This is a genomic window from Pedobacter sp. BMA (genome assembly GCF_001027745.1).
Classification (GTDB): domain Bacteria; phylum Bacteroidota; class Bacteroidia; order Sphingobacteriales; family Sphingobacteriaceae; genus Pedobacter.
Map to the genome: position 1 here is coordinate 114,541 of NZ_LECU01000002.1, position 57,671 is coordinate 172,211.

Sequence of the window (57,671 nt, forward strand, 5' to 3'; positions counted from 1 at the left end):
ATTGAATACCAGCGTTCCAGTAACATAAGCATAGCTATAGGCAAAATTGTCAGCGAAACAGCATGATATAAATTGAATACATAGGCAGATATTAGTACGATACGGATAAATTCAAGGTAGTAAATCCATTTTCGTTGCTCCAGCAACGCACCAATATTTATCAGGGTAAGTAAGGCAAACAGAAGTGCCGCAATCCGGTCTGCCGCGCCTATCGAACCAAATGAGGCAGTTAGTAGGGTAAGCAAAGCCACCACCCCAATAAGCTGTACATTTAAATAAATCTTGAATCTGATTTTGCCAGACTTGTTTTGTTTGTTTTGAGCAAAACGACGCTCTAATATGGGCCGAATATTCTGATCCATTAAAGCAGGACTGCCGAAAACTGCATTCCATTTTTCTTTAAATCCTTTCCCTCTGCGATATGCTTCAGCAATTTCAAGGTAATAGTGAAAATGCTGCCATAAAAAACTGTAACTCTTAATTGGATGCGTCAATCCGTAACTTGGTTTTTCTTCTTCCTGTTGAAATGTCCCGAATAATTTGTCCCAAAATACAAAAACATCACCATAGTTCTTATCAAGGTACTGCTCGTTCGATGCGTGATGCACCCCGTGCAATGATGGTGTAATAAATATATTTTCTAGCCAGCCCAGCTTACCGATCAACTGAGTATGCGTAAAAAAAGAATAAGCTCCGTGTACCAGCAAAATGGTAATAATCATATTGGGATGAAACCCAATCAACGGCAGCACACACCAGAAAACGTTCCTGAAAATGGCTTGAATAGTGGTAATTCTTGCAGCAGCAGTCAGGTTGAACTCTTCACTTTGATGGTGTACGATATGTGCCGCCCATAAAAAATTGATTTCGTGCCCTAATCTGTGATACCAGTACCATACAAAATCTGTGGTCAGTAAAAGCAAAATCCACACATACCACTTATTGCTGATATCTAACAATGCATATTCGTTATATACCCAGCGATACACCTGGTAAAAACTCGCTGCTATAAAGAGATTAAGCAACCGTTCTGCAATACCAACGCTAAAATTTGCAATGGAACTTTCATATTTAAAAATCCCACTACTATTTTTATATTTGGCTATTTTGAATTCTATGTATACAAATATAAAGAAAGCAGGAATTGCAAAAGCCAGATAGTTGATAGTCATATATTGTCAGTGTTTTAAAATTTAAACGCTGTAAACTTAGAAATATTCTACTAAATATGTCGACATTATATATTATTTATTTACATATAAATTACTTCCATCACCAATTTATATTTGTTGTTTAGAATTATTTGCAGAACTTCGGCACACACAATTTAACAACCATGGCGACTAAAACACAAGCTGGGAATAACATCCTCTCCATTGATATCGGCGGTACAAGCATAAAATCGGTTCTTTTAGATGAAGGAGGCAACATGCTTAATGAATATGTAAAAACCAAAACGCCAGCCGAAGCAACACCAAAGGATATTGTAAATGGTATTGTCGAATTGGTGAAGCCTTTTCCCGATACGTATAACAGGGTTTCCATAGGATTTCCCGGTTACGTAAAGAACGGAATCGTTAAAACCGCTCCTAATCTTGCTAAAAACAAATGGGCAGATGTCGACCTCGCGCAACGCGTTGCTAATGCACTAATGAAACCTGTCAGACTAGTTAACGATGCAGACCAGCAGGGACTTGGCGTGGTTGAAGGTAAAGGTTTTGAAATTATGTTTACCGTTGGTACAGGCTTCGGGACCGCGTTATTATTTGATGGCGACCTACTTCCTCACCTGGAACTAGCCCATTTTCCCATTAATAAAGAAGAAGATTACGACGATTATATAGGCAACCGCGCATTTGAAAAACATGGTAGCGAGCGCTGGAATAAACGGCTGAAAAAAGTAATTGAAATCTATAAAACGGTGTTTAATTACGATACCCTTTATATCGGCGGTGGCAACTCGAAACAGATTGATTTTAAACTTGAAAGCAATATTAAACTGGTTACCAACCGCGATGGAATCAAAGGCGGTGCTAAGCTTTGGAAACTGGCAGATAAGTATAATATCTTCACTATAAATCCAGAAGTGTAATTTGTACACTATCAAACAGGATTTATTGCATTCATTTAACATCAATGCATAAAATATTGATTTGTAAACCCTAATTTTGACTATATAATAATAATGAAAAATGGCAAGTAACGATTTAAAAAAATATAAATTGGGAATGATCGGTTTAGGCACAATGGGCCGGAACCTTTTATTAAACATGGCTGATAAAGGCTTTTCTGTTACAGGTTACGATAAGGATCAGAAAATGATCGCTAAACTTGAAGAAGAAGGAAAAGAACATAACCTGGAAGGATTTGGTGACATTGAGAAATTTATCGATAGCTTACAAACTCCACGAACGTTAATCCTGTTAGTTCCAGCCGGACCAATTGTAGATAGCGTTATTGCTGAATTGAAACCACTTTTGAGCAAGGGTGATATCATTATCGACAGTGGGAATTCTCACTTTACAGATACCAACCGTCGTGTTGACGAGCTAGAAAAAGATGGCTTACACTTCTTTGGAATGGGTATTTCTGGTGGTGAGGAAGGTGCCCGATTTGGCCCTAGTATGATGCCCGGTGGAGATAAACAAGCTTATAATGTAGTAAAAGAAGTTTTTGATGCCGTAGCTGCCAAAGTTGGTACCGATCCTTGTGTAACATACATCGGTCCGGGCGCTTCTGGTCACTTTGTTAAAATGGTACACAATGGTATCGAATACGCCATTATGGAACTCCTTGCCGAAGCATATGGTATTCTTAAAAACGGATTAGGTTACTCAAATCAGGATATCTATAAAGTATTTAAAAAATGGAATGAAGGCCGTTTGCAATCATTCTTGCTGGAGATTACCGCAGAAATCTTTTTAGTTAAAGACACAGAAACTGAAAGTGATCTATTGGATGTCATCAAAGATGAAGCACGTTCAAAAGGAACAGGGAAATGGACTTCTGAAGTGTCTATGGAACTTCAGTTGCCGATACCTACCATTAATGAAGCGGTTTCCAATCGCGACTTATCTAAATTCAAAAAACTAAGGGTTTCTTTAGAAGAAGGATTTGGCAAAAAAGACACGAAAATCGATGTTACAGTGGCTGAGTTGGAAGATGCTTTCTATTTTTCAATGATCAGTGCATATGCGCAAGGTTTACACTTGCTAGCACAAGCGTCTAAAGAGTACCAATACGATTTGAAACTCGACGAGATCGCAAAAATATGGAGAGGCGGATGTATCATCAGAGCAACATTCCTGGCTGACATTTACAAAGCATATGGCAAAGATAATTCCTTAGAGCATTTATTTGCAGATGCCGGCATTCAGGAGATCATCAAAGGTACACTGGCGGGAACGCGTAGAACTGTTTCTGCATGCATTAATTCAGGCCTGGGTATTCCCGCGTTTGCCTCTACCCTTACCTATTTTGATACCATTTCCACAGGTAGAATGCCATCCAATTTAATACAGGCACAGAGAGATTTCTTTGGTGCACATACGTTCGAACGTATTGATAAAGACGGCGTGTTCCATGCAGACTGGAACAAACTATCATAATTCACAAAAGACTCACGAAGCTTTACATAAAATGAAAACCAAAACCGCATTAAATCCTACAATATTTGTAATATTTGGAGGTACAGGTGATTTAAATAAAAGAAAACTCGCACCTGCACTTTACAACCTGTTTATTGAAGGTTATATGCCAGATAAGTTCGCCATCATTGGTACCGGCAGAACTGAATTTACTGACGATAGTTACAAAACAGCTTTAGAAGAGGCTGTTAATCAGTTTTCCAGATCGGGAAAGGTTAAAAAAGAAAAGTGGGAAGATTTTGGAAACACCATTCACTATTGCCCTACCGATTTCGCACAACCTAAAACATTTGAAAACTTAAAGGCTGCTGTAGAAAAATACCAAAAAGAATATGGCGCTGGTACACAGGTAATATTCTATTTGGCTGTTGCACCTAATTTTTTCCCGATTATCGCCGAATGCCTGCAAAAATACAAACTTACGCAAGATGAAGATAACAGCCGTATTGTAATTGAAAAACCTTTCGGTCATGATCTTGAATCTGCTAAGGAATTAAATGCTTTATTAAGCACCATCTTCACCGAGAAACAGATTTACCGTATAGATCATTATTTGGGCAAAGAAACGGTACAAAATATGATGGCTTTCCGCTTTGCCAACGCATTGTTTGAACCCCTTTGGAACAGGTCGTACATTGATCATGTGCAAATATCTGTAACCGAACAATTGGGTGTACAGGATCGTGGAGGATACTATGAAGGTTCAGGTGCCTTGAGAGATATGATCCAGAATCACCTGCTGCAATTGCTTTGCCTTATTGGTATGGAAGCACCAATTAATTTTGATGCCGATGAAATCAGAAACCGAAAAGTAGAAGTTTTAAAAGCAATGCGTCCTTTCTCTGCCGAAGATATTCGTTTTCATACTGTCCGCGGCCAATACAGCAAAGGCTGGGTAGAAGGAAAAGAGGTTCCAGGTTACCGTCAGGAAAAAGGCGTCGATCCACATTCCAATACGGAAACTTTCGCTGCAGTTAAATTCCATATTGATAACTGGAGATGGCAAGGTATCCCGTTTTATCTAAGAACAGGTAAACGACTTAACCAAACATCATCTTTAATCACTGTTCAGTTCAGAGATGTTCCACACCAGATATTTTCATCAGGTGTTACTGAAAACTGGCAACAAAATCGTCTGGTAATCAGTATCCAGCCAGAAATGAGTATCCGTCTGCAAGTTCAGGCAAAGAGGCCAGGCCTAGATATGGTATTAAACCCAGTTGATATGGTATTTGATTATAAAGGAACTTATGAAGGTGATACCCCGGAAGCTTACGAAACTTTATTATTGGATGCCATGATGGGTGATCAGACTTTATTCATGCGTGGCGACCAGGTAGAAGCGGCATGGGAATTGGTAATGCCAATTTTAAACACTTGGGAAAGCAAAAAGTCTATTAATTTCCCTAATTACCCTGCAGATAGCTGGGGACCTGAAGAAGCAGAAGCACTCATCGCGAGAGACGGCTTCCATTGGTTCAACTTACCATTAAAAAACAAAGATTAGCAACAAATAATGAATTTATTAATATATAAAACCCTCGAGGAACTTAACCAGGATCTGGCAGATTACGTAATCAAGATTGCGGAAATGTCGATCGAAGAAAACGATCGGTTCAATTTTGTGCTCACAGGTGGTAGCTCACCGAAAGCATTATACCAATACCTGGCTACAGAATGCGAACACCGTATAGATTGGGAAAAGGTTTATTTCTTTTTCGGCGATGAACGTAACGTCCCTGCCGATCACAAAGACTATAACGGACTAATGGCTAAGAACTCGCTTCTTGATCCCCTGGGAATCAAAGAAGATCATATCTTTTATGTAAATACATCGTTGGCACCAGAAAAAGCAGCAATAGAATATAAAAAAGCAATTGATGCACATTTCAAAGGCGAAGACCCTGCATTTGATCTAATTCTTTTAGGAATGGGTGATGATGCACATACCGCTTCAATTTTCCCGCATACAACATTGGTAAAAGATGAGGAGGTTAATATTTCATCTGTATATGTAGAGAAACTGGATTCCTACCGGATAAGCTTTACTGCTCCCCTTATCAATAAAGCCGATCATGTTGCATTCCTTGTATTTGGTGAGAATAAGGCAGAAGCCATTAAACACGTTGTTGGTGACAAAGAAAAAAACTTCGACTTATACCCTTCTCAGCTAATTGATCCGATAGATGGCAAGCTTACTTTCTTTGTTGATGAGAAAGCAACTGCACTTTTGGAAGGGTAAAAAATATATCTTAGGCTACAATTGGTGTGCATATTCCATTTGTAGCCTAAGATATTTTCTTTGACATAGTTTCTGTCCGTTTTTCTCAATATCTGAATCTGAAAATAACCGGACCTTTAAAAAATTACTTGAAGTACTCTTCCAACACCTCCACCAGCTTACTCTTTTTCATCTGTACGGATACCTTGTAGGTTTTGTTCTTTTCATCATAAGTTTCAGACAACACCTCTACTTCTTTCAGATAAGTACTGATTCTACTTTGTACGAAATCAGTAGTTTCAAAATCTTTCATGGTTGTGGTGGCATTTAACTTGATATTGCTCACCTTCTCCGCCAGTTTTCGCTGCGCATCTAATAACGCACCTTTCTTTGCAAGTTGCTTGTTACGCTCGGGTTCGGGATACTTATTCAACACCATAGATTCACCTGTTTCAGTAAGTATCTCATCCTGCCATTCTTCTTTTATGGTAGAAAGATCTTGCTTGCCAAACGCCATTTTGGACGTTATCGTCCTGTTACCGCCATTATTCTCAACACGTTGCTGGTTCACGTAAGCCTTTGGGGTACATGCTAAAGCAGCCATGCATAATAATGCTGCTACAAACTTTAATGTTTTATTATTTTTCATTGTTATAATTTTAAGATGGCCTTTATGAGCACACATTGGAAATGATCATTCGATTGTTTATTGAATCCCGTTAAGTGCTCAAATTGAAGTATATTCCCATTGATCGATTCTTTAATCACCTCCGTAACGTTACCCATATCAACCATCGTTGTCTCACTCTGTATTTTTCTGCCAAAGACATTTGAAGAGGCTTTTATTAAAGCATTTGCAATGGCTTCATTTTTAGCTTTTGAAACATTATCATTTAATATGGCCGCTTTCCCAAAAGCAATTACTTCAAAAATTCTTGCTCCGCCGGTTTTCAAAATTTCTTTAAACTCATTAGATAGCTGTTTTGCCAAACTCATATTTAAATCAGACTCTGCCTTGTTCATCAGGCTAATATTCTTATTGTTCATCAGCCTTTTTAATGAAAAATCACTAATCAGGATATCATCGGAGATTTTAACTTCTTTCGTTTCGGTGAGAAAGTCTCCCTTACCTACCGTTACGTTCAAAATTCCCTTTACAATTACGTTTCCCGATGTACTCTCTGTGTAGTTTAAATAACTCACATCAACGTTTAGCTGAACCGGAATAATATTCTTCAGTGTGTCATTAATGTCGTCAATCACATTAAGCGATTCTTTTTCAAAGGCATTTGTAATATTTGATAATAGTGCTGGTAAAGGCAACTTGTTAAGTTGATAATCTCTTTTGTCAACCACAGATAATTTTACATAACTGGAAAGCTTGATTGTTTTTTCATAAGCTTTCCAGTCCTGTTCAATCTTTAATGCACTTTGAGCTACAACGTTAAACTTTATACATACCAAAAGAAGCATTAAAAATAAACGCATATTAATTAGCGTTTAATGATCGTTCCGGTAATGTACAACGTAGATGGTTTAGCTAGTAAACCTAATATCCCATTGGTTGATGGTGTATAATTAAGCTTCATATTAATCAGCCCATCCCCTCCGGATTCTTTTATCTTCGTAGTTACTCTTTGTCTCAATACCTCTTCCGCATCTACACTCTTGATATTTAATAGTCCAATAAGCGGCAAACCAATTTTATATCCACTCTCAGCATAAACGAATTCTCCGATTGGGGTATATGGCTTTTGAATATTTCCATCACCAGATGTAATGAACACATCTTTAGCTGGTGGAAATGTTACGAGTTGCTGATAAGGTGCACAACTTGTCAGAAAAATGCTTATAGCACAAATCATGAGTAATGTTTTAATTTTCATTTTGTTTGGTTTAATTTTATGCCTACTCTTTGTTTCAGTTTTCAGCCTCCCTGCTACTAATTATGAGGCCAAAATTATCTTCTGTAGAAAATCATACAATAGCTATTTATAGCTATAAGTTTTAAGCTAATTAGTTAATGCACTTTTGTATCTTTGGGCTAACAAACTAAATTATAGTAGATTATGAAGGTAAAACGGTCTAAAGACCTTACTTTTAAAAATCATCTCCAAAAAATTTATTATACCAAAGAACTAATCGAAGAAAATGAAATAACCAATATTTTAAACCAATTTAACGGCCTCAACCTCGCATTAAATCATTCCGCACCCTTATTGTTTGCCATTGATTATACTAGGTCAGATTATATGATCATTACGCAAAATGCTCAGTTAATCACTGGATATGATCCAAGGTCATTTCTTGAAAGCGGTATTCCAATGCTTTTGGATATCTACCAGAAAGACGATTTCAAAATTTATAATGAACAGGTTTTTACGCGCAATGCGGCATTTTTGGTCTCGCAGCCGCAATCAGATCATCATAAATTTATTTTTTCCTATAACTTTAGGATACGACACATGAATGGTACCTATATCCCACTTTACCAGCGGGGTTGTTATATCACATCGAAAGAAACCGGCCTGCCCTTGTATAGCCTCGGAATGGTAATCGATATTACCATGTTCAAACGCGATACAATGATGTATCATTCCATTGAAAAAGTAGAAAATGAGAATGGGTTCCCGATTAAAACCCTTTTAGAGGAAAATCATTATTTCCCTTTAAATGAAGATAAGATATTGTCACCGCAGGAACTAAGAGTATTAGAATGTATGGCAGAAGGTTATAGTAGTAAGCAGATTGCCTGGAAAATGAAAATTGCTGAGAACACAGTTGCTAACCACCGCAAAAGTATGCTAAAGAAAACCAATACCAAGAATGTAGCAGAACTGATTGCCTTTGCCTGCGGTAGTCACTTATTGTAGTTAGCCATACTGATGCACGGTCGTCAACTGTAATGGATGATCGTATGTTTTAGTATTTGAAAATATTATCAGTAGCTTTTAATGAATTTCAACTAAATTTTGACTATTTTCATTGTTAAAATTTGGCACATCGCTTTAAGTCAAATGCAGCTGTTAGCTAGTCCACCCCAAGTCCACCCCAAGTTTACCTCTTCACTACCTTCAATCTACACCAACCCCGACCTAGCCTTGCACTAGCCCCGGGTAATTAAAGGCAACACTTAGCCAGGGCTATTCATCAGGTATGTTTAATCTAGCTTTTCCTCAATCAGCAACTTAATAATACCGTCAGCCATACCAACCTTAGGCACGTATATCTGTTTAATCCCTGTCCACTTCATCAAAGTTAAGTAGATTTCGCTCGCAGGAATAATTACATCCGCGCGGTCAGTGTTTAAACCCAATACATTAATTCTTTCTTTAAGTGAATAACTGGTCAGCTTATTATATAGTGCGTTTAGTTTTTGTAAAGACATTGGCGCACCTTCCTTTTCCTCACTCATGCGGAACAATTTATTGATGTTTCCCCCCGTACCAATGGCTGCCAAATGTTTGTGGTGTTTAGTATGGTCCTTAACCCATTCTCTCATTTCGTCCCAGGTTTCTTCCTTATCCTGGTTGTCCAGCATCCTGATTGTTCCGATATTAAATGATCGCGAAGCCTCTGGAACACCTTTTACAAACACAGAAAGTTCAGTGCTTCCTCCGCCCACATCTATGTACAGATAGGTCTTGTTTTCATCCAGGTCGGCTTCGATATGGTTGGCATAAATGATATTTGCTTCGCGCTGTCCCTCTATAATCTCCAGCTTTAGGTTAGCTTGTTCTTGAATTTGTTTAACAATCTCCACGCCGTTCCTGGCCTCACGCATCGCTGAAGTTGCGCATGCCAGATACTCTGAAACATGATAAACATCCATTAAGTGCTTAAACGCCTGCATGGTTTTGATCAGGTCACCAGCCTTTTTCTCAGAAATATGCTGATCTAAAAATGCGTCGTCTCCCAATCTTAAGGGTACGCGAATCAGCGTGTTCTTTTTGTATTTATATTCTCCATCTTGTTTGCTGATATCGGCAATGAGTAATCTCACCGCGTTTGAACCGACATCAACAGCTGCATATCTTAACATTAGGACTGGTGCTTGGTTTTTAAATAATTGTAAATATCTACCTGGGCTCTTATTTTTTTACTTTGCCTGTTCTTATGGTACTTATTGCTATTTGTAGCATTGATTTGCCGCGACTTGGTATTATCCTGAAGTTGCAGGTCTATCATATCCTGTATTTCTTGCTTTACCTCAGCATCAAGAACGGGAAAACCCACTTCCACCCGGTGTTCAAAGTTTCTGCTCATCAAATCAGCTGACGACAAATACATGTCATTTTTCCCGTTGTTACTGAAAATGTAAACGCGGGCATGTTCTAAAAACTTATCAATAATGCTGATTGCAGTAATGTTTTCGCTAAAACCTTTAATTCCGGGAACCAGACAACAAATGCCTCTTATAATCAACTGAATTTTTACCCCCGCGTTGCTGGCGTCATAAAGTTTACTGATAATTCCCTCATCAGCAAGACTATTTACTTTTAACATGATATAGGCAAGTTTTCCCGCTTTCGCATTTCTAATTTCCCGGTTTATGAAGTTGATAATTTTAGAACGGCTTTCCAAAGGAGATACAATCAGGTGCTTAAAGCCTTTCGTAACAGTCCGTTTAGAAAGTGCATCGAACAGTTTTACCAGATCATTGGTAATTTCTTTCTTAGCGGTAAAAATACTGTGATCACAATATAAACCGGCAGTCTTTTCATTGAAGTTGCCCGTAGCCAGGTTGGCATAATACACTGGTCTGTCTTTCTCAATCCGTTTTACCAGACAGATTTTAGAATGCACCTTGTAATCTGTTAGTCCATAGTTTACCTTAACGCCCTCCTCCATCAATCTGCTCGTCCAAAAAATATTGGCTTGCTCATCAAACCGGGCCTTTAGCTCAACAAGTACCGATACAGATTTCCCATTCTTTGCCGCATTAATCAAAGCATTGATTACTTTAGAGTTTTCAGCAAGGCGATATAACGTAATCTGAATCTCTGTCACCTTAGGGTCTATCGCTGCTTCACGAAGAAATAATATGATGTAGTCGTAAGACTGATATGGCAAGTTGACCAGGTAGTCTTTCTTTGCAATTTTTGCAAACACGCTTTCGGTCCGGTGTAAACCATGTACCTTCAATGGAACATTTGGCATGTATTCAAGTTCCTTCTTACCAACGTTAGGAAAGGCAATGAAGTCCCCGAATTTGTGATATCTGTTTCCAGGGATTAAGCTTTCTGCTTCGAGTTTTAGTTTATTTACCAGTACAGTAAGCATATTTAAAGGCATTGCCGAATCGTACAGTAAACGCATTGGTTTACCCTTTTTGCGTTTTTCAAGACTGCTCTTTAAATCTTCGATAAACTTATCATTAATATTCTTATCGATATCCAGTTCAGCATCACGCGTAAGCTGAATCGAATAGGCTTCCAGACTATCATAGGTAAACACATAAAAGATATCGTCCAGGCAATAACGGATAATGTCCTCGGCAAGAATAATAAATTTTAGATCGTTTGTTTCGGGCAATACCAGAAACCTGGGTAGATTTGGTGGAATTTCTATAAGTGCATATTTCTCTCTAACCCTACTCTCATTTTTCGATAGCTTCACAAAAAAATATAGATATCTGTCCTTTAATTCCGGAAATGGCTTGTCCATATCCAGCATAATGGGTACGAGATTGGACAAAATTTTATCCCGGAAATGATTCTTTACAAACTCCCCCCTGCTTACATTAAGTTGTGTATCGTTTAAAATGAAGATTCTGTTCTGGGCCAGTTCATTAATTAACGTAGCCTGAAATAATTGATCGAATTTACGTTCCTGCTTTACGACAATGTTCTTTATCTCGTTAAGGATTTTTTTCGGGTTGAAACCCAGAAGGGCTTTCGCTTTATCATTGAGGTTGGTTAGCCGGGTAATCGTTGCTACACGCACCCTGTAAAACTCTTCTAAATTGGAGGAGAAAATTGATAAAAACTTTATTCGCTCGATAAGCGGCACAGTTTCATCTGCCGCCTCCTGCAACACTCTGTCGTTAAAATATAACCAGCTTATCTCCCGGTTAAAAAAAGGGATTTTCTCTTTGCTCATGTAAAAAATAAAAAATCCCTGCTTAGCAGGGATGCTCAAAACTGCACATTAATTTGTTAAATAAATGTTAATTCATTCGCCCATTAACGTTAACAAATTACTTTTTTACCCTGCTTTTCGCAACTTCTTTAACAGCAGTTTTTGGTTCCCTGATTGTTTCTTCATCGTTTTCCGTAATTTCAACAGCTTTTGTAGATGCCTTCTTTTTAGCAGGTGTTGAATTCTTTGTTGCCTGTGCCACTTCAGTCCCCTTCTTAATCAATGGTGTTGATGTGGAGTCAGTAGCCTCAGCAGCTTTGTCTTTTACTGCTAATGCTGTTTTTGTAATAGCTTCCACTACTTTTTCTTCCGAGGCAATAGCTGCAACCTTGACACTCTGTATAACAGGTTTCGCTTTTGAAACCGCTTTTTTAACTACCTTTTCGGCTGTCTTTTCTGCTTTGCTCGTTTTACTTTTTAATTCCTGCTTTGCAGTTTCTGCTTTCTCCTTTGAAGAATGAAGCAAGTCATCGATTTTGTTTCCAACGTCTGATTTGATGATAGTAAACTTTTTGGTCAGTTTTTTTGCAACACGTTTACTGGCTTCTGCAACTTCTGTAGTTATTTCTGAAGCATCATGTCCTAAACTCTTTACCACATCCAGAAACTGTGCGGTTAAAGACTGCTCTAGTTGTTTTTTGACATCTTTTTTTGTTACTTTTTTTTGAGACTTCGCTTTAGTGGTTTTCATATTATTTTTCGTTTTTTTGTGTGATAGGTTTAGAAGTACTAAATCTACTTATTTTAATTTTAAAGCTAAAACCATGCCTTCCTTCGATATTGTGAGTAAAGTTGATGCGCAAACGCTAGACAATGCGATTAACAATGCAAAAAAAGAAATCTTGAACCGATTTGATTTTAACGGATCGAAAAGTACAATCGATTTGGATAAGAAAACAAATGTTGTAACCATTGTTACTGAAGATGATATGCGGCTAAAGGCTATCGAGGGTTCCATTATTTCCAGAATGATGAAACAAAATTTAGACCCTAAAAGTTTGGATTTTGGGAAAGAGAATATTGCATCCGGTAACATGATCCGAAAAGAGATTTCCATAAAAGAAGGTCTTGATAAAGAAGCCTCTAAAAAGGTAGTAGCAAAAATTAAAGCAAGCGGTTTGAAAGTTCAACCTTCAATTATGGATGATCAGGTTCGTGTAACTGCAAAAAAAATTGATGATCTGCAAGCGGTCATTAACCTTTGCAGGTCTGAAGATTTTGGTCAGCCTTTGCAATTTATTAATATGCGAAACTAGTATCCCAAAGCTTTCAAAAACCTTTTTGTGTCTCTCTTGTTCTGAATATACAATCAAAATTTAGAGAAAACATGAAAAAGATATTGTTAATTTCTACAATAGCAATAGGAGCTTTGTCATTTCAAGCATGTCAAACTGCTGATAAAAAGTCGTCAACATTAAAAGACAGTGTAGGAGGAGATACCACGATGGTTAACGGTAACCATGTTACTGGTTCAGAAAGTACTCAGTCAGGCCTGGACGAAAGCGGATCCACGTTCCTAAGGAAAGCAGCCGTGGGTGGCATCATGGAGGTTGAGGCTTCCAAAATCGCTATAAAAAATGCTTCTAATCAGGAGGTGAAGAACTTTGCAGCTAAAATGCTGGAAGACCATTCAAAAGCCAATGCCGAACTTAAAGAATTGGCTAGGAATAAAAAGGTGATTACTCCAGAAGCATTGCCTGCTGATGACCAGATTCATATTGATGCAATGAAAAAACTGACAGGTGCTGAATTTGATAAGCACTACATCGGTATGATGGTAACTGATCATGATAAAACAGTTGCCTTGTTTAAAGAAGGTTCAGCAAACAGAGATGCAGATTTGAAACAATGGGCAACCAAAACGCTGTCCGTTATAGAAGAACATGATGAGATAGCTAAGAAAATAGCGCTGAGTCTAAAATAATTTTATCACCAGTAACAGTATATAAATCCCGGATGGTATATCCGGGATTTTTTTTTGCCATGTTCCACGGGCATTATTTTTTAATACATTTTGGGCAAAGAAAAAAATTAACATTAACTTTCGACGTTTAATACAAAAAGACACTAAATGAATAAAAGTAAATTATTTAATGTACTGCTTACAGGTACATTTGTGATAGCATTGCCGCTTTTTGCCAGTGCACAAAAAGCCAACTGGCAAAACCTTGATCTTAAATCTGACACTACCTTCGGTATCAGCACAGAGAAAGCTTACAAAGAGCTATTGAAAGGAAAAAAATCAACCAAAGTTATTGTTGCAGTTAATGATGGTGGTGTTGAATCAACACATGAAGACCTGAAACGCATCATGTGGGTAAACGCAAAAGAGATTGCTGGTAATGGAAAAGACGATGATAAAAACGGTTATACTGATGATATCAATGGTTGGAATTTCATTGGTGGCGCCAAAGGGTCCATTAATTTCGAAACATTGGAACTTACCCGTTTGGTTCGCCGCGGCCAAACCCGTTTTGCAAATACTACTGATGCAACCGTAGCAGAAAAAGATAAAAAAGATTGGGAAACTTTTAAGGTCGAAAGAGCAGATTTAGAAAAACAACTTGCAGAATCTAGAGAAGGTTTAGCAGGTATAACGGGGTTTAAGAATGCCCTGGATGCTGTGGTAAAGAAAATCGGAAAAGAAAATCCCACTGCCGATGACTTTAAGAACTTTAAGCCAGCTTCTGATGTCGAAGGCCGCATTCAAGGAGTAATGGCTCAACAATTACAGAAAGGAAGTTTCAAAGATTTCTATGAAGATCAAATTAAAGAAGGACTGGATTATTACACCCGTCAGGCAGAATACAATTTAAACCTTGATTATGATCCTCGTGCTATAGTTGGTGATAATCCTAACGATGCTACTGAGAAGTTTTATGGTAATAATGACGTTGCTGGTCCGGATGCCATGCATGGTACACACGTTGCCGGAATCATTGCCGCAGATAGAACAAATAAAATAGGTATTTCAGGTGTCGCTGATAATGTAGTTATTATGGGGGTACGTTGTACGCCTAACGGTGATGAGCGTGATAAGGATGTTGCAAATGGTATACGGTACGCGGTCGACAATGGTGCTAAAGTCATCAACATGAGCTTTGGTAAAGCTTATTCGTGGGATAAGGCGGTAGTGAATGAGGCAATGAAATATGCAGCATTAAAAGACGTTTTGATTGTTCAGGCGGCTGGAAATGAGAATAAGGATATCGATTTAGAAAACAACTTCCCTAACCATAAAGATCTTGACGAAAAAACAATTGCTTCATGGATCACTGTTGGCGCTTCTGGACCAAAAGATGATGAGACTTTGAAAGCAAGCTTCTCTAATTTTGGTAAAACTCAGGTCGACGTTTTCGCTCCGGGTGTACAGATTTATTCTACAGTTCCAGGTTCGAAATATAAAAACCTGGATGGTACAAGTATGGCATCACCGGTAGTTGCAGGATTAGCCGGATTAATCCGTTCATACTATCCTAAACTGAGTGCGGCTCAGGTAAAGGAAATTATCGTGAAGTCTGTTACAAAAGTAAATCACAACGTGTCATATAAGAAAGGTGAAGAAGGTGCCGAACAAGACGTATCTGTTCCATTTTCAGATTTATGTATCAGCGGTGGTGTTGTAAATGCATACAATGCACTAAAGCTTGCTGCAACATACAAATAGGAGAAAAACTTATATATGCAAAAGGCGAATCATTATTGATTCGCCTTTTGCATATATAATAGATTGTTCTATTGAGCTCTACCGCTCTTTTTATCTTCTCCTCGTCCAATCAGATAACCACCACCTGCACCAACTAAACCACCGATAACAGCACCACGGCCTTTTTTCTTATCAATTAATGCACCACCAACAGCACCCGCTGCACCACCAATTACAGCACCTTTAGCGGCATCACTCCAACCTTTTTTCTTAGCTGTAGGCTGTGTTGTACCACCATATGAACTTGAACTTCCACCCGAGCTGGAGTAAGATCTGGATGATGCTGCTCCCGCTCTTCTGGCTGCAACAAGTTCGGCCTGATGTTGAGCCTCTTTTTCAGCTTCAACTTTAGCAGTTTCAGCTTTTTTAAATGAATCTAGTCTTAAACTATCTTTAACGGCTTTAATCGCTAGTTGCTTATCAGCTTCCTGTTGTTTCAAAGCGGCTTCTTCTTTTGCCCTGTTGTTACAAGCAAACATTACAGAACTTAATGCAATTACTACAAATATCTTTTTCATAACGTTTTAATTTAATCAGATCTACATCAGCTACCTAACCCAGTTGATGCATGTTCCTTTCCATGTGCGATTAGTTAATTACAACTACTAAAGAAAAAATGATGCCAAAATGTTTTAGGTTCAGATAATTAATTAATTAAATCAATAAACCAGAAGCCTGATATGCTTGATGTATCTTTCGCTTCTTCGTCTGCAGGGTCAGTATCAACAGGTGCCCGATAAGTTTTGAAAACCTTTTCTCCGAGCTCAAATTCTATCTTTTTCCTAAATATAGGCCCTTGGAAAGCGAACGTATGAAATTCGCCATTCTCACCGCACGGGTCGATTTTAGGTGGTAAATTATGAATCAGATCCAGGGTAATTACCTCGCCACATACCATCTCCAGGTCTTGTCGTGTGCATACAATAATGGTTTTATAGTTCAGCTCCAAAAATTCCTGAATAAGCAAACGAGTGTCCAGTTTCCAAAGCGGAAATATGGCTTTTAGTCCGATTTCTTCTAATTTAGTTTCCCTGTAAGTGCGAAGGTCTTCGAGGTGAATGTCGCCAAATATGGAATGGGTAATACCTTCCTCCTTAAATTTTAAAAGGTGCATACGCATTGTTTCATCATAATGCTCCATCGTAGGCATTTCACCCAAACGAATCTGATACAACGGTATACCAATGCTTTCTGCCTGCTTAATTAGCAAGCTCTCTCTAACCCCATGCATCGATATACGGTTAAACTCATCAGTTAAAGTTGTAACCAGATAACAAATCTCAATGGTTGGATCCTTCAATGCATAGTGCAGTGCCAATGTACTGTCTTTGCCCCCACTCCAGTTAAAGATACAACGTTTTTTAACGGCCATTTAACAGGATTTCTTTCAGTGCCGACATTCCTTCAACAGCACTCTGCTGTATAGTGGTCACATTTTTGTATCTACCAACATCAGGTGTTCTCGGATCAATAATGTATTTTTTTGTTGCTGAAGGTATAAAGTCTATCAAGCCCGCCGCCGGGTAAACAGCCAGTGAAGTGCCAATCAAAACAAATAAGTCTGCCTGCCTGCAAATTTTAGCCGCTACTTCGATCATTGGAACAGCTTCCCCGAACCATACTACATGTGGGCGCAGTTGAGTACCTAACTCGCACAGGTCTCCCATTTTGATTTCATCTCCTTCTATTACATAGGTCAGGTCTGCCCTTCTGTCTGATTGAGATTTGGTAATAACTCCGTGGAGATGAGTGACCTTCGTAGAACCAGCACGCTCATGCAAGTCATCTATATTCTGTGTGATAATCTCAACATCAAAATGAGCTTCCAGTTCCGCCAGGATTTCGTGGGCGCGATTAGGCTTTGCTGTAATGACCTGCTTCCGCCGTTCGTTATAAAATTGCTGAACCAATACTGGATTACGTTCCCACGCTTCTGGTGTCGCAACGTCATAAACATTGTAACCTTCCCAAAGTCCGTCAGCATCCCTGAATGTCTTTAAACCGCTTTCGGCACTGATGCCTGCGCCTGTTAAAACAACTATTTTCATTAAATTGAAATGCTTTGGTGTACACTATTAAATGATCTGAATTTTGTACTGATAAAAGGATTGGGCTGAAATATTTGAGGATGAAACATGCACGACAACGCCTCTATCCCATCAACCAGCGTACCAATACTGGGTTGTGTAAACATATCGAAGTCCGCAATATAAACCTGATTGGATTTAACAGCTTCAAGATCATTCCATCCATCCTTCCGGCTTAATAATTCCATTTCCAATGTACTCCGGTCTACATCGAAGCCGCAAGGTGCTATCACAAGTACTTCAGGATTGTACTTTCTGATTTTATCCCATTGGGTAACAATAGAATCGCCGGCAGGATTGGACAGCATATCCACTCCGCCGGCAGCGGCGATCTGAAAAGGAATCCAATGACCGCAGTTGTAAATAGGCTCAATCCACTCCATTAGCATGGTCCGCTTTAATGGTGCCTTATTCAGCCTCAGCTGATCAAGAAAATAATCAGTTCTTGTTTGCAGCCGACTAAGATATCTTAATGCCACTTCTTCTTTACCCAATGCCCTTGCAATGGTAATGGCACAAGTATAAACGTCCTGCAAGTTGTTAGGCGACAGAGGAACAAGTAATGGTTGTTTGCTGAGTTTCATTACGGCTGTTTCAGTACACACCGTATCGATATTACATACCTCACAGAGGTCTTGTGTAAACACGATATCAGGAGAGATACTTTCCAATAAGTCATCGTCAACCCAGTACAGGCTTTTTCCCTGTGACTTGGAAGCAGAAAATATCCGGTCAATCTCAACGCTTGAATAATTTTTACCCTCTAAAATACACCGTACAACTTTTGGTAACCCGGCTGCTTCTTTAGGACATTCAAAAGTTACCCCGTAGAGATGATCCTGAAGACCCATATCATAGATCATTTTGGTTGCAGCAGGGAGGAACGATACTACTTTTAACATAATAAATAACTTTAGTACAAAGTATAAAGATAAAAAAAGTCCCCTTTCGATTTGCATCAAAAGGGGACCTTATCTTTATTTTAGTTTTAATCAGGCTTGTTGCGCGCTAAATTTCAGTACCGGGTATTTGGCCTTCAAGATCTCGAAAGCACCAAATAAGATAGCACCGTAAATTAAAGTTCCCTCAAGGAATCTGATTTCAAATGGGATTGCCCGTTCCAAACAAAGCCAGAATCCTTCAAGGTCCTGAGTGTAGGATGGATTTCTAAACCACACGCCAAAATCAGTAACGATCCAGTGGATCAATACAATAGATAAAGTGGAGGCCAGCAGGCTAACAGCATTGATTTTGTTTAACAATACACGTCCAACCAATACCATTAAGGCAAATGCAAAATAGGTCCAGTACCAGCCTTCATATAAAAAACCATTGCTATATTCTTTGAAGATAGTTGCCGACAATATGAAATCGCTTAAAAATAAACTTAATAGAGGAAATGCAAAAGCTTTTAAATGGTCTTTAAAATAAGCTCCGCCAAACAAGGCAACCGCCCCTATCGAAGAGAAGTTCGCGAACTTCAAGGCATCAGAGTTAAATGTTACCAGTAAACGGAATCCTGTAATTACAAGAATCATTAACAGTAATATTAAGGTACGCGGATTGAATTTTAGATTCGACATATTTATGTTATTTATACAAAGTTAAATCTTCTTAGTGGATATTAAAAATCACACCCGTATTAAAATTGAATCCGAGGCTGTTATATCCGATAATCTCATTGTATTTCTCGTTCAAAATGTTTTTTGCATCGAAGAAGAGCTTTATACGTTTTTTCGCCAGCGCATATTCCGCATATGCGCCTAACAATTTATATGCTGGCAGGTTGTCTACAGTGTAGGTTGTGAAATTTCCATCGGTACGCGTACCAAAATAACGGTAATTTGCACTTATAAAAAGGTCATTTGTAGCTTGTACACCTGCCGTTAAACCAAAGGTATGTTTTGGTCTGCGAAAAAGATAATCAGCAATCGCATTATCAACGAAGTTAAATTCATTCCCTTCAACGTATGCGTAATAACCATTGATATTGAATTTACCTAGCTTTACAGCTGGTTCTAATTCAAACCCTTTTGTTTTCTGGCTGATCTGATTAATGTATCCATTCGGGAAAGCATAAATAATTGCATCTGTTAAATCGCGTTTGTAAGCCGCCGCACGTAAACTGAATTTGTCATCGGCAAAACTGAAGTTAACACCGGCTTCATAATTTTGCGATTTTTCTGGTTTCAGAGCCAGATTCGCTCCGAATTGTCCGAAAAGCATGTTTAAAGTTGGTATTTTAAATGCCGTTGAAACCGTTCCAAACAATTTAATCTCCTTTATAATGTTGATACTTGGTGTTATCGAATAAGTATAGTTTTCGCCATATTGCTCGTGCTTATTGTACCGTCCGCCAACTTCTAAATTAAAAATACTAAAATCATGTAAAAACAATGAACCATAAGCAGCAAAAATATTGGTTTCAGGTTTGTTATTAGCAGAAGAAAGCTTCATCACACGGTTATCAATACCCACCAGGAGGTCTAGTTTATTTCCTAGCTTTTGGTTGTAAAATAAATCAAGTAACGAAACCCGGCCTTCAGTAATACTAGGATACTGACTTTGTGCATCGTTTCTGGTTCCTTCATAGCTGTAGTTCAAAGTAACTTTTCCGGTTGCAAATTCATACCTTGCATTTGTTCCGGCCGCGAAATTCTTCAATATCGAGTAATTGTTGGCATCAGCAAAAGCACCACCATCGAAACTATAGTTTCCATAATAATATCTTACAAAAGGGTTAATCGAAAAGTGATTATCCAGCTTGATTTCAAAATTGGCATTCAATGCATCAGTCTTAAACCCGTCTTTGTCGAACGTAGTAGTGTTACCGGCTGGATTTGCAGCTTCAGAGATGCCATTAGTTTTAGCATGGGTATAATTGATGTTATAAGAAAATCCCTCCACTCCACCGTTTAAACCAATGGTTCCTTTGTAGGTTTCATAGCTGCCAGCACTGGCCACACCGTAAATGGTGTTTCCTTTTGGCCCACCTTTTTTAGTAATAATGTTAATTACACCGGCTACGGCATCCGATCCATAAATGGTTGACTGCCCGCCACGTAAAATCTCAATATGGTCTATTTGATCAATTGATAAAAGCCTTAAGTCGAAAGCACCGCCATTTCCCGAAGGATCGTTCTGTACAATGCCATCTATTAAAACCACGGCATAAGCACTGCCTGCTCCCCTGAAGAAAACAGATTTATTAAGGCCTGGATTACTGCTTGATCCGGCAACTATTATCCCCGCCTGCTCGCTGATCAGCTCAGGTAGTGATTTTCCATTGCTTCTGTCTAACACCTCCCTACTGATGATGGTGACCACTTTACCGGTTTGCGATTGTTTCTGGTCATTTTTTGTAGCACTGATGACAACGTCTTTCAACTGGACGCTGTCTTGGTTTTGTGCTTTAGCCAGCTGGCTAAACGTTAGCTGTGCAAGCCCTAGACCGGCAGCAACTAATACTGTTTGTTTGTTCATTTGATTGTGAGTTTTGCCCACAGCCAACAGATTCGAAAAGGAAATGAAAATACTTCAAAAGTTGGTACCTCAATCCTAGCTTCAATCCCCGAAAGCTATGAAATTATACGCTAAAGGCAGGTCTTCTGACTTACTCCCGGCTTTCCGGCCTTCCCGCTTCAAAACTGAAACAGTGGCGAAATGAATGAAAAACCGTTATGAAGCTTACAGCTGCGGGACAGTTACAGAATTACACTGTATTCCCTTTTAATTCCGGTTGTATAGCCGGAAACCAAAAGCGTCGCAAAAGTAGTAAAATAAAGGGATATGTAAAATGAATGTGGCGAAACCTCCAATCATTCCACAGCGGTACTTGACCATATGAAAATTTAACAAAACCTTTTCGGCTGATTCCCGTTTATAGCCTAAATCATTGTATAAAAAACTATACATTAATTTAAAAGTAATATATTCGCATATCAATTGAACAAACAATTACCAAATGGCCAAACTATTAATTATTGATGATGAGCGGGCTATAAGAAGCACCTTGCGCGAAATTCTGGAGTACGAAAATTACGACGTCGACGATATTGATAATGGTATCGATGGACTTGAAATGATCAAAAAAGGTAATTACGACCTTGTCCTTTGTGATATTAAAATGAATAAAATGGACGGCATGGAAGTGCTTGAACAGGCACAGGTCATCAAACCTGACCTCCCATTTATCATGATCTCTGGCCATGGTACTGTTGAAACTGCTGTCGAAGCCAGTAAGAAAGGCGCCTTTGATTTTATTTCCAAACCACCTGATTTAAATCGACTTTTAATCACCGTACGCAACGGTTTGGATCGTGGAACATTGGTAACGGAAACCAAAGTTTTAAAGCGTAAAGCCAGTAAAACCCGTGAAATCCTGGGCGAATCGGATAGTATTTCTAAAATAAAAGAAACCATCGAACGTGTTGCTCCTACCGAAGCTCGTGTTTTAATTACCGGTGCGAATGGAAGTGGTAAGGAATTAGTTGCCCGTTGGTTACATGAAAAATCTAACCGCGCAGATAGTCCTCTGATCGAGGTTAATTGTGCTGCCATCCCCTCAGAGTTGATCGAAAGTGAATTATTTGGCCACGAAAAAGGGTCATTTACATCAGCTGTAAAGCAACGCATAGGTAAATTTGAACTGGCTAATGGTGGAACCTTATTTCTGGATGAGATCGGTGATATGAGTCTCTCAGCCCAGGCTAAAGTTCTTCGTGCATTACAGGAGCACAAAATCTCACGTGTAGGTGGAGAAAAAGAAATTGATGTGAATGTGCGGGTATTGGCTGCAACAAATAAAGATTTGTTAAAAGAAATCGAAGACGGGAATTTCCGGATGGATTTATATCACCGCCTGAACGTAATCAACATTCATGTTCCTCATTTAACTGAACGTACTGACGATATTCCTGTTATTGCTCAAAACTTTTTAGAAAGTATCTGCGGTGATTATGGCATGCCAGTCAAGCGAATCAATGAAGGTGGCATGGCTGCTTTGCAGGCATTGCCGTGGACGGGAAACGTTCGTGAATTACACAATATGATTGAGCGTTTAATTATCCTAAGCGATAAAATAATTACCGAAAATGATGTTCGTGCCTTTGCCAACCCAGGCGGAGGAACCAATATCGGAGCGGCTTCCAGTACGCAGATTGCCAATGCAACAGGTGGTACAGGTTTATCTTCTTCTTTCGATAGCTTCAATAACTTCCAGGATTATAAAGACCACGCAGAAAAAGAATTTATCAAGTTTAAGCTGGAGAAAAATAATTGGAATGTTTCAAAAACTGCCGATGAAATCGATATCCAGCGGAGTCACCTTTACAGTAAGATAGAAAAGTTTGGATTGAAACGGGCAGAGTAGTCTGGCCTTAATTAGCCCTATATCAAAGCCGGCCTGAATGATCATCATTCAGGCCGGCTTTTCATATAATAATCCTATTTCTTAATCCATATAGTCATTTTGCCGCATTAGTAAGGCTCTGTATTTATTGAATATTGCGGTTTTGGAAACAAATCCTTTGTAATGGTTTGCTTCATCTACAACAGGTAGAATCCATGCATTTTCCTGTTCCATTTTTTCAAGAACCTGCTTCATGTCCTCATACTCATTAATAATATTAGGTGCCTGTTGAACAAGGTCTGAAGCCTTAACTATTTCCTTGCCTGGTGTGGAGAGAATCTCGTTAAACAAATCCTCCATATAAATGATACCTTTAAAATCTCCAACCTCATCTGTAACCGCACAAATATTCTTGTGCGACTTAACCATTTCGCTCATTTTTAGTGATATAGTATCATTAAGCTGAAGTGTAGGGTAAGTTTTCTCAATAAGGTATTTAAGCTTCATCTGACTCAATACTGTGCTGTCTTTATCATCGTGTGATAGAAGTTCACCCTTGTCTGCCAAAGCTTTGGTGTATATCGAATGTTTCTGAACACTGCGGTTAATGGCATATGAAATCGCAGTTGTAATCATCAAAGGAACCATTAAAATGTACCCCCCTGTAATTTCCGCAATCAGAAAAATTCCAGTCAATGGGGCATGCATGATTGAGCCTAAGGCTCCAGCCATTCCTGCTACAATAAAGTTAGGGACATTTAATTGAGCAACACCTGAAAGATTAACTGAATACGCAAACACAAAACCAATTAAACCACCCATAATAAGGCTTGGTGCAAACGTTCCACCGTTCCCACCTGCGCCCAGTGTAATTAATGTCGCAGCCGATTTCATAAAAACAGTTACAACAGTAAACAGGATCACAATACCAGTGATATTATTGTAGTCCGAAAAGATACTGTTGTTAATTACCGTAAGGTAGTCCCCCTTTAATAATGAATTTATGGTAATATAGCCCTCGCCGTATAGCGTAGGAAACAAAAACACCAATGCCCCCAGCATCAGTCCACCTATCACCACCCGTGTATAAGGATGTTTGATTTTGTAGAAAAAACTTTTTATTGCGTAATTAGCTTTGGTGAAATAAATCGAGAATAAACCGATTAATCCGGCTAAGATGACATAAAAAAATAATGCATTCACCTCCCAACCTTCGGTAATCAGGTAAAAAAGTTGTTGTGTATAAAATAGCCTGGCAACTACAGCTGCTGTTGCAGCAGACAATAACAAAGGAATAAAGGCAGGTATCGTAAATTCAGGCAATAAAATTTCAATGGCAAATACAATTCCTGCTACCGGACTGTTAAACGCACCGGCAATTGCAGCAGCAGCACCACAGGCAACCAGCATCGTAACTTCCCGGTAGGATAGTCCTAGTGTTCTACCTAAATTTGAACCTATGGCCGAGCCACTGGTCACAATTGGCGCCTCCAACCCTGTCGAACCACCAAATCCAACAGTAATTGCTGCAGTAATAATTTGAGAATAGATATTGTGAGGTTCTATCTTACTTGATTTTTTCGATATCGCGTATAATAAAGGTGTTAAACCTGTTTCAAATTTCGTTTTCCGAATAAAGTATTTAATATATAATACGGTCAGAAATACCCCGATCATTGGAAATATAAAATACAGGTAGTATTTATACTTCCAGTGCCAGTCTGACTGAAGAAATTCTTCGATGTGATGTGTTAAACTTTTAAGAACTGCAGCAGCCAGGCCTGCTAGAACCCCAACAACAACAGCCAGTATAACTAGGAAATTACGATTTGATATTTTAGATTTTCTATACTGGTTAATCGTATCAAGGTAATTTACAAAGCGAATATACATTTTCTGTTATTTATTTACGTTCTTTCCTACCCTGCAACTTAAGCATCAAATTTGTCAAGCAGCTTAATCAAGGTTGAATAATCTTTTGGGTACGGTGCATCAATAATAATATCCTGATCATCGAGACCTTTAAATACGAGGCGTCGTGCATGAAGGGCAAAGCGTTTCATGATAGGTTGCTCCTCTTCTCCCTTAGTAAGTTTATAACCACGTTTTATTGAAGACAGGAACACAGGTTTGCCTTTATACATGTCATCGCCTACAATTGCGGCACGCTGTGTAGCAAGATGAATCCTGATCTGGTGCATACGTCCTGTTATTGGCTTACATTCAACCAGGGTATAATGCTTATAATATTTGAGCGAGTTGAAACGGGTTTCGGCACGTTTGCCTTCCATCCTGTCAATGGTCACATTTTTATTGCCATCATTCAAAATAGGTAAATCAACCAGCAAATCATCAAAGATAACATGGCCATCTACCACTGCATGATAAGTCTTGTCAACCTTCCTGCGTTCGAACTGCATAGAGGCATGCCTATATCCTTCAGGATTTTTCGCGATAATTAACGCACCCGAAGTTTCCTTATCTAAACGGTGACAAACCTGCGCGTCATCACTGTATTGTTTTGCTAAACGCAACACATTGGTTTCTCCGGATCCACCTCTTTCATCAAGGGATGCCAGAAATGGTGGTTTGTTGATTACAATGAAATCGTTGTCTTCGAAAAGAATAAGGTCTTGAAAATTTGGGTACTTCAAACTATGATCGTATTAATGAGCTGCAAAAATACGGATTTATTTTAATTGGATCAGAAATTAAGCCTATATTAACCGATGATGGAAAATGAGAAAGCCATTTATATCAAATCCTAAACACAAAAAAACCGCAGATTGACTGAATGATCAGCTAATCTGCGGCCTCGAATCTACTAATGCATTTTAAGAAAGTTCAAATTTATATCCCACACCTTTCACCGTAGATACATATGTTTCGCCCAATTTTTCGCGTAACTTACGGATGTGGACATCAATTGTACGATTAGTAACTACCACCGAATCTTCCCAGATATTTTTTAGAATGGATTCTCGAGTATATACTTTACCAGGTTTTGACGCCAGCAGGTATAATAATTCAAATTCTTTTTTGGCTAATACCACCTTACTACCGTTTTGAAAAACCAGATAGGCTTCTCTGTCAATTACCAAATCACCTATTTCTAGTTTGTTTTCGGAAACTTCCTCCGTTCCTGCATTTCTTCTCAGTATTGCATTTATCCGACTAACTAAAGCGCGGGGTTTTATCGGTTTAGCAATGTAATCATCAGCGCCTACATTAAAACCTGCAATTTCAGAGTATTCCTCGCTTCTGGCAGTTAAGAATACCATGAAAGTATTTTTGAACTCAGGAATGGCGCGCATTAAGCGACAAGCTTCTATGCCATCCATCTTAGGCATCATGATATCAAGAATAATCAAATCAGGGTGAACCTTTTTGGCTACAGTAATTCCTTCTTGTCCGTTTGTTGCTGTAAATACCTGATAACCTTCTTTTTTGAGGTTGTATTCGATTAATTCCAGAATGTCTGGTTCATCATCAACAATTAATATTTTCTGACCTGCGTTATTCATAGTTAAATATTTGTTACGAAAGTACTGTCTCTGATGTAATTTTTAGTTAAGCCTAAGTTAATAAATTGTTAACGACTTAAATTAGTTTAACATTGAGTTTCTTTTATCGTAACGATTTAGTTAGAAATGCATCCAGTTCGTCGCCACGAAGGTTTTTCGCAACAATTTTTCCTGCAGGATCAATAAGAAATGAGGCTGGTATGGCTTGTACCTGATATTTTTTAACAGTTTCACCATTAAAATCTTTTAATTCTGAAACATGGCTCCAGGTTAATCCATCAGCTTTGATTGCCCCCAACCAGGCAGCTTTATCGGTATCGAGCGACACACCTAAAACATCGAAATTTTTATCTTTAAACTTTTGGTAAACTTTAACTACGTTGGGGTTTTCCTGACGGCAAGGCTGGCACCATGAAGCCCAGAAATCCACCAATATAAATTTTCCCTTATAATCAGACAAGCTAATCGGTTTATCGTCTGCAGTTTTCATTGTAAATGCAGGGGCAAGCTGACCAACCTGTACTGTTTTTAGCGAGGCCATTTGTTTAATAAAGGCATCAACAGTTGCATTGCCTTTAATATCGTCTTTGATCTCTTCGGCATACTTTACTAATTGCCGTTCAAACTCCTGCGGACTCAGGGTATTCATAGCATAGAATCCTGCTAAAGTACCCTTATTATCTTCCGCAAACTTTAGGGTTGAAGTATTAAGTTGGTTGATATAGGATTCGTATTGAGGTTTCATTTGCTCTAAAATAGCAGCACGGTTTTGGGGCTGTCCAGCAACCTTTGTTTCAAAATCAGCCTGAAGTTTTTCTACGCGTTTAGCAAACTCGTTTCTAATGACATTTAGTTCAGATAGTTTCTCTACCTCATTGGCTCCGGATATTTTATATGCCATAGATTTATCGGCCAAATCTGCTTCCAGTTTAATTTCATCTCCGTTTTTAGCAATCAGCATAAATTCATGGTTGCCAATTGAAACCCTGAAGAAATCCACCGAAGGTGTTTTACGGATAAATTTAAATTCACCCTTCTCTGAGATATTAGTCGAATCAACTGCTACCATCTGACTGCTTTGCATCCCGTATAAAAATACTTTTTTATCCGTACCTGGATTCTGAAAGGTCCCGTCAATTGTAAAATTGTCTTTTGGTTTACAGCCTGTAAAAACAACTGCTATTAATATGATAAGGCTTAAATTTTTCAATCTCATTATTTTAGTTTTTCAAGTATTAATTCATTTATTTTTTTTGCATCTGCTTTGCCTTTTGCAAGCTTCATCACATCGCCTACGAACAAGCCTAATACACCCTTTTTCCCTTTTTTGTAGGCCTCAACCTGCTGAGGGTATTTATTCAATACCTCATCAACAAAACCTTCAATCTCATTTCCGTCACCTGAAATGAGCAAGTTTAAATCTGCTGCTAAAGCAGAAACATCTGCATTTTCATGCTCTTCTACTGCTGGCAATAGTTGCTGTATTGCAATTTGCTGGTTGATTTTTTTATCATCAACAAGGTTTAACGCAGCAGCTAATTGTTCAGGTTTAATTTTATAATTATCAATGCTTATTCCCTTCTCATTCAAAGCTGCTCTTATAGGTCCAATTAACCAGTTAATCAGATTTTTCTTTAACCTTACAGCTGGCAATGCCTCGTTAAAATATTTCAATAGATTCAGATCCTCAGCAAATAACGCAGCATCCGCTTTACTAATTCCAAATTCTTCAATCATCAGCCTTGATATTTCAGCTGGCAGTGCTGGCATTGCTGATTTTATTTCGGCTAACCATTCGTCTGAAATATACACGGGTTGTAAATCAGGATCCGAAAAGTATCGGTAATCGTTAGCCTCTTCCTTAGTACGCATGGGCGATGTAGTTCCCTTGTCCGCGTCGAAATTTAGTGTGCTCTGAATAATCTCCCCTCCGTTTGCAATAACTTCCACCTGCCTTCCGAATTCGAATTCCATTGCTCGGCGTACGTTACGCATAGAATTTAAATTTTTCACTTCACAACGTATACCAAATGCTGTAGTGCCGCGCTCCCGGATTGAGATATTTGCATCGCAACGTAAACTCCCTTCTTCCATGTTCCCATCACTAACATCCAAATGGCGCACCAGTTTCCTGATTTCACTCAATAATGCTGATGCCTCTTCTGCACTGCGGATATCAGGTTCAGTAACAATTTCGATTAATGGAACTCCGGCACGATTTAAGTCAACAAAAGAGTATTGGGCGTCCTGGTCATGAATACTTTTACCCGCATCTTCTTCCAGGTGAATTCTATTTATTCCTATTTTTTTTAATGATCCATCAGATAGTTCAACTTCAAGAAAACCATTAACGCAAATCGGTTGGTTATCCTGAGTAATCTGATAGCCTTTAGGTAAATCAGCATAGAAATAGTTTTTCCTGTCGAAATGGTTAACCTGATTAATTTTACAGTTTAAGGCAAGCCCTATCCTGATGGCTTTAGCTACCACCTCTTTGTTTAATTTTGGTAAGGCACCTGGTAGTGCCAAAGAAACTGTTGAGATGTTTTGATTGGGTAACGACCCGAAAGATGCGCTGTCGGAAGAAAATATTTTAGTATTGGTGTTCAGCTGAACATGTATTTCGAGTCCTGAAACGAGTTCGAAATGATGATGTGGGCTTGTTTCTGTTAAAGGCATTTACTTTTTATAATCCACAGGTGAACACAGATAAACAGGATTCAGGCTTATCTATGTTAAAATTGTATAGGCAAATATAGTTATTAACTAAACTTTATCTGTAAGAAACGTACCATGTTTTTTTGAAACAGATTCTTACAATTACAGAGAGCAACCTCTCCAGATATCCTAATCTCATATCTCTGTTACAATAATGGTTTTGGCATAGCGTTTGAATTAATGTTAATACACACAAAAACTATCGATTATGAAAAAGTTACTAATTATTTCCGCGATTGTAGGTATCGTGGCTTTAACATCTAACCAATCGAATGCACAGGTTAGTCTCAGTCTAAATATTGGAACTCAACCCACATGGGTGCCGGCAGGTTATCAAAATGTAAACTATTATTATTTACCGGAGGTACAATCTTACTATTATGTTCCGCAACGTCAGTTTGTTTATTTAAGCGGAAACCGTTGGACAAGGTCGAGATATTTGCCTTCAAGATACAGGGGTTACAATCTAAACCACGGCAGAAAAATTGTGATGTATGGAAATAATCCATATCGCAGCTATAATACCCATAGAATTAAATATGCAAATCATGTTAATGTAGTACGCTCATCATACGGAGGCCGTGGTCCGGCTAGATATGCTGGTCCAGGAAGAAATTTTAGACCCCAACGCGTGGACTATCGACACCATGATAGAAGAGTAAACTCAAGTTTGTTTTCTCGTGGGCATAGAGAAAAACATGGCAGACATTAAAATAAAAAGAGGCTTTCGGGCCTCTTTTTATTTTAATGATTAATGAGTTTTAATAAAACTTTCGGCTTTTTCTAAAACTATCCTTAAACCTGCAGAATTTTTACCCCCTGCTGTTGCATAAAATGGCTGACCACCGCCGCCGCCCTGGATTTCTTTTCCTAACTCACGAACGATATTGGACGCATTCATTCCTTTTTTCACCAGATGATCAGAGAGCATCACTGTAATACCTGGTTTGCCATCGATTTCTGTAGTAAAAACAAGAAATAAGTTGTCTATCATATCTTTCAGCGAAAAAGCCAGATTTTTAACTGCGTCCGCACTTTGAAGGTCGATGTGTTTTGCTATTAGATTTACTCCATGAATGCCTCTAACATGATGAACAATTTCATGCTTTAAAGTGTCAACCCGCTCTAGCGTTGATTTTTCGATCTCTTTTTTAAGTTTAGTGTTTTCATCCAACAAAGCCTGTACTGCTGCTGTCAAATCCTTGGAGCCATTAAGAAGCGTTTTTAAATGACCTAATTCCCTGCGTTGATCTAAAAAGTATTGTTCTGCTTTATCAGCAGTAATAGCCTCAATTCTTCTTACACCTGCAGCAACAGCACTTTCAGACACAATTTTAAACGAACCAATCTGCCCGGTCGCCTTTACATGCGTACCACCACATAGCTCCTTAGAAAAATGGTCATCAAAAGTGATCATCCTGACGAAATCACCATATTTCTCCCCAAACAAAGCAGTTACACCGCTTTCTATGGCGTCTTGATAAGGCACATTTCTCTGTTCCTTTAATTTGATATTTTGCCTGATTTTTTGATTTACGATTACTTCGATTTGTGCCAGCTCTTCATCCGTTACTTTTGCAAAATGAGAAAAATCGAAGCGCAGGTAGTCCGCACTCACAAGTGAGCCCTTCTGATTGACATGATTGCCCAGTACCTGCTTTAAAGCAGCGTGCAATAAATGCGTAGCCGAATGATTATCTTCGGTAAGTGTTCGTTTATCCTCATCCACTACTGCCCAGAATTTTCCCTCGAGGTTATCTGGCAGTATGTCCACGAAATGCACGGTTAGTCCGTTTTCTTTTTTGGTATCAGTAATATCAACCCAAAACTGGCGACTATGATCTTCTAACCGACCCGTATCTCCAACCTGACCACCACTTTCCGCGTAAAAGGGTGTTTGACGCAAAACCATTTGAAATTGTTCTTTTCCTTTGGCTTTAACCTTCCGGTATTTCAGGATTTCAGTCTCAATTTCCAACTCGTCGTACCCTACAAACTCACTCTGATCGTCTGTATTTACAATCACCCAGTCGCCAGTGTCTATAGCGGTAGCAGCGCGACTATCATCTTTCTGTTTTTTAAGCGCCTGGTCATATCCGGCTATATCTACAGACCAGCCTTTCTCACGTGCCATTAGTTCCGTTAAATCAATTGGAAAACCAAACGTATCTGATAGTTCAAATGCAAACGCGCCTTGAACAATGTTGTTTGTCGCCAGGTATTTTTCAAAGCGTTGAATACCCGTAGATAAAGTTCTCAGGAAGGAAACCTCCTCTTCTAAAACAACTTTTTGAACAAAGTCCTGCTGTGAAATCAATTCATCGAATACCCCTTTAAATTGTTGGGCTAATTGCGGTACCAATTGATTTAAAAAGGGTTCTTTAAAGTTTAGGAATGTATAGGCATAACGAACGGCACGGCGTAATATTCTGCGGATAACATAACCGGCTTTATTGTTGGAAGGAAGTTGTCCGTCTGCAATTACAAATGAAATGGCGCGGATATGATCTGCCATAACGCGCATGGCTATGTCTGTTTTTTCATTCTCACCATAATTAATTCCAGCCCTTTCAGAAATAAACTGGATTAATGGTTGAAAAACATCAGTATCGTAGTTGGAAGTTTTATCCTGCAGTACGCGTACTAAACGTTCAAAGCCCATTCCTGTATCCACATGTTTTGCCGGCAGGCTTTGTAATGAGCCATCCTTCAATCTGTTGAACTGCATAAATACATTGTTCCAGATTTCGATTACCTGTGGATGATCAGCGTTAACAAGCGTCGCGCCGTTAACCGTAGCTTTTTCTTCGTCGGTACGACAATCTACATGGATTTCAGAACATGGCCCACATGGTCCTGTATCGCCCATTTCCCAGAAATTATCTTTTTTATTACCAGGCAAAATATGACTTTCGTCAACATATTGTCTCCAAAGATCGTAGGCCTCCTGATCCTTTTCCAGGCCCTCTTTTTCGTCGCCTTCAAAATAGGTTACATATAGTTTGTCCTTTGGGATTTTATACACCTCTGTCAATAATTCCCAACTCCATGCTATGGCATCTTTCTTGAAATAGTCCCCGAAACTCCAGTTGCCTAACATTTCAAACATGGTGTGATGATAGGTATCAATACCAACTTCTTCTAAATCATTGTGTTTTCCCGAAACACGTAAGCAGCGCTGAGTATCCGTAACACGAGGATATTTAATCGCAGCTTCACCAAGAAATAAATCTTTAAACTGGTTCATGCCAGCGTTTGTAAACATTAATGTCGGGTCGTTTTTAACCACAATGGGCGCCGATGAAACAACATGGTGTTGTTTGGATTCGAAAAAACTAAGGAATGCCTGTCTGATCTCTTTTGCTGTCATTACATTTTATTAATTGGAGGAACAAAATTAAAATTTTATTGCGTTATTAAGGAAAAATCGAGGTACATTTGAACACTTTAATTAATCGATATAAAACACTCACAATCAATCACAAGTTATGCCGTATAAAGAAAGAGACATCAATAAAATGTACTATACCATGGGCGAAGTGACTGAAATGTTTAATGTTAATGCCTCACAGATTCGTTTTTACGAAAAGGAATTTGATATTCTTCAACCTAAGAAAAACAAAAAGGGCAATAGGTTATTTACTCCCGAAGATCTTGAAAATCTGAAAATTATTTTTAATCTGGTTGATGAAAAGGGCTTCACTTTGAAAGGTGCCAAAGAACATCTGAAAAACAATAAGTCAGATGTGAAAGAAAATCAAAAAATCATTGATTCACTGGAAAAATTAAAGGGATTCTTAGTAAATCTAGCCCAGGAACTGTAATATTTTTTAATGATCAATCTATTCTTATTAAAACTGACATAATTTTTATACTTTTTGTTGTTTTTCAAATAAATATTCTAAATTAGAGTAATTAATACAATCACCCTATTTTTTATTAACTGGTTTAACGCCCTTTTATGAAAATATGGAATGCATTGTTAGTCTCCCTATTACATTTTTCTTCGTCAGCTCAAAACACTTTGGGTCCACATCTTACCGCCATGGGCGGAAATGGAACCTCTGTAAAAGATGTATGGGCCATACAGGGTAACGCTTCAGCCATCACAGATATTGAAAAACCTTCCGTTTCTGTTACCTACATCAAACATTTATTTAGTAATGAGATCAGTACTCAGGCAGTAGTTTTTGTGATTCCACTTGGCAAAAACTTTGTTGGAGCAGGATACCAGCAGTATGGCTTTAGTGAGTATACACAAAGCAAGGCTACTTTTGCATACGGCAAAAAGTTTGGTCAGCACCTTTCTATTGCCATTAAGGGAAACTATCACCAGCTTAAAATCCCAGATTATGGTTCAACATCTGCATTTTCTGTCGACGTTGGTGCGCTCTATGAAGTAGGGAGATTTACATTCGGCGCATGCATCAATAATCCCTCCGGGCAGAAATTTATTCATTCTCAAGTATCTTCTGCTATCACGACTTCCATAAGTGTTGGTGCAACTTACTTCGCATCGGATAAAGTCTTAATAGCTGGATATTTCACTAAATATATTCATCAGGTAACCGATGCCGGTCTCGGACTTGACTATAAAATCATAAAGATCTTGAGTTTACGAGGCGGTTTTAGTGTAAGGCCCGCTAAACAGTATGCTGGTTTTGGTTTAAACTTCAATAAGCTAAATATTGAAATAGCAACCGCTCATGATGTCAACCTGGGTTATGAACCTCAAATCGGATTGGGTTATGCGTTTTAGTTTTTTAATCATTGCGTTTGTATTATCGGGTTTTATTACAAAAGCACAAGGCAATACAGAGGAGGCTAATATCAGCGACATCTTAGAAAGTGTTGCCGAGAATCTTCCCGACGATTATGATATGAATGAACTCACGGTAGTTTTAACCAGGCTGAAGAATCATCCGATTAACCTAAATCAAACCAATCCGGAAGAATTGAAAGCACTCGTGTTCCTCTCCCCATTACAAATCAGCAATTTCTTCGCATACATAACAGAAAACGGGAAATTAACAGATGTCCTGGAACTTCAGAGTATCAACAGTTTCGACATCAAAACAATTCAAAATTTATTGCCATTCGTAACCCTGAATTCATTTGGCGAATATGAGCAGTTTAGGTTTCGGGACTTTTTCAAGCTTGGGGAGAGTGATTTAGTGATGCGTTTTGCTCAAACTTTGCAAAAGCAAAGAGGCTTCGAAGATTTACCGGGAAACCGTTACCTGGGCTCTCCAGAAAGAATTCAAACCCGGTATCGCTATCACTTTGGTTCTATAATTTCTGCCTCACTAACATTGGATAAAGATGCAGGTGAGAAATTTAAAGCTAAACCATTTGATTTTCTGTCCGGAAATATATCAGCTTTCAAATTGGGTAGCCTCAAAAAGCTTGTCGTAGGAGACTATGCATTACAATTTGGTCAGGGCTTAACCCTTTGGTCTGGATTCTCATTCGGAAAAGGTCCGGATGTAACCAGTATAGCAAAAAAAGATTTAGGTTTACGCCCTTATTCCTCTGCTAACGAGTATTCATTCTTCAGAGGGATTTCAGCCACAATAACCCTTGCGCAACACGTTGAAATCACCCCATTCCTATCCTATCGAAAACTTGACGCTAGTCAGAGTACTGATGCTGACGGGAATGATGTTCAGGCAACAATAAATCAAACAGGCCTGCATAGAACGGCTACGGAAATAGAAAATGATAATGCTTTAGGTCAACGAATATATGGAGCTGTTCTACAGTATGCTAAAAACGATCTTACCTTTGGGGCTATTGGCTATCGTACAACTTTCAGTAATTCTTTCATTACTCAGGCAGCCACATATGATCAATTTAGCTTTACTGGTAATGAGTTGACAAATCTGGGTGTCTATTACAATTACACTTTTAAGAATGTGTATTTATTCGGGGAAGCGGGGAAAAGTTTGAATAGCGGATTCGCCTATACTAACGGGGTTCTATTAAGTATCTCACCAACTGTGTCGGCATCTTTAAGTTATCGTAACTATTCAAAAGATTATCATAGCTTTTTTAACCAGGGTATAGCCGAAGCCAGTGAAGCACTAAACGAAATAGGTTTATACACTGGATTAAATATTGCCCCTAACAAACATTGGAGCTTTTCACTTTATACAGATTATTTTCGGTTTCCATGGCTCAAATACAGAATCGATGCACCGTCTAACGGATACGAAATCTTCGTTCAAGCCGTTTATTCGCCTGCCAAAACCTTAAAACTTCTATGGAGATTTAAAACAGAAACCAAACAGCAGAACACAGATCTGGAAGTTCCTGTTAATTTTCTGGATAATGTAAAGAAGGAGGGCTACCGTTTCGAGGTCAGTTGGCAGATTAGCAAAAACTGGGCTTTTCAGAATCGGTTCGAGGTATCCCAGTATAAAAAAGGCGATGTCAGTAGGGAATTGGGCTATCTAATTTATCAAGATATAAATTATTTAGCACTCTCAAAACTAAGTGGAAATATCAGGTTGGCTTATTTCAATACCCCAAGCTATAATAGCAGAATTTATGCCTATGAGGATGACGTACTTTATAACTTCGCTTTCGGAATGTATAGCGGAAAAGGGTATAGGTCCTACTTGAACTTAAGATACAGGCTAGCCAAAAAGTTAGATGTCTGGACAAGATATGCCATTTTCATTTATGGCAATACCGAAACCGTAGGGACATATCTCGATGAAATACAGGGCAATAAGAAATCTGAGATAAAAATCCAGTTAAGGTATCGGTTTTAATCAATGTTCAAAGCAGAATATGTTTTTGTAAGGGTCTTATTCCCTCTTGTATTGGGAATCTCACTGTTTTATTTCTTTCCGGATATAACAATTGGTATATACCTTGCTTGTGGTGCTTTGACTCTTTTTAGTACAATCTTACTGCTCAATATCATTTACAGGAAGGTTAACGCACATCGCTTCAAAGGCTTTACAGGCATGTTGTTTTTGATTTTTTTCTTCAGTTTTGGTGGATTATTATGCTTATTAAATAACGAACAGATCCGTCAGCATTATTTCGGGAATCAAAATTCTGCTATACTCAGGATTTGGGTGAAAGATGAGCCACAGCGAAAAGGTAATATTTTAAGATTCAAAGCTGAAGTGTCTTGTGCATATCAATCTCATCACCCAATCGAAGCCAGCGGGCGATTAATGGTTGCTTTAAAGATTGATACACTTCATCCTATGCAATTGGATTATGGTGACGAACTTATCATCTCCGCAAGGAATGTAACCGTCGAACCGCCTTGTAATCCTGCAGAATTTGATTTTAAATGGTGGCTTGCCACACAGAATATATATGAACAAACATTTGTTGATCAGAATCATTTGGAAAAAACCGGTAGAAATTGTGGTAACCCTTTAATCAGGCTGGCTTTGCAAATCAGGAAACAGCAAATCGAAAAATATCGTAAACTGATTAAAAATAAAGAGGCGTTTGCTGTAGCTTCAACACTAATATTAGGTTTTCGTGCAGACCTGGATACCGAAACACTAAATGCCTATTCAAAAACGGGCACCATACATGCGCTTTCCGTTTCCGGTAGTCACGTAGCCATTATTTTTTTCATGCTTGATTTCCTTTTGGCGTTTCTGGATAAAAAGCGCTGGCTAAAAGTCCTGAAGTTCATTCTGATATGTACGCTGATCTGGACCTATGCCTTAATAACCGGATTTTCACCCTCAGTGATACGCTCGTCCATAATGATTAGTATTTTCATTACTGCAAAAACTTTTACAAAAAGCAAAAACGCATATAACACCCTGGCTTTTTCTGCATTTTGTCAATTGGTTTACAATCCCTTTCTTATCTGGGATGTTGGCTTTCAACTATCCTACCTTTCTGTTTTAGGGTTAATCTACCTTCAACCTAAAATTTATAATTGGCTTTATGTAAAAAACAAATGGGTCGACAAAATCTGGCAGTTGATCGCTTTATCCTTATCTGCTCAACTGGCTACTTTTCCATTAACTATCTATTACTTTCATCAATTCCCAGTGTATTTTTTGCTTGCCAATCTGTTTATCGCTATACCATTAATCCTGATCATGATTTTGGGTTTAGCCGTTCTTATGCCTTGGATGAGATGGATCGCTCCTCTGTTCGAATGGTGTATTGTTTTAACAAATGCCGGTTTAAAATGGATGTCAAATCTGCCATATGCTACATTTTCAGCGATATGGATTAATCTACCGGAGCTTATTTTACTTAGCACTGCTCTGGTATTGATGGTATTAGGTTTGGCTAAATACGCTAAAAAAAACTTCACTGTCGGAATGATATTATATCTGCTCTACAGTTTAATGATCTCCTACCGGGAATGGCAAATAAGTCATCAAAACAAGATCATATTCTTTTCTTTAAGAAAAAACTATGCAGCCGCTTTTATACATGGCCATCATGCAGTACTGATTACTGATTTGAAGGCTAGCGAAAAAATCTATTTATCCTCAGTCAAGCCTGCGTTGGATCAAAGTGAAGTAAATAAAATCGAATTTGTTAAACTGAATGATGATTTTGTACAGCAATCTTTTATTCAGAAGAGCCATCAGATCATTTTTCACAACTATAGCATTATGATTATTGACGAACACATGAACAATAAGGAGATACTGGGCAACAAGAGGTTTTCTTGTCTGTGGTTAACAGGAAACAGTAACTTTAATCTTAATGCGCTTTCAAAACAACTTCAATACAACACCCTCATTTTAGATGCAACGAACAAAGATTACAAAATAATCGCAATCAATGCTATGGCCGAAAATTATGGCATTCCATTACATGTTTTAAAGAAAAATCCTGCATATTTGATTAATCTAACCCAGTAAGAGCATTACAGTATAATACAAATCATTCACCCATGGAAAATCTGGTTTTGTACAGTGTAGATAAAAGAATTGCTACCATTACCCTCAACAGACCTGATAAGAGGAATGCCTTGAACCCCGACCTAATATCTGAATTAACTGAAACTTTCATTTGTGCATCAGAAGATGATAATGTCAAAGTGGTAATTCTAAAAGCGAATGGAAAAGCATTTAGTGCCGGTGCTGATCTGGACTACCTTCAACAATTGCAAAAAAATACTTTTGAAGAAAACGTAGCAGATTCTAACCGTTTGAGGAAACTGTTTACAACAATCTATTATCTTCCGAAAGTTGTAATTGCCCAAGTAGAAGGCCCTGCAATCGCGGGCGGTTGTGGATTGGCAACCATTTGTGATTTTGTATACGCTACGCCGGAGAGTAGTTTCGGATATACTGAAGTAAAAATAGGTTTTGTACCCGCTATTGTTTCATGTTTTCTAAAACAAAAAGTGAATGAAACTATTGCAAAAGAACTCTTACTTACAGGGAGAATCCTTTCAGCTGCACAGGCACTTGACTATAAATTGATAAATTTTGTAACAAGTTCGTCCGAAATCAGTCATATAGTTACTGAATTTGCGTTAGATTTGTGTAGCGATTGTTCTGGAAATTCTTTAATGATTACAAAACAACTGATTACACAGACAACAAATCCGTTCTTTGAGAAAAGTTTGGAAATTGCAGTGCAGATAAATGCCCGTGTTAGAGAACATGAAGATTTTAAAAAAGGAATTCAATCGTTTCTCAATAAAGAAAAAATTCATTGGTAATCAATTACATTAACTTAAAATAAAAACATGTTAAAATCAATCAAAACTAGCGTTGTCGCTTTAATCCTAGTAAGTACAGCTATTATTGTACACGCCCAAAAGAAAGTTACCGAAGGTACTTTGGTTTTTGCTGTTACCGCAAATGGCTCAACTACTGATGTTAAAACCAAGTTCAATGGTTCATTAACTAAATTAGAAATAGAAAACGGACCAGCATTAGTGAACATTATCTCTAACACAGCCGATAAAACAGGTTTATTATTGATTGATGTTCCCGTTGCTCAAAAACAATTTGCCGTAAAAGTTAGCAAGTCTGATACGGAAGCACAGGAAGCATTACTACCGAAGTATTCTGATTACAAAGCAACAGGTGAAAAACAAACAATTGCCGGATTGAGCGCTGAGAAATATACTTACAAAGATGATAAAGGTGGTGCACATGAATTATGGGCAACTAAAGATGTTGATATTTCAGCAATCACCAGTGCAGGTTTTTTCAAAGGTTTAAATGCTTTCCCGGTAAAATATTCTGCTGTAATCAATGGTGTAAGTTCTGATCTGGTTCTTAAATCCCTTTCTGAAGCAAAAGTTGGTGCAATATCAACTGAAATTCCTGCAGGTTATGATATCGTGACCATGGATGAGTTAAAAGCCATGCAAGGTGGTGGAGAATAAATAACTATTATCTGATAATTAAGGGCTTTTTAACTGCCGGCATTTTATTTAAATTAGCCGAAAAGTTAAAAAGCTTTTTTTATGACTTATTTTTCTATGATAAAAAATCTATTATTTAAACTATCAATCGCCTGCATTACTTTTTGCTCATTAACAGATGCAAAAGCTCAGGGCGTAAACTGGGCTAAAGATGGCAATTCTTATTACCAGATAGCTGGTGGTGAAATTGTGTCGGTTACTTTGCCCAAAAATGAGCGTAAAACTGTCATCTCCCGGAAGCTCTTAACACCTGCAGGTAAAGACAATGCTATCGCAGTTCGTAGTTTTCAATTGTCTGCTGATGGTACAAAGGCGCTGATTTATACCAATAGTAAAAAGGTTTGGCGTTACGACACCAGAGGCGATTACTGGATTGCTGATTTAACAGCAAACAAAATCACACAGATTGGTAAAGGCAAACCTGCTTCATCGCTCATGTTTGCCAAACTATCTCCTGACGCCAGCAAGGTGGCTTACGTAAGCAAACACAACCTCTATGTCGAAAATATCGACGGCAGCGATGCGAAAGCCTTAACAAACGATGGCACTGATCGCATGATTAACGGGACATTTGATTGGGTTTATGAAGAAGAATTTGATTGCAGAGATGGTTTCAGGTGGAGTCCTGATGGTAAGTCGATTGCCTACTGGCAAATTGACGCAACCAAAATCAAAAACTTTTTAATGATTAACAACACAGACTCTATTTATCCTTATACCATACCAGTTGAATATCCAAAGGTCGGTGAAAATCCTTCTGCTTGTAAAGTTGGTGTGGTCGACATTGCTTCTGCAAAAACTAAATGGCTGAATGTGCCAGGTGATAATATTCAGCATTATATCCCACGCATGCAATGGGTACCCGGTAGTAACGAAATCATTCTTCAGCAATTAAACCGTGAGCAGAATGAAAGTGTTGTTTTTATTTGTGATGCTGCTACAGGAACGGCAAAAACTTTACATACCGAAAAGGCTAAAGCATGGATCGACGCTCAGGATGAGTGGAAATGGTTAAATGACAATAAAGAGTTCACCATTTTATCTGATAAGGATGGATGGAACCATTTATATAGAATTAGCCGCGATGGTAAGAAAGAAACATTAATAACAAAAGGCAACTACGATGTGGTTGAAGTTAAATTAATCGACGATAAAAATAACTACGTGTATTTCATTGCCTCGCCTACCAATGCTACTCAGCGTTATTTGTACAAAACTAAACTGGATGGCAAAGGAAAATTAGAACAGGTTACCCCTTCTATTCTACTTCCTGGTACACATAGTTACGATATTTCTCCTAACGCAGCATTTGCACGTCATACTTACAATAGCTCCACAGTACGTCCGGTAACCGAATGGATGAACTTTACCACAGGTAATCCTTTCACTATGGATGGAAGTATTACCACACAGCTATCTAAACAGGAAGCCGCTAAGAATAAAGTGGAATTTTTTAAAGTAACTACCGAAGATGGTATCGAATTAGATGGCTGGATGAAAAAGCCGGATAATTTTAATCCGGATAAAAAGTATCCGGTTGTATTTTATGTTTATGGAGAACCGGCTTCGCCTACAGCATCAGATACTTACGGAGCAGGTAGAAACGGGCTCTATGCAGGCGATATGGCAAAGGATGGCTATATTTATATTTCTATGGACAACCGTGGCGCACCTGTGCCTAAAGGTGCTGCATGGAGAAAAGGCATTTATAAAAATATAGGTGTAATCAATATCCGCGATCAGGCGATGGCTGCTAAAAAATTACTTGCAACAAATAGCTTTATGGATAAAGACCGTGTAGCGGTTTGGGGATGGAGTGGCGGAGGATCTTCTACGCTAAACCTGATGTTCCAGTATCCGGAGATTTATAAAACAGGAATTGCCATCGCAGCTGTAGGTAACCAGTTAACGTATGATAATGTTTATCAGGAACGTTATATGGGCACTCCTTTCCCAAGCAAAGAAGCTTATATCAAGGGTTCTCCTGTTACTTACGCTAAAAATTTAAAGGGAAATTTATTGTATATCCACGGTACAGGTGATGATAATGTTCATTACCAGAATGCCGAAATGTTAATCAACGAGTTAATTAAAAATAAAAAGGTTTTTCAGTTAATGAGTTACCCTAACCGCACACACAGTATATCTGAAGGCGAAGGTACAAGCGAACATTTATCATTAACATATACCAAATTCTTAAAAGAGAATTGTCCTCCGGGGGCAAGATAATTTTTTTTTAAAAGGCAGCTCCTGGGCTGCCTTTTTCATATAATCAGAATCTGACTAAAGAAACTCACTACGATTGCAATTCCAAAACTCAGTAATGTGCCGATAAGTACATACTCTGTTAGCTTTAAATCATGCGCTTCCTTTAAATCACCAAAACGAAAAATAGATTTGGCAGCAAGTAAAAAACCTACAGCTTCAAAATGATTCGTCAGAATGAAAATGAAAATTAAAGCTCGTTCCAGGATGCCAATATATTTTCCCGCATTTTCTAATGATTTCGGACTTTCATCATTACTTTCAGGCAACCATCGGGCGATAATTACTTTCATAATAATGGACGTAGGCATCGTCAAGAAAAGTAAGCCCGACAGTACAATCCAGGTTCTCACATCATTCAGAAAACTGACATTTACACTGCCTTTATAAGCAAGGTGCCAAACCAGAACGATGGAGCTGATGTGCAAAACCTGATCTGTAAAAAATAATAGCCTGGCGTTGCTCCGTGTCTGCAATACTGATTTCAAAGCATCAATAATAAGATGAATAATTCCGAGAATAAGCGCTGCTTTCCAAATACTAAAGCTCAGAAAAACAATAAAAATTAGCACCACATGCACTAATACATGCAGGTATAGTTTTCCCGATTTGAATTTCTTTTCTTCCTTATCTTTCACCCAGGTACTGGGTTGCAGAAAGAAATCACCAATTAAGTGGGCCAGGATAAGTTTAACCAGGTAGATTTCCATGATTTAGAATTAAGTTTTTCAGTTTTTTACGGTATAATTCATTCATCTCCATCAACTCAGAATAATGTGCACGTTTTAATGCTTCACTAACCGACGACTGTGTTCGCCCGGAAATAGCTGCCAGGCCACTTTGTACCGTATTTTCATTTTCCAATGCCAGTTTTACCATTTCTGCTGCCACAATTCCCCAGCTATCCATCGCAATTAATGACAGTTTAATCAAAACATTTATCTCTTCATCGAAATCAGAAAAATAAGTTTTTATGGCCAGGTTAACTTTAGCCTGCTTTAAACTATCAAAAGCAGTACCCGAATTAATAAACGCTTCGCCGCTAGATTCCGAAAGTTTCCTGCGCTTGCTGCTAACCTTGCCAATTCCAATTCCCATTCTAACATCAGCTGGCTTATCTATTCTGATACAAGCCTTCAAATAAGCAGCAACTTTAATGGCATTTTCAGGCTCAACTTCTAACTGGAAGCTATCGCCACGGTAAATTTCCCATTTGCTACTCTGCTCCGAAACTACTTTAAGAGCAGCTTTTAAATTAGCCAGCCAGCTATCTTTAATCTTTCTTGACCCAATAATATCGCCTGTAATAATACAAATCATAGTACAATATCTAATTTTTAAATTACATTTCAAACAATTATCGGCTAATTACCCGATATTTTAATTTATCGGCTATTTACCCGATATTTCGATTTATCGGCTAATTAACCGATAATTCACTTTATCGGCTTATTAGCCGATATACTCCTAAAACTTATCCTCTATTTCATTGTTTACTACTCATGGCATTAATCGAGTTTACCAAAAGAGGCATTTATTGCAAGCAAGGCGATTTCTATGTAGATCCCTGGTGGCCTGTAGATTATGCCGTAACAACTCACGGCCATAGCGACCATGTACGCTTCGGCAATAAGCATTATTTATGCCATACACTTACGAAACCAATTATTAAACGCCGTATTAGTGAAGAGTTGCAGGTAGAAACCCTCAACTATGGAGAAAGTATTGTTAGAAATGGTGTAAATATATCCTTTTACCCTGCCGGACATATTATCGGTTCTGCACAGGTGAGGTTAGAGTATAAAGGAGAAGTCTGTGTAATTTCAGGAGATTATAAAACCGAAGACGATGGAATCAGTGATCTTTTTGAACCTGTAAAATGCCATTCATTTGTTTCTGAAAGTACCTTTGGATTACCTGTTTATAAATGGCAGAAACAAGACATCGTATTTGATAAAATCAAAAGCTGGGTAACCGATAACATTCACCAGCAGAAAACCAGTGTACTCATCGCTTATAGCTTAGGGAAAGCTCAACGCTTAATTAAAAACCTCTCGGGGAATGTACCTATTTACGTTCATAACAGTATTGCTAACCTGAATGAGGTCATTATTGATGCAGGTGTAAATTTGCCTCAAACCATACGGATTACACCCGAAACAACCAAAGATGAATTGCAAAAGGGAATTGTAATTGTGCCTCCGGCTATGAGGGATAGCCGCTGGATTAAGAACCTGTCTCATGCTGTTACCGGAATTTGTTCGGGTTGGATGCAAGTCCGCGCACACCGCCGCTGGCAAAGTGCCGATGCCGGATTTGCATTGAGCGACCATGCCGACTGGACCGGCTTGATAGCGGCAATTGACGCAACAGGAGCAGAAAAAGTTTACGTCACACATGGCTTTACAGCAGCATTCAGCCGTTATTTAAATGATAACGGTATAGAGTCAGAAGAAGTCATGACTAAATTTGGCCAGGAAGATGATGAAGAAAATAAGGCCGACATGGCGGCGCAAAGCGAAAATACAAAGATATGAAGCGTTTTGCAAAACTCATCCAGCAGCTCGAACTGAGCAATAAAACCAACGATAAAATCGCAGCATTGGTAGACTACTTCAATTATGCTGACGATAAAGATAAGATATGGGTCATTGCCTTGTTCACGGGGAAGAAACCCCGGCGACCAATTAAATCTGCATTGATAAAATATTGGGCAATTGAAATCACACAAACGCCCGAATGGCTATTCTCCGAAAGTTATTCCAATGTTGGCGACTTAAGCGAGACAATTGCTTTACTCCTGCCTCCTGCTGAAAATACATCCGATTTTCAATTGCATAAATGGATTGAAGATTTGCATGATCTGGAGGGAAAAGATGATGAAGCAAAAAAAGCATTTATCTTAAATGCCTGGAACACACTCGAAACCCAGGAAAGGTTCATCTTCAATAAATTAATCTCAGGAAATTTCAGGATTGGCGTGTCAAATAAAATGCTGGTAAATGCCCTGGCAAAACAAAGCAATCTGGATAGCGCACAAATCATGCATAGCATCATGGGCAAATGGAACCCATATGAAATTACTTTCAGCGAGCTTATTAATGGAGTTCATGTAAATACAGATAATTCCTGGCCCTACCCTTTTTGTTTAGCCTATGCTTTAGAGCAAGAACCCGAAAAACTAGGTGATATTTCCGATTGGCAGGCAGAATGGAAATGGGACGGCATAAGGGGACAAATTGTAAAACGTAATGGCGAGTTATTTATATGGTCGAGAGGTGAAGAGCTGGTTACTGAACAGTTTCCTGAATTGCACTTTCTAACAGATGTTTTACCCGATGGAGTGGTTCTGGACGGAGAGATACTCGCCGTACAGGATAAACAGGTCTTATCATTCAGTACCTTACAGCAACGTTTAAACAGAAAAAGCATTAGTAAAAAACAATTGGAAGAAGCGCCAATAGGCTTTTTTGTTTATGATATCCTGGAATATGAAACTGTTGATTTCCGGGAACAGCCCCTTAGTGAAAGAAGAAAAATTCTGGAACAGCTAATTGGCAGCTTAGCAGAAAGTGCAGTGATTCTCTCACCGGTGATATCCTGTAAGAACTGGGATGAATTAGCAGAGCAAAGGAAAACATCACGCGAGATCAATAGCGAGGGAATTATGCTTAAAAAATTAAGCTCCCATTATCACAGTGGCCGTAAGCGTGGCGATTGGTGGAAATGGAAGGTAAATCCCTATACCGTTGATGCAGTAATGATTTATGCTCAGAAAGGGAGCGGCCGCAGGGCAAATTTCTTTACTGATTACACTTTCGCTGTGCGCGATGGGGAAAATCTGGTTACCATAGCAAAAGCATATTCAGGCTTAACAGATAAAGAAATTAAGGAGGTCAATTCCTTTGTAACCAAAAATGCAATCGAAAAATTCGGTCCGGTTAGAACCGTTAAGCCTGAACTGGTTTTCGAAATTGCATTTGAAGGGATCGCAGAAAGTAAGCGTCATAAAGCCGGATTAGCACTTCGCTTTCCGAGAATTTTGCGTTGGAGAAAAGATAAAAAAGCTGCCGAGATCAATACATTGGAAGACTTGAGGCAATTGCTGGAATCCACATTATAATCTCCATCCTCACCCCTCACAATTACAATAAGATTAATAAATATCAATAAATTTCTTCCCGTATATGGATCAAACGAAAACCAAAGGCTATAAAACAGTTAAGCAGTGGCTTAAAGCCAATGGTCGTAAACCGTTTAAATTTCAGGAAGATGCCTGGCAGAATTATCTCAACGGCTACAGCGGACTGGTAAATGCGCCAACTGGTTTCGGTAAAACGTTCTCTTTGTTTCTGGCTGTAGTGATAGAAGCCTTAAATGCTTCTGAAGCCAGCAATAAGAAGGCGAAAGACCGGCTTCAACTGATCTGGATTACCCCTCTCCGTTCACTGGCCAAAGATATTGCCAGGGCCATGCGGGAAACATTGCTGGAAATTGAATTGGATTGGCACGTTGGAGTAAGAAACGGAGATACTTCTCAGGCCGAAAAGGTACAGCAAAAAAAGTCTATGCCCGAAATCTTATTGATTACCCCTGAAAGTTTACATCTGTTACTGGCCCAAAAAGGATCCTCAACACTGTTTAAAAATCTAAAATGTATTGTTGCTGATGAGTGGCACGAGCTATTGGGGAGTAAACGTGGTGTACTTGTTGAACTTGCCGTATCGAGAATCAAAGGCCTGCAGAAACTTGAAAAAAATCAGTTTTTAAGGGTTTGGGGAATTTCAGCAACAATTGGAAATATAGAAGAAGCTTTAGAGGTATTGGAGCCGGATACTACAGCCCAACGGATTATTGTAAAAGCCGATCTTGAAAAAAAAATCCAGATAAAATCAATCCTTCCTGATGATATTGAAACATTACCCTGGGCCGGGCATCTGGGTTTAAAGCTTGCCTACAAATTATTACCGATTATTGAAAAAAGCAAAACCACGTTAATTTTTATCAATACCCGCGGGCAATCAGAAATGTGGTATCAGCATTTGCTCAATCTCGAGCCTGAGCTGGCAGGACGAATTGCCATTCACCACGGTTCTATCGACTTCGAGTTGCGCAACTGGATTGAAGATGCGCTACACACCGGAGCGCTTAAAGCTGTTATTGCAACATCATCTTTAGATCTGGGTGTCGATTTTAAACCGGTAGATACGGTTGTGCAGGTAGGTTCGCCGAAAGGAGTAGCCCGGTTTCTTCAGCGTGCCGGTCGTTCTGGTCACTCCCCTCACGAAGTTTCAAAAATATACTTCTTACCCACACATGCTTTAGAACTGGTAGAAGCAGCTGCCATTAAAGAAGCAGCCGTAACCAATAATATCGAAAGCCGCGAACCATTTATCATGACTTTCGATACACTGGTACAATATCTGGTAACCCTGGCCATTGGTGATGGGTTTGACGACAAAGTGATTTATGAGGAGATCCGGAATACACATGCATTCAGGCTTATTCTACCTGAAGAATGGACATGGGTGATGCAATTTATCACTTCAGGTGGCGATAGTTTAAGCGCTTACAATGAATTTAAAAAGGTTACCAAAGATGATGATGGACTTTGGAAAGTAAAAAGCCGGCAACTGGCCATGCGACACCGGTTGCACATTGGCACAATTGTTAGTGATGCCATGCTCAAAGTAAAGTTTCTCTCCGGAGGCTACATTGGTATGGTTGAGGAATATTTTGTTACGCGTTTAAAAGCAGGCGATAATTTTCGGCTTGCCGGGAGGGTACTCGAATTTGTACAGGTAAAAGACATGACTGTAATCGTTAGGGTGAGCAAACAGAAAAATGCTATATCCCCGAGCTGGAATGGCGGACGTTTGCCCTTATCTTCTAACCTGGGCTCTGTATTACGAAAAAAATATAATGAAGCATTAGATAAAACCCATCAGGATGAGGAACTGGATTCGGTTTATCCCTTATTCTTATTACAGGAAAAACGTTCGCACGTGCCACGCAATGATGAATTACTCATCGAACTGATCAACAATAAGGAGGGCTTCCATTTGTTTGCCTATCCGTTCGAAGGACGTCTGGTACACGAGGTGCTCGCGGCCCTGGTGGCATACCGGCTAAGTAAACTCTTGCCTATAAGTTTTTCTATAGCCATGAATGATTATGGGTTCGAACTTTTAAGCGACATTGAAATCCCAATGGACGATGCTATCGCCTATGATGTGTTTTCCCCAAGAAATCTTACAGAAGATATTACCCTGAGCATAAATTCCACAGAAATGGCCAGGCGAAAATTCCGCGATATCGCCTGTATTTCAGGCTTGGTGTTTCAAGGGTATCCGGGGAAATATGTAGCCAACAAACACCTCCAGTCATCGGCAGGTTTGTTTTTTAATGTTTTTAGTGATTATGATAAACATAATTTACTTTTGCGGCAGGCTTACGATGAAGTATTTTATCAGCAACTGGAAGAGCCTCGTTTGGCTTCGGCACTCGAGCGGATTCAGAATGCTACGATCATTATTACACATCCTAAAAGTTTTACCCCGCTATCATTCCCAATTAAGGTAGACAGTTTACGTGAAAACATGAGCTCAGAAGAATTGGAACAAAGAATTGTCAGAATGAAAGCAGAGTCTGAAAAGTTTAAATAATATATAAATCTAATTAATGACCATTATAAGCCACGGTGAAGAACTGATTTTAGACAAAGAAAGGGCTTTATATTTACCCCAGCATCAACTTTTAGCCATCAGCGATCTGCACCTCGGTAAATCTGCCCATTTTCGCTCTGCGGGCGTACAGGTACCTTCAACTATTGCTCAAAATGACCTGTTTCGATTAGGCTTACTTATTGAGAGTTATAAACCTGCTACCTTGCTGATTAACGGTGATATGTTTCATCATGGTTTGAATAGTGATATTGATGAATTCTCTGAATGGAGAAGACAATACCGCGATGTGAATTTCTTACTGGTCAAAGGAAACCATGATCGTTTGGCGAATGCAGACTATGCTTTAATGCAGATTGATATTCATGAGCCAAGCTACTGCCTGGGTCCATTTTGTTTTATCCATGATGCACCGATGTGTACCGAAGAAGAATTATACCCGATAAGCGGACACATCCATCCCGGCGTCACCGTTGTGGGTAAGGCTAAACAAAAACTAAAGTTTCCTTGTTTCTATTTTGGTAGCAGCTACGCTGTGCTCCCTGCCTTTAGTACTTTCACTGGTCTGTATAATATCTACCCTAAAACAAATGAGCAAATTTTTGCCGTAACCCCAAATCAGGTTGTCGAAGTTTAACAGAGATTTGATTAAATCTCCCTGTTGATGTCCCACGCTTCCAGATAATCTGCTACCCTACGTACAAACATTCCTCCCAGCGATCCGTCTACTACCCTGTGATCATAAGATAACGAAAGGAACATCATATGTCGGATTGCAATCACATCGCCCTGTTCAGTTTCCAGTACCGCAGGCTTCTTTTTAATGGCACCAACAGCCAGAATAGCCACCTGAGGCTGGTTAATTATCGGTGTACCCATGATATTTCCAAAAGATCCCACATTTGTTAAAGTAAATGTGCCGCCTTGTGTCTCATCTGGTTTTAGTTTAGAATTGCGTGCCCTGCCTGCAAGGTCATTTACTGCTTTGGTCAACCCTATCAGATTAAGCTGATCTGCATTTCTGATAACAGGCACAATCAAATTACCACTTGGTAAGGCAGCCGCAATACCGATATTAATATCGCGCTTTTTAATGATCTGAGTTCCATTAACAGATACATTAACCATAGGAAAGTCCTTTATAGCCCTGGCAACTGCTTCAACGAAAATGGGTGTAAAAGTAATCTTTTCATTTTCACGCTTCTCGAAACTGTTTTTTACTTTGTTACGCCATAAAACCATGTTGGTTACATCGGCTTCAACAAATGAGGTGACGTGCGGAGAAGTGGTTTTACTCATCACCATATGATCGGCAATCAGTTTACGCATCCTGTCCATTTCAATGATTTCATCTCCTCCTGACACTGACGTAGTTGATGCTTTGCCAGGTGCGGGTGTTTGAGCCGGATCTGCTTTATCAGCTACAGGCGGTACAGGAGGCTGCATTACAACTGTAGCAGAAAGGACAGGCTTATCACTATTCCTGCTGGCAATATAATTCAATAAATCATCTTTATTTAATCTGCCATCAGCACCAGAACCCGTTATAGTATCAAGTTCTGCCACCGGAATATTTTCCTGTAAAGCAATACTTTTAACTAAGGGTGAATAAAATCTTTCAGATGATGTAAAGTCAGCTGGTGTAGCCTCCTCTTCAGCAGCCGGTAATTGTGCAATACCTGGTATGGGTTCAGTTTTTTCCTCAATGTCAGGAGTCTGCTCTGCAGGGACCTCTTCATTAACTGATTCAGGTCCGTCTGTTTCTATAACTGCAATCACCTCGCCTACCTGTGCTACATCATTTTCATTAAATAATTGTTTTACCAATTTACCGGCAACAGGCGATGGAACTTCTGAGTCTACCTTATCGGTAGCAATTTCCAGAATGGTGTCATCTAAATCAATAGAATCGCCGATTTGCTTTACCCATTTAATTACAGTTGCCTCTGCAACACTTTCACCCATTTTTGGTAACAATAATTCGTATTGAGCCATATTAAATTACAGTATTTGGTATTGGTAAGGCTGTAAAAATACAGTTTTTATTCTTTGTGTAAGTCTTCTTTAAGTAGATTTAATAGCATTGCCAAAGCCGAAGAAGCCGAACGCTCGATATTCTGAGTGCGTTTATTGCTGAAATTAAACACTTTAGCAATTGTTTTATCTTTTGATGAAACTGCAATCCAAACCGTTCCAACAGGTTTGTCATCTGTACCCCCATCTGGCCCCGCAATTCCACTTACGGCGATCGAATAATCTGTTTTAAATTGTTTAATAGCCCCTTCCGCCATTTCGGTAACCGTTTCTTCACTAACCGCACCGAAAGTATCAAGAGTACTTTGTTTAACACCTAAAATTGATTCTTTCAGCTCATAAGCATAGGCTACTGCCCCGCCCCAGAAAACCGATGAACAGCCAGGATGCTGGGTGATCAGATGCGCAATGTAGCCACCCGTACAGCTCTCTGCTGTTGATAAGGTTAAACCTTCATGCTTCATTATATTAATGATGGCTTTTTCCAAAGGGATATCCTCATCTGCAACTACATACTTCCTTACCCTGGTCATGATTTGTTGGGCATAAAACTCAACTTCAGCTATTAAAATGGCTTCTGGATCACCTTTTGCAGATAAACGTAACCGCACCTGCCCCAATTTTGGCAGATAAGCAAGCTTAATGTGCACCGGTAAAGCATCCTCAATATCCTCAATTTCTTTGGCAAGGAATGACTCACCGATATTAGCCGTAAGAATGGTTTTATGAACAATAAATGGCAACTTAAATCTCGATTTAATCCTGGGCAGAATTTCATCGTCCATCAGATACATCATCTCATACGGAACCCCGGGCATCGAAACGAAAATTTTATCGTTTTCTTCAAACCACATGCACGGTGCTGTTCCATTTCTATTTACAATAACTTCGCAGCCATCCGGAACATCTGCTTGCTGCGCATTGATATCCAAAAGCGGCCGGTTGTATTTTTTGAATATAGAGGTTACCATTTCCATGGCCCCTTCGTCACGTCGGAAACCCATCCCAAAATACTTTGCCAGGGTCTTTTTGGTAATATCATCTTTTGTCGGGCCCAGGCCACCAGTAATCAGAATAATGTCTGCACGCTTTTCAGCATCTGCTAAAGTTTGCAGAATGTGCTGTTCATCGTCAGACACTGATGTTACCTGTTTAACAGATACACCAATTAAATTCAGCTGATGAGCCATCCAGGCAGAATTTGTGTCTACAATCTGGCCTATGAGTATTTCATCGCCAATGGTTATAATTTCGGCTAGCATAAATTATTGTAAGGTACTGTAGAAACCTTGTCTTTTGCTCAGTTTTAAATCCTGCAAAATAGAAGCTTTAACTTTTATCGTTACCGAGTAACTTTTGTAAGCACCGTAAGGCACCCAGTTAACACTCATATCCCAGCAATGTAAATCCCGGTAAATAGCAAGGTTCATAGGCGTTAAGGCACTTTGTTTGAAGTCATATCCCGAATTAAAGGTCACCTTCCACTTTGGTGTAAGATTTAAATCCCCGTTAAAATTCAGTGTATTCGATAATGTGGTTGTATTTCCGTCATTACTGTATTGGAAACTATAAGAGAACGAGAAATTCCATGGAATATTAAAATCCACAAAAGCGTTTGGATCCCGGCTAATGGCAGCCAGTTGTTCGGATTGAATATCGTTTAGTCCCTTTTTATTTGCCGCATCTCCCAATTTATCATTGGCTTCATTTTTTCGCTTTAAAGCTTCCGGGTTCAGGCTATAATCAAACGAGAAACCGAAATTTGCCAGACGTGGAAGAAATTTCCCTGCCTGAAAGAAATAGCGATCCCTCCTGATCAGTAAACCCGTGCCTAAGGTATCTGGTCCCAATGCATATGGATCCAAAGTACCACTATAGTTGATACCAAGTTTATCAGTAAACTGAGAACGACCGCTGAAGCCTATTGTTGATAATTTGTACGAAGTTGCAAGAAAGTTGTAAGAACCGCTAAAGCTAAGCCCTTGTATAATCGGAATCTTTTTTGAACCAGTACCCGTAGTATCATTTTTCGATTTTACTTTCAACTCTACAGTATTGTCGAGACTAAAACCGATAGAGGCGTTTTTACTCCCAAATGAACCCGGTTGGGCCATACCTTCAAAGATAGAATAAGTCAGTGGTAAACCATTTGTTCTAATCTGATTACCGGATTGATCTATCGCAGGCAAATAAGGTCCGGTACCAGGTTGCGTAAAGTCAGGCGAATAACTGAGCGACACACTTGGTGTCATCACATGCCTCATGGCCTGTATCTTCCCGGCCGGGTTAAAGTCACGGCGCCCGTATATTTTTGTAGAAAGACTGGTTGACAGGTTATAACTTCCCGCACGTTTGAAACCGCTTAAAGTATCTTGTCGGGAAGTGTACGTCCCATCTGCAAAGGAAGTGTACTTTCTTTCAATATGTTGAAAGTTCCAAACCTCATTATAGGTTCCTCCTAAACTAAAGTTCAGGTACTTTAAAGCAGTAAATGACATGTTCACCGGAATACTATGCGATACACCACTCCGCAGTCTTTTCAATCCGTCGTTGCTAAAAAGCAAACTGTCGTACGTATCTATCTTATTTGTTCCCTGTAAACTATATCCAACGGTGATTTTCTGATACCATTTTTGATCGCCTACCCGTTTTTTTGAATCAAAAGGATTAAAGGTCGGAACGTTGAATGTAACTTCTGGCAGTCGGATTGAAATAGCACCGGTACTAATCGTCTGATCGGTAGATGCTCCTACCGAATAGTTCATCCCATTTGCATACGATTTTGCGTAATTAATGCTACTTGAAGTAGTCGCTGTTGCAATTGCTGCCTGGTCATATGTCGTTCCTGCCGCCGTATTTTTATAATAACTGTTACGCCCTGTTGAAACCAGCCTTACCGAGGCACTAAAAGTAGTACCTGGATTCGCGTTTGCATTCTGATTATGGCTCCAGTTGATGCTGAAGTTTTTGGTTGGATTGGCAAAGGCCTCCGTGCCTTCCAGTCCGTCTTTAAAGCTGGCGTAGGCCAGATTAATGTTGCCGCTGTATTTATATCTTTTAGTGTAATTACTCAATATACTGGTTTCATAAGAACCATTGGTGTATATGGAACCTAGAAGCTTGGCATCCCAATAGTCATTCAAACCAAGATAATACCCTCCCTGCTGTAAGAAGAATCCTCTTGTTGCATCCTCCCCGGGCGTAGGTAAGATAAAGCCCGACGTTCGTTTATTTGGTTTGGGGAAAAACGCAAATGGCAAACCGAAAAAGGTAGGTACATCTTCAAAAATTAAGTATACCGGACCTGTGATAATCTGCTTTTCCGTCACTACTCCCTTTGATATCATTAAACCAAAATGTGGATGAGGCAAATTACAGGTACTGTACATTACATTTTTAACGTGAAGTTCGTCGTCTATCTGCTTTTTACTCTGCCCTCCGGAAAAGAATCCGCCCTCCTGCTCCGAAAATACACCATAAACTTTAGCGCGTGTAGTGGTAGAATTATAAAAAATTGAATCGGCAATTGCAGTGCCTTCTGCACCGGATTTGAAAATTGGCCTTCCTGAATATTTTCCTGACTTCGGGTCTTTCACCCCACTCGCAAAGATAGTATTGTTCTTTTGGTCATATTTAATATAGGCAGCATCTAATTCAAAATCACCATAAATTACACGGGCATTTCCATATAAGTAAATGATATTCTTAGCTTTATTCATCCTGATGGAATCGTCAGCTTTATACTCTACCTTCTGATCGAGACTACTGTTGTTCGGCGCAACTTTTTTAGTGGTATCCTTTTTAGTTGTGTCTTGTTGAATTACCTGTTGCAATGAAAAGTTAGAAAATGCGTTTGCTTTACCAACAGCATGTGTTAATAAAATGACAGAAATTAGTAAAATAGAGCTCTTAAGAAGTTTCAAATTCGTATTTGAATGTTATTTTTGCACAAATGTTTAATCAAAAACGTTCAAAATTAGTGAAAAATATACCATTGATGTATCTTAAATCCATTTTAACATTTATTATTTGTTTAGCTTTATTCAACAGTATTGATAATCAAGCTTTTGCACAGGATTACAAAATCAAAACAATTGTTATTGATGCGGGCCACGGTGGTAAGGATGGGGCTACGCATGGCGTTTATTCAAAGGAAAAAGATGTGGCATTAAAAACTGCGCTTAATCTTGGAAAAGCGCTTCAAGATAGCTTGAAAGATATCAAAGTGATCTACACGAGGCAAACGGATGTTTTTATTCCGCTTTACGAACGGATAAACATCGCAAACAATGCCAAAGCTGACTTATTTATATCCATTCACCTCAACGACATGCCAGTTCGCGTTTCGAGGTCAGTCGATTATTATAAAAAAGTAAAAGGAAGAAAAGTTCCCGTTTATACTACCGTTACGTCTAAAAGTACATCGACGCGGGGAACGGAAACTTTTGTTTCAGGAACGGGCCGCATGAGCGAACAGGATGAGGTCATCAAAAGGGAGAATGCCTCCATGTTTCTGGAAGATAACTACCAGAAAAACTATGAGGGTTTTATTGCCAACACACCTGAAAACGACATCATGATCTCGTTAATGAAACAAACCAACAGGGATCGAAGCCTGAAGTTTGCCTCCATGTTACAACAGGAATATGTTAATGCTGGAAGGATAAACCGCGGTGTGCAGGAGAAAAGCCTGGCCGTATTGGCAAGAGCCTCAATGCCTGCTGTGCTAACCGAAATCGGTTTTGTAAGCAATCCAGATGAGGAAGACTATATGAATTCTCCGGAGGGACAAAATGAAATTGTAGGTGGTATCATCAAAGCCATTAAAAACTACAGGCGTATTGCTGAAACTTCTTTCTAAATTTAAATAAATGAAGATTAAACTGCTTTTAGTACTGTTATTCGTTTCATTGGTTTCCTCATTGGAGTTAGCTGCACAGGGTTACAGAATTAAAACAATTGTAATCGATCCCGGTCACGGCGGCAGAAAACCCGGCGCATCTGGAAAAATTTCCAAGGAAAAAGATATAGCACTTAAAGTAAGTATAAAGCTTGGCCAAAAAATTAAGGAAGCGCTCCCGGATATAAAAGTGATCTTTACGCGGAAGACTGATATCGATGTGGATTTATACAGAAGGGCGGAAATTGCAAATGATGCGGGAGCCGATTTATTCATCTCCATACACTGTAACTCTATGCCTCCGGGCAACAAACACATCAAAGGAGTGGAAACTTTGGTTGCCGGTTCACATCGACTAAAAGAGCAAGACGCCGCTATTCGTGAAAATGCAGATATCAAGCTCGAAAAAAACTATAAAAGTAAATACGATGGCTACGATCCATCGAATCCAAGTTCATTTATTCTTTTATCATTATTAAAAAACACCTTTCGCGATAAAAGCATTAAATTTGCCAAACTTATTCAGAATGCATACATCAGCCGCGATGAACGTTCCAGCAGAGGCGTTAAAGAGCAGGGTGTATTGGTGTTGCAGAGATGTGGCATGCCCGCTGTGTTAACCGAGATTGGCTTTATTTCCAATGCTGAGGAAGAGAAGTACATTTATTCGGCAAAAGGACAGGATGAAGTTGCGAGTTCCATTTTAGAGGCTATAAAAACCTACAAGAAAAATATTGAGGTGAAATAGCCGGGACTGCAAAGGATAACTATTGACTAATAAAACAAAAATTATAACAGAAAATCAAACAAAACCGATGCAGTAAGCATTATGTAATTAAAATTACATATTTAAGCATCATAAAACAAAATGTGCGCTCAAACAAGTATTAAAGTATTAATTTTAGCGCTTGTTGCCAATAAATAAAACACTCATGAAGATTAAGAACGAAACCAAAGTAGGAATATTAGCTGCTTTTGCCATTGCTTTATTAATAATTGGATACAACTTCCTTAAAGGAAATTCAATCTTTTCAAGCGAAACTACACTATTTGCCCGTTATACCAGAGTTGATGGCTTAACCGTTTCAAAACCCGTTTTAATTAATGGCTACCAAATTGGTCGCGTGGCTAAACTTCAGCTTGAACCTGGCGGTACTATCCTTGCAACGTTAAGTATCAATAGTAAATATGATATCCCGGAAAATAGTATCGCCCGATTAGAAGGTACAGATTTATTGGGTAGTAAAGCCATCGTAATGTCTTTAGGTAACTCCAAAAAAATGGCCGAAGATGGATTTACACTAAATGCGAACGTAGAAAAAGGATTGATGGAACAGGTGCAACCGGTTCAAAAGAAAGCTGAATTAATTATCGGGAAAATGGACTCAATTCTGAGCAGCGTGAATTCTATTTTGAATCCGAACTTCCAGAAGAATGTAGACAGAAGTTTTAACAGTATCGCAGGAACCCTTGCTTCTTTGGAAAATACTTCAAAAAAAGTAGATGGTTTGGTTGGTTCAGAAAGTGCGCGTATCGAAGCTATTTTCAAGAATGTTGAAGGAATCACTGCCAATTTGAATAACAATAACAAAAAGATAAGTGATATTTTAACCAATATTAATACGGTTACCGATAAGTTTGCAGCAGCCAATTTTAAAGAAACATTGGATAATGCAAACAATGCTATTGCCGATTTGCAGAGCGTTATCGCCGGAATTAAGAATGGTAAAGGTAGTTTAGGACAGTTGTTAACGGATGATCAGATGTACAACAACCTGAATAATGCTTCCAAAAACCTGGATGCTTTAATGATTGATTTAAAAGCAAATCCCAAACGTTACGTACACTTCTCAGTATTTGGTGGCGGTAATAAAGATAAATAGAAAACAAAATCTCATCAGGAAAAGAAAAAGGCTTGTGATTAATAATCACAAGCCTTTTTTGCGCATCAGTATATTTGTTTTTTACAGTTGAAAGGTTCTCCCCTCAACTGCCAGTTCGGTAT

At 38.9% G+C, this 57,671-nt stretch carries 49 protein-coding genes and 1 riboswitch (2 of these 50 only partly in view); of the genes, 24 read left to right on the top strand and 25 right to left on the bottom strand.

The genetic code is table 11. The features are described 5' to 3' along the window. Positions 1-1,172: the 5' portion of a sterol desaturase family protein gene (locus AB669_RS02930; RefSeq protein WP_047797813.1), read on the bottom strand. It extends 37 nt beyond the left edge of the window; the window shows 1,172 of its 1,209 coding nt (coding positions 1-1,172); the start codon lies at positions 1,170-1,172; its stop codon lies off the left edge, out of view. Positions 1,173-1,336: 164 nt separating this feature from the next. Here AB669_RS02930 and AB669_RS02935 point away from each other — a divergent pair, with 164 nt between their 5' ends. The 4 genes from AB669_RS02935 to pgl all read left to right on the top strand — a co-directional run bounded on the left by AB669_RS02935 (position 1,337) and on the right by pgl (position 5,889). Further along, positions 1,337-2,092: an ROK family protein gene (locus AB669_RS02935; protein WP_047797814.1), complete on the top strand. Its 756-nt coding sequence runs from the start codon at positions 1,337-1,339 to the stop codon at positions 2,090-2,092. A gap of 100 nt (positions 2,093-2,192) precedes the next feature. Next, entirely contained in the window at positions 2,193-3,608 is a 1,416-nt protein-coding gene (gene gndA / locus AB669_RS02940; protein ID WP_047797815.1) for an NADP-dependent phosphogluconate dehydrogenase, read from the top strand. A gap of 31 nt (positions 3,609-3,639) precedes the next feature. After that, a complete protein-coding gene (zwf, locus tag AB669_RS02945) occupies positions 3,640-5,154 on the top strand; it encodes a glucose-6-phosphate dehydrogenase (RefSeq protein WP_047797816.1) in 1,515 nt (504 codons plus the stop codon). Between the two features lie 9 nt (positions 5,155-5,163). Continuing rightward, positions 5,164-5,889 (top strand): 6-phosphogluconolactonase, encoded by a 726-nt coding sequence (gene pgl, locus AB669_RS02950; RefSeq protein WP_047797817.1) that lies wholly within the window; start codon positions 5,164-5,166, stop codon positions 5,887-5,889. A 124-nt stretch (positions 5,890-6,013) separates the two neighbouring features. Here pgl and AB669_RS02955 read toward each other — a convergent pair whose 3' ends face one another. Genes AB669_RS02955 through AB669_RS02965 form a run of 3 tightly spaced genes read right to left on the bottom strand, consistent with a single transcriptional unit; the run spans position 6,014 to position 7,754 of the window. Continuing rightward, complete coding sequence (locus AB669_RS02955; RefSeq protein ID WP_047797818.1) at positions 6,014-6,517, bottom strand: hypothetical protein; 504 nt, start codon at positions 6,515-6,517, stop codon at positions 6,014-6,016. Positions 6,518-6,519: 2 nt separating this feature from the next. Next, complete coding sequence (locus tag AB669_RS02960; protein WP_047797819.1) at positions 6,520-7,356, bottom strand: hypothetical protein; 837 nt, start codon at positions 7,354-7,356, stop codon at positions 6,520-6,522. 5 nt (positions 7,357-7,361) lie between these two features. Further along, on the bottom strand, positions 7,362-7,754 hold the full coding sequence (locus AB669_RS02965; RefSeq protein ID WP_047797820.1) for a hypothetical protein: 393 nt from the start codon (positions 7,752-7,754) through the stop codon (positions 7,362-7,364). Positions 7,755-7,937: 183 nt separating this feature from the next. On the opposite strand from AB669_RS02965, the gene AB669_RS21375 reads away from it, so the two are divergent. Then, entirely contained in the window at positions 7,938-8,741 is an 804-nt protein-coding gene (locus AB669_RS21375; RefSeq protein ID WP_053058225.1) for a LuxR C-terminal-related transcriptional regulator, read from the top strand. Positions 8,742-9,028: 287 nt separating this feature from the next. On the opposite strand, the gene AB669_RS02975 is transcribed toward AB669_RS21375, so the two are convergent. The 3 genes from AB669_RS02975 to AB669_RS02985 form a co-directional block, all read right to left on the bottom strand. Continuing rightward, positions 9,029-9,910 (bottom strand): exopolyphosphatase, encoded by an 882-nt coding sequence (locus AB669_RS02975; protein ID WP_047797821.1) that lies wholly within the window; start codon positions 9,908-9,910, stop codon positions 9,029-9,031. Beyond that, a complete protein-coding gene (gene ppk1, locus AB669_RS02980) occupies positions 9,910-11,970 on the bottom strand; it encodes a polyphosphate kinase 1 (RefSeq protein WP_047798053.1) in 2,061 nt (686 codons plus the stop codon). Before ppk1 ends, AB669_RS02975 begins: the two co-directional genes overlap by 1 nt. Before the next feature lie 97 nt (positions 11,971-12,067). After that, positions 12,068-12,700 carry a hypothetical protein gene (locus AB669_RS02985; protein ID WP_047797822.1) on the bottom strand — a complete coding sequence of 211 codons (633 nt, stop codon included), beginning with the start codon at positions 12,698-12,700 and terminating at the stop codon, positions 12,068-12,070. Positions 12,701-12,773: 73 nt separating this feature from the next. On the opposite strand from AB669_RS02985, the gene AB669_RS02990 reads away from it, so the two are divergent. From AB669_RS02990 to AB669_RS03000, 3 genes are all read left to right on the top strand, one after another. Further along, positions 12,774-13,265: a YajQ family cyclic di-GMP-binding protein gene (locus AB669_RS02990; protein ID WP_047797823.1), complete on the top strand. Its 492-nt coding sequence runs from the start codon at positions 12,774-12,776 to the stop codon at positions 13,263-13,265. Between the two features lie 71 nt (positions 13,266-13,336). After that, complete coding sequence (locus AB669_RS02995; protein ID WP_047797824.1) at positions 13,337-13,933, top strand: DUF4142 domain-containing protein; 597 nt, start codon at positions 13,337-13,339, stop codon at positions 13,931-13,933. 147 nt (positions 13,934-14,080) lie between these two features. Then, a complete protein-coding gene (locus AB669_RS03000) occupies positions 14,081-15,676 on the top strand; it encodes a S8 family peptidase (RefSeq protein ID WP_047797825.1) in 1,596 nt (531 codons plus the stop codon). A gap of 68 nt (positions 15,677-15,744) precedes the next feature. Here the strand turns inward: AB669_RS03000 and AB669_RS03005 are convergent, their stop codons facing one another. The 6 genes from AB669_RS03005 to AB669_RS03030 form a co-directional block, all read right to left on the bottom strand. After that, positions 15,745-16,233 carry a YMGG-like glycine zipper-containing protein gene (locus tag AB669_RS03005; protein ID WP_047797826.1) on the bottom strand — a complete coding sequence of 163 codons (489 nt, stop codon included), beginning with the start codon at positions 16,231-16,233 and terminating at the stop codon, positions 15,745-15,747. 128 nt (positions 16,234-16,361) lie between these two features. Beyond that, positions 16,362-17,087, bottom strand: coding sequence for a diphthine--ammonia ligase (locus AB669_RS03010; protein ID WP_047797827.1), 726 nt, complete (start codon positions 17,085-17,087; stop codon positions 16,362-16,364). Further along, positions 17,077-17,763, bottom strand: coding sequence for a Sir2 family NAD-dependent protein deacetylase (locus AB669_RS03015; RefSeq protein ID WP_047797828.1), 687 nt, complete (start codon positions 17,761-17,763; stop codon positions 17,077-17,079). The genes AB669_RS03010 and AB669_RS03015 overlap by 11 nt, the downstream gene beginning before the upstream one ends. Next, complete coding sequence (locus tag AB669_RS03020; RefSeq protein ID WP_047797829.1) at positions 17,763-18,704, bottom strand: ABC transporter substrate-binding protein; 942 nt, start codon at positions 18,702-18,704, stop codon at positions 17,763-17,765. Before AB669_RS03020 ends, AB669_RS03015 begins: the two co-directional genes overlap by 1 nt. Before the next feature lie 90 nt (positions 18,705-18,794). Further along, a complete protein-coding gene (locus tag AB669_RS03025) occupies positions 18,795-19,385 on the bottom strand; it encodes a DUF6580 family putative transport protein (protein WP_047797830.1) in 591 nt (196 codons plus the stop codon). A 31-nt stretch (positions 19,386-19,416) separates the two neighbouring features. Further along, on the bottom strand, positions 19,417-21,285 hold the full coding sequence (locus AB669_RS03030; protein ID WP_047797831.1) for a TonB-dependent siderophore receptor: 1,869 nt from the start codon (positions 21,283-21,285) through the stop codon (positions 19,417-19,419). 97 nt (positions 21,286-21,382) lie between these two features. After that, positions 21,383-21,576, bottom strand: a riboswitch (cobalamin riboswitch). Positions 21,577-21,766: 190 nt separating this feature from the next. On the opposite strand from AB669_RS03030, the gene AB669_RS03040 reads away from it, so the two are divergent. After that, positions 21,767-23,173, top strand: coding sequence for a sigma-54 dependent transcriptional regulator (locus AB669_RS03040; protein WP_047797833.1), 1,407 nt, complete (start codon positions 21,767-21,769; stop codon positions 23,171-23,173). An 81-nt stretch (positions 23,174-23,254) separates the two neighbouring features. On the opposite strand, the gene AB669_RS03045 is transcribed toward AB669_RS03040, so the two are convergent. The 5 genes from AB669_RS03045 to gatB all read right to left on the bottom strand — a co-directional run bounded on the left by AB669_RS03045 (position 23,255) and on the right by gatB (position 29,355). After that, a complete protein-coding gene (locus AB669_RS03045) occupies positions 23,255-25,045 on the bottom strand; it encodes a chloride channel protein (protein ID WP_047797834.1) in 1,791 nt (596 codons plus the stop codon). Between the two features lie 38 nt (positions 25,046-25,083). Next, entirely contained in the window at positions 25,084-25,806 is a 723-nt protein-coding gene (locus AB669_RS03050) for an RluA family pseudouridine synthase (protein WP_047797835.1), read from the bottom strand. Between the two features lie 180 nt (positions 25,807-25,986). Further along, a complete protein-coding gene (locus AB669_RS03055) occupies positions 25,987-26,676 on the bottom strand; it encodes a response regulator transcription factor (RefSeq protein WP_047797836.1) in 690 nt (229 codons plus the stop codon). Between the two features lie 103 nt (positions 26,677-26,779). Further along, on the bottom strand, positions 26,780-27,892 hold the full coding sequence (locus AB669_RS03060) for a TlpA disulfide reductase family protein (protein ID WP_047797837.1): 1,113 nt from the start codon (positions 27,890-27,892) through the stop codon (positions 26,780-26,782). After that, positions 27,892-29,355 (bottom strand): Asp-tRNA(Asn)/Glu-tRNA(Gln) amidotransferase subunit GatB, encoded by a 1,464-nt coding sequence (gatB, locus tag AB669_RS03065; protein ID WP_047797838.1) that lies wholly within the window; start codon positions 29,353-29,355, stop codon positions 27,892-27,894. Before gatB ends, AB669_RS03060 begins: the two co-directional genes overlap by 1 nt. A gap of 247 nt (positions 29,356-29,602) precedes the next feature. Between gatB and AB669_RS22030 the strand changes: the two genes are divergently transcribed. Next, entirely contained in the window at positions 29,603-30,106 is a 504-nt protein-coding gene (locus AB669_RS22030) for a hypothetical protein (RefSeq protein ID WP_156166639.1), read from the top strand. 39 nt (positions 30,107-30,145) lie between these two features. Here AB669_RS22030 and alaS read toward each other — a convergent pair whose 3' ends face one another. Further along, positions 30,146-32,764: an alanine--tRNA ligase gene (gene alaS, locus AB669_RS03075; RefSeq protein ID WP_047797840.1), complete on the bottom strand. Its 2,619-nt coding sequence runs from the start codon at positions 32,762-32,764 to the stop codon at positions 30,146-30,148. Positions 32,765-32,882: 118 nt separating this feature from the next. Here alaS and AB669_RS03080 point away from each other — a divergent pair, with 118 nt between their 5' ends. The 7 genes from AB669_RS03080 (at position 32,883) to AB669_RS03110 (ending at position 42,013) form a co-directional block, all read left to right on the top strand. Beyond that, a complete protein-coding gene (locus AB669_RS03080) occupies positions 32,883-33,218 on the top strand; it encodes a MerR family transcriptional regulator (protein WP_047797841.1) in 336 nt (111 codons plus the stop codon). Positions 33,219-33,355: 137 nt separating this feature from the next. After that, positions 33,356-34,153 carry a hypothetical protein gene (locus AB669_RS03085; RefSeq protein ID WP_156166640.1) on the top strand — a complete coding sequence of 266 codons (798 nt, stop codon included), beginning with the start codon at positions 33,356-33,358 and terminating at the stop codon, positions 34,151-34,153. After that, positions 34,143-36,170 carry a helix-hairpin-helix domain-containing protein gene (locus AB669_RS03090; protein ID WP_047798054.1) on the top strand — a complete coding sequence of 676 codons (2,028 nt, stop codon included), beginning with the start codon at positions 34,143-34,145 and terminating at the stop codon, positions 36,168-36,170. Before AB669_RS03085 ends, AB669_RS03090 begins: the two co-directional genes overlap by 11 nt. A gap of 3 nt (positions 36,171-36,173) precedes the next feature. Further along, positions 36,174-38,261, top strand: a complete 2,088-nt coding sequence (locus AB669_RS03095; protein ID WP_047797843.1) for a ComEC/Rec2 family competence protein — start codon at positions 36,174-36,176, stop codon at positions 38,259-38,261. 32 nt (positions 38,262-38,293) lie between these two features. Then, positions 38,294-39,070: an enoyl-CoA hydratase/isomerase family protein gene (locus AB669_RS03100; protein ID WP_047797844.1), complete on the top strand. Its 777-nt coding sequence runs from the start codon at positions 38,294-38,296 to the stop codon at positions 39,068-39,070. 27 nt (positions 39,071-39,097) lie between these two features. Next, positions 39,098-39,745 (top strand): DUF4412 domain-containing protein, encoded by a 648-nt coding sequence (locus AB669_RS03105; RefSeq protein ID WP_047797845.1) that lies wholly within the window; start codon positions 39,098-39,100, stop codon positions 39,743-39,745. 96 nt (positions 39,746-39,841) lie between these two features. After that, positions 39,842-42,013, top strand: a complete 2,172-nt coding sequence (locus AB669_RS03110; RefSeq protein WP_082120585.1) for a S9 family peptidase — start codon at positions 39,842-39,844, stop codon at positions 42,011-42,013. 35 nt (positions 42,014-42,048) lie between these two features. On the opposite strand, the gene AB669_RS03115 is transcribed toward AB669_RS03110, so the two are convergent. Together AB669_RS03115 and AB669_RS03120 are read right to left on the bottom strand one after the other, a co-directional pair. Beyond that, positions 42,049-42,759 (bottom strand): DUF3307 domain-containing protein, encoded by a 711-nt coding sequence (locus AB669_RS03115; protein WP_047797847.1) that lies wholly within the window; start codon positions 42,757-42,759, stop codon positions 42,049-42,051. Beyond that, on the bottom strand, positions 42,740-43,369 hold the full coding sequence (locus tag AB669_RS03120) for a SatD family protein (RefSeq protein ID WP_047797848.1): 630 nt from the start codon (positions 43,367-43,369) through the stop codon (positions 42,740-42,742). Before AB669_RS03120 ends, AB669_RS03115 begins: the two co-directional genes overlap by 20 nt. Before the next feature lie 182 nt (positions 43,370-43,551). On the opposite strand from AB669_RS03120, the gene AB669_RS03125 reads away from it, so the two are divergent. The 4 genes from AB669_RS03125 to pdeM all read left to right on the top strand — a co-directional run bounded on the left by AB669_RS03125 (position 43,552) and on the right by pdeM (position 49,369). Continuing rightward, positions 43,552-44,586, top strand: a complete 1,035-nt coding sequence (locus tag AB669_RS03125) for a ligase-associated DNA damage response exonuclease (protein WP_047797849.1) — start codon at positions 43,552-43,554, stop codon at positions 44,584-44,586. Beyond that, a complete protein-coding gene (locus AB669_RS03130; RefSeq protein WP_047797850.1) occupies positions 44,583-46,172 on the top strand; it encodes an ATP-dependent DNA ligase in 1,590 nt (529 codons plus the stop codon). Before AB669_RS03125 ends, AB669_RS03130 begins: the two co-directional genes overlap by 4 nt. Before the next feature lie 64 nt (positions 46,173-46,236). After that, positions 46,237-48,714 (top strand): ligase-associated DNA damage response DEXH box helicase, encoded by a 2,478-nt coding sequence (locus tag AB669_RS03135; protein WP_047797851.1) that lies wholly within the window; start codon positions 46,237-46,239, stop codon positions 48,712-48,714. Between the two features lie 16 nt (positions 48,715-48,730). After that, positions 48,731-49,369, top strand: a complete 639-nt coding sequence (pdeM, locus tag AB669_RS03140; RefSeq protein WP_047797852.1) for a ligase-associated DNA damage response endonuclease PdeM — start codon at positions 48,731-48,733, stop codon at positions 49,367-49,369. A gap of 11 nt (positions 49,370-49,380) precedes the next feature. Here pdeM and AB669_RS03145 read toward each other — a convergent pair whose 3' ends face one another. Genes AB669_RS03145 through AB669_RS03155 form a run of 3 tightly spaced genes read right to left on the bottom strand, consistent with a single transcriptional unit; the run spans position 49,381 to position 54,689 of the window. Next, entirely contained in the window at positions 49,381-50,727 is a 1,347-nt protein-coding gene (locus AB669_RS03145; protein ID WP_047797853.1) for a dihydrolipoamide acetyltransferase family protein, read from the bottom strand. Positions 50,728-50,774: 47 nt separating this feature from the next. Continuing rightward, positions 50,775-52,028 carry a competence/damage-inducible protein A gene (locus AB669_RS03150; protein WP_047797854.1) on the bottom strand — a complete coding sequence of 418 codons (1,254 nt, stop codon included), beginning with the start codon at positions 52,026-52,028 and terminating at the stop codon, positions 50,775-50,777. Positions 52,029-52,031: 3 nt separating this feature from the next. Beyond that, positions 52,032-54,689 (bottom strand): putative LPS assembly protein LptD, encoded by a 2,658-nt coding sequence (locus AB669_RS03155; RefSeq protein ID WP_047797855.1) that lies wholly within the window; start codon positions 54,687-54,689, stop codon positions 52,032-52,034. A 74-nt stretch (positions 54,690-54,763) separates the two neighbouring features. Between AB669_RS03155 and AB669_RS03160 the strand changes: the two genes are divergently transcribed. The 3 genes from AB669_RS03160 to AB669_RS03170 all read left to right on the top strand — a co-directional run bounded on the left by AB669_RS03160 (position 54,764) and on the right by AB669_RS03170 (position 57,549). Next, complete coding sequence (locus AB669_RS03160) at positions 54,764-55,627, top strand: N-acetylmuramoyl-L-alanine amidase (RefSeq protein ID WP_047798055.1); 864 nt, start codon at positions 54,764-54,766, stop codon at positions 55,625-55,627. Between the two features lie 10 nt (positions 55,628-55,637). Further along, on the top strand, positions 55,638-56,414 hold the full coding sequence (locus AB669_RS03165) for an N-acetylmuramoyl-L-alanine amidase (protein WP_047797856.1): 777 nt from the start codon (positions 55,638-55,640) through the stop codon (positions 56,412-56,414). Between the two features lie 184 nt (positions 56,415-56,598). Continuing rightward, entirely contained in the window at positions 56,599-57,549 is a 951-nt protein-coding gene (locus tag AB669_RS03170) for an MlaD family protein (RefSeq protein WP_047797857.1), read from the top strand. An 81-nt stretch (positions 57,550-57,630) separates the two neighbouring features. Here AB669_RS03170 and AB669_RS03175 read toward each other — a convergent pair whose 3' ends face one another. Further along, on the bottom strand, positions 57,631-57,671 hold the 3' end of the coding sequence (locus tag AB669_RS03175) for a ribonuclease Z (protein ID WP_047797858.1). The gene runs 865 nt beyond the window's last position; 41 of the gene's 906 nt are visible here — the last part of the coding sequence; the start codon falls outside the window, past its right edge; the stop codon is at positions 57,631-57,633.

Excerpts from the sequence above, each read along its gene's own strand:
- AB669_RS02935 (WP_047797814.1), top strand. The coding sequence starts at position 1,337 with ATGGCGACTAAAACACAAGCTGGGAATAACATCCTCTCCATTGATATC.
- gndA (WP_047797815.1), top strand. The coding sequence starts at position 2,193 with ATGGCAAGTAACGATTTAAAAAAATATAAATTGGGAATGATCGGTTTA.
- zwf (WP_047797816.1), top strand. The coding sequence starts at position 3,640 with ATGAAAACCAAAACCGCATTAAATCCTACAATATTTGTAATATTTGGA.
- pgl (WP_047797817.1), top strand. The coding sequence starts at position 5,164 with ATGAATTTATTAATATATAAAACCCTCGAGGAACTTAACCAGGATCTG.
- AB669_RS02955 (WP_047797818.1), bottom strand. The coding sequence starts at position 6,517 with ATGAAAAATAATAAAACATTAAAGTTTGTAGCAGCATTATTATGCATG.
- AB669_RS02960 (WP_047797819.1), bottom strand. The coding sequence starts at position 7,356 with ATGCGTTTATTTTTAATGCTTCTTTTGGTATGTATAAAGTTTAACGTT.
- AB669_RS02965 (WP_047797820.1), bottom strand. The coding sequence starts at position 7,754 with ATGAAAATTAAAACATTACTCATGATTTGTGCTATAAGCATTTTTCTG.
- AB669_RS21375 (WP_053058225.1), top strand. The coding sequence starts at position 7,938 with ATGAAGGTAAAACGGTCTAAAGACCTTACTTTTAAAAATCATCTCCAA.
- AB669_RS02975 (WP_047797821.1), bottom strand. The coding sequence starts at position 9,910 with ATGTTAAGATATGCAGCTGTTGATGTCGGTTCAAACGCGGTGAGATTA.
- ppk1 (WP_047798053.1), bottom strand. The coding sequence starts at position 11,970 with ATGAGCAAAGAGAAAATCCCTTTTTTTAACCGGGAGATAAGCTGGTTA.
- AB669_RS02985 (WP_047797822.1), bottom strand. The coding sequence starts at position 12,700 with ATGAAAACCACTAAAGCGAAGTCTCAAAAAAAAGTAACAAAAAAAGAT.
- AB669_RS02990 (WP_047797823.1), top strand. The coding sequence starts at position 12,774 with ATGCCTTCCTTCGATATTGTGAGTAAAGTTGATGCGCAAACGCTAGAC.
- AB669_RS02995 (WP_047797824.1), top strand. The coding sequence starts at position 13,337 with ATGAAAAAGATATTGTTAATTTCTACAATAGCAATAGGAGCTTTGTCA.
- AB669_RS03000 (WP_047797825.1), top strand. The coding sequence starts at position 14,081 with ATGAATAAAAGTAAATTATTTAATGTACTGCTTACAGGTACATTTGTG.
- AB669_RS03005 (WP_047797826.1), bottom strand. The coding sequence starts at position 16,233 with ATGAAAAAGATATTTGTAGTAATTGCATTAAGTTCTGTAATGTTTGCT.
- AB669_RS03010 (WP_047797827.1), bottom strand. The coding sequence starts at position 17,087 with ATGGCCGTTAAAAAACGTTGTATCTTTAACTGGAGTGGGGGCAAAGAC.
- AB669_RS03015 (WP_047797828.1), bottom strand. The coding sequence starts at position 17,763 with ATGAAAATAGTTGTTTTAACAGGCGCAGGCATCAGTGCCGAAAGCGGT.
- AB669_RS03020 (WP_047797829.1), bottom strand. The coding sequence starts at position 18,704 with ATGTTAAAAGTAGTATCGTTCCTCCCTGCTGCAACCAAAATGATCTAT.
- AB669_RS03025 (WP_047797830.1), bottom strand. The coding sequence starts at position 19,385 with ATGTCGAATCTAAAATTCAATCCGCGTACCTTAATATTACTGTTAATG.
- AB669_RS03030 (WP_047797831.1), bottom strand. The coding sequence starts at position 21,285 with ATGAACAAACAAACAGTATTAGTTGCTGCCGGTCTAGGGCTTGCACAG.
- AB669_RS03040 (WP_047797833.1), top strand. The coding sequence starts at position 21,767 with ATGGCCAAACTATTAATTATTGATGATGAGCGGGCTATAAGAAGCACC.
- AB669_RS03045 (WP_047797834.1), bottom strand. The coding sequence starts at position 25,045 with ATGTATATTCGCTTTGTAAATTACCTTGATACGATTAACCAGTATAGA.
- AB669_RS03055 (WP_047797836.1), bottom strand. The coding sequence starts at position 26,676 with ATGAATAACGCAGGTCAGAAAATATTAATTGTTGATGATGAACCAGAC.
- AB669_RS03060 (WP_047797837.1), bottom strand. The coding sequence starts at position 27,892 with ATGAGATTGAAAAATTTAAGCCTTATCATATTAATAGCAGTTGTTTTT.
- gatB (WP_047797838.1), bottom strand. The coding sequence starts at position 29,355 with ATGCCTTTAACAGAAACAAGCCCACATCATCATTTCGAACTCGTTTCA.
- AB669_RS22030 (WP_156166639.1), top strand. The coding sequence starts at position 29,603 with ATGAAAAAGTTACTAATTATTTCCGCGATTGTAGGTATCGTGGCTTTA.
- alaS (WP_047797840.1), bottom strand. The coding sequence starts at position 32,764 with ATGACAGCAAAAGAGATCAGACAGGCATTCCTTAGTTTTTTCGAATCC.
- AB669_RS03080 (WP_047797841.1), top strand. The coding sequence starts at position 32,883 with ATGCCGTATAAAGAAAGAGACATCAATAAAATGTACTATACCATGGGC.
- AB669_RS03085 (WP_156166640.1), top strand. The coding sequence starts at position 33,356 with ATGAAAATATGGAATGCATTGTTAGTCTCCCTATTACATTTTTCTTCG.
- AB669_RS03090 (WP_047798054.1), top strand. The coding sequence starts at position 34,143 with ATGCGTTTTAGTTTTTTAATCATTGCGTTTGTATTATCGGGTTTTATT.
- AB669_RS03095 (WP_047797843.1), top strand. The coding sequence starts at position 36,174 with ATGTTCAAAGCAGAATATGTTTTTGTAAGGGTCTTATTCCCTCTTGTA.
- AB669_RS03100 (WP_047797844.1), top strand. The coding sequence starts at position 38,294 with ATGGAAAATCTGGTTTTGTACAGTGTAGATAAAAGAATTGCTACCATT.
- AB669_RS03105 (WP_047797845.1), top strand. The coding sequence starts at position 39,098 with ATGTTAAAATCAATCAAAACTAGCGTTGTCGCTTTAATCCTAGTAAGT.
- AB669_RS03110 (WP_082120585.1), top strand. The coding sequence starts at position 39,842 with ATGATAAAAAATCTATTATTTAAACTATCAATCGCCTGCATTACTTTT.
- AB669_RS03115 (WP_047797847.1), bottom strand. The coding sequence starts at position 42,759 with ATGGAAATCTACCTGGTTAAACTTATCCTGGCCCACTTAATTGGTGAT.
- AB669_RS03120 (WP_047797848.1), bottom strand. The coding sequence starts at position 43,369 with ATGATTTGTATTATTACAGGCGATATTATTGGGTCAAGAAAGATTAAA.
- AB669_RS03125 (WP_047797849.1), top strand. The coding sequence starts at position 43,552 with ATGGCATTAATCGAGTTTACCAAAAGAGGCATTTATTGCAAGCAAGGC.
- AB669_RS03130 (WP_047797850.1), top strand. The coding sequence starts at position 44,583 with ATGAAGCGTTTTGCAAAACTCATCCAGCAGCTCGAACTGAGCAATAAA.
- AB669_RS03135 (WP_047797851.1), top strand. The coding sequence starts at position 46,237 with ATGGATCAAACGAAAACCAAAGGCTATAAAACAGTTAAGCAGTGGCTT.
- pdeM (WP_047797852.1), top strand. The coding sequence starts at position 48,731 with ATGACCATTATAAGCCACGGTGAAGAACTGATTTTAGACAAAGAAAGG.
- AB669_RS03145 (WP_047797853.1), bottom strand. The coding sequence starts at position 50,727 with ATGGCTCAATACGAATTATTGTTACCAAAAATGGGTGAAAGTGTTGCA.
- AB669_RS03150 (WP_047797854.1), bottom strand. The coding sequence starts at position 52,028 with ATGCTAGCCGAAATTATAACCATTGGCGATGAAATACTCATAGGCCAG.
- AB669_RS03160 (WP_047798055.1), top strand. The coding sequence starts at position 54,764 with ATGTATCTTAAATCCATTTTAACATTTATTATTTGTTTAGCTTTATTC.
- AB669_RS03165 (WP_047797856.1), top strand. The coding sequence starts at position 55,638 with ATGAAGATTAAACTGCTTTTAGTACTGTTATTCGTTTCATTGGTTTCC.
- AB669_RS03170 (WP_047797857.1), top strand. The coding sequence starts at position 56,599 with ATGAAGATTAAGAACGAAACCAAAGTAGGAATATTAGCTGCTTTTGCC.